Genomic DNA, 48,095 nt, shown 5'->3' with positions numbered 1-48,095 from the left:
CGGTGGCATCGTCCCGGTATGCTCCGTTTCATCCCTTCGAGCGGTCCCTTCGCTCACCAGTGGAGGCGTGAGACGTGATCGACTCCGCGGGTTGACGACGATGGTCTTGGCAAGGGCCTCCCGGAGGCTTACGTTCGTCCCTCTACCGCCTGCTCTACGGGCGTAGAGGCTTTGGCGGTCCCGTCGAAGGAGCAGTTCATGGCCAACGTCGTACGAGCCGCACTGGTCCAGGCCACCTGGACCGGCGACACCGAGTCCATGGTGGCGAAACACGAGGAGCACGCCCGTGCGGCGGCCCGGCAGGGTGCCAAGGTCATCGGGTTCCAGGAGGTCTTCAACTCGCCCTACTTCTGCCAGGTCCAGGAGCCGGAGCACTACCGCTGGGCCGAGCCGGTGCCGGACGGGCCGACCGTGCGGCGGATGCGGGACCTCGCCCGTGAGACCGGCATGGTCGTCGTCGTGCCCGTCTTCGAGGTCGAGCAGTCCGGCTTCTACTACAACACCGCCGCCGTGATCGACGCCGACGGGGCCTACCTCGGCAAGTACCGCAAGCACCACATCCCGCAGGTCAAGGGCTTCTGGGAGAAGTACTACTTCAAACCCGGCAACCTGGGCTGGCCGGTCTTCGACACCCGCGCCGGCCGCATCGGGGTCTACATCTGCTACGACCGGCACTTCCCCGAGGGCTGGCGGCAACTCGGCCTCAACGGAGCCCAGTTGGTCTACAACCCGTCGGCCACGCACCGTGGACTGTCTGCCCACCTGTGGCAGCTGGAGCAGCCCGCCGCGGCCGTCGCCAACGAGTACTTCATCGCCGCCATCAACCGGGTGGGCCAGGAGGAGTACGGCGACAACGACTTCTACGGGACCAGTTACTTCGTCGATCCGCGTGGGAAGTTCGTGGGCGAGGTCGCGAGCGACAAGTCCGAGGAACTCCTCGTCCGTGACCTCGATTTCGACCAGATCGAGGAAGTGCGGCAGCAGTGGGCCTTCTACCGCGACCGCCGCCCCGACGCCTACGAAGGGCTGGTGCAGCCGTGAACGACCTCTACTCCCGCCACCGCCAGGTCCTGCCCGACTGGCTCGCCCTCTACTACGACGAGCCGATCGAGATCACCCACGGCGAGGGCCGCCACGTCTGGGACTCCGCCGGCAACAAGTACCTGGACTTCTTCGGCGGCATCCTGACCACGATGACCGCGCACGCGCTGCCCGAGGTGACCAAGGCCGTCGGCGAGCAGGCCGGGCGGATCGTCCACTCGTCCACGCTGTACCTCAACCGGCCGATGGTCGAACTCGCCGAGCGCATCGCCCAGGTGAGCGGCATCCCGGACGCCCGGGTCTTCTTCACCACCTCCGGCACCGAGGCCAACGACACCGCCCTGCTGCTCGCCACCGCCCACCGGCGCAGCAACACCGTCCTGGCCATGCGCAACAGCTACCACGGCCGCTCCTTCAGCACGGTCGGCATCACCGGCAACCGCAGCTGGTCGCCGACCTCGCTGTCCCCGCTGCAGACCCTGTACGTCCACGGCGGCGTGCGCACCCGGGGCCCGTTCGCCGAGCTGGACGACCGCGCGTTCATCGACGCGTGCGTCGCCGATCTGAAAGACATCCTCGGGCACACCCGCCCGCCCGCCGCGCTGATCGCCGAACCCATCCAGGGCGTCGGCGGCTTCACCTCCCCGCCCGACGGGCTCTACGCCGCCTTCCGTGAGGTGCTGAAGGAGCACGGCATCCTGTGGATCGCCGACGAGGTGCAGACCGGCTGGGGCCGCACCGGCGACCACTTCTGGGGCTGGCAGGCGCATGCCCAGAGCGGCCCGCCGGACCTCGTCACCTTCGCCAAGGGCATCGGCAACGGCGCCTCGATCGGCGGGGTGATCGCCCGCGCCGAGATCATGAACTGCCTGGACGCCAACAGCATTTCGACGTTCGGCGGCACCCAGCTGACCATGGCCGCAGGCCTCGCCAACCTCACCTACCTCCTCGAACACGACCTCCAGGGCAACGCCCGCCGGGTCGGCGGCCTGCTCATCGAGCGGCTGCGGGCTGTCGCCGCCCAGCTGCCCGGCGTACGCGAGGTGCGCGGACGCGGGCTGATGATCGGCATCGAGCTGGTCAGGCCGGGCACGGACGAGGCCGATCCGCAGGCGGCCGCCACCGTCCTGGAGATGGCCCGCGAGGGCGGCCTGCTGATCGGCAAGGGCGGTGGCCACAACACCAGCGCCCTGCGCGTCGCCCCGCCGCTGTCGCTCACCGTCGCGGAGGCGGAAGAGGGCGCGGCGATCCTCGAACAGGCGCTGCGGAGCGCGTACTAGAGAAACAGGTGCACGGCCATGACCACCACCTCCGAGACCCGGCACGGCTGGGAACCCGCCCTCTCCGTCCGCCAGGTGCTCACCCTGGAGCGGGTGCTCGCCGGGGAACCCGAGGTGGTGGCCGGTGCCGGGCAGCTCGACCGGCCCGTGCGCTGGGTGCATGTCGCCGAGGCCGCCGATGTCGGGGTGATGCTCAGCGGCGGCGAGATGGTGCTCACCACCGGTGTGCTCCTCGCCGGGGACGAGGCCAAGCAGGCCGAGTACATCCAGTCGCTGCACCGGGCCGAGGCCGCCGCGGTCGTCCTCGGTCTCGGCCGTGCCTTTCCCACGCCGCCCGAGGTGATGCGGCGGGCCGCCGAACGCTGCGGCCTTCCCATGGTGGTCCTCCACCGCCCCTTCCCCTTCGCCGAGTTGACCGAGGAGGTCCAATCCCGCCTGGTCCGGCGGAAGTTCGCCGCCGTCAGCCTCTCGGAGTCGGTGCGCGGCGCGCTCACCGGCCTGATCACGGCCGGCGCCCCCCTGCCACGGCTCCTCGACGAGGTCGCCGTGCACAGCGGCTGCCCGGTCGTGCTCACCAACCTCGCCCACCGCGTCCTCGCCACGGCGGGGGAGCGGTCCGCGGTGGACGACGTGCTGCGTGACTGGGAGCGGATCGCCCGGCAGGCCTCCGCCGGGACGGCCGGCGGCTGGATCAGCGCCGAACTCGGCGGACGCGGGGAGCGCTGGGGCCGGCTGCTGCTGTGCGGCTACCGCGGCGAGGCGGCCACCGGGCGGCTGCTCGCCGACCGGGCCGCCGAGGCCCTGGTCCTGCACCGCATGCTCGGCGGCGGCCCCGGCCACTCCTGGGAGGAGGAGTCCGCGCAGAGCCTGCTGACCGACCTGGTCTCCGGTGTCGTACCGGCCCGGCAGCTGCTGCCCCGGGCGCGCGCCGCCGGGCTGCCGGTCAACCGGCGCACCTTCGTCCCGCTCGTCGTCCTCGACCGCACCGCGGATGAACTCGGCCGGGTGCTGCGCCTGCTGGGGATGTCCGGGCTCGTCGCCGAACTCGCCGACGGCGCCGCCGCCGTACTGCTCAGCCTCGCCCGCGACCAGGACGCCGAGGCCCTCACCGCGCACTTCGCGGCCCGGCTGCGTGCCGGGTCACCGGCCGTGGTCGCCGCCGCCGAACCCCGTACCGCCTGGGACGACGTGCCCGCCGGGCTGCGCGAGGCCCGGCATGTCGCGGACGCCGTCACCGACTCCTCGGCCGTCCTCGACCTGCCGGCCGTCGTGCGCCTCAAGGACGTCCACCTCCGCGGACTGATCCGGCTGCTGCGCGACGACCCGCACGTGCAGTCCTTCGCCGAGCGGGAGCTGGACGGGCTGCTGTGTGCCGCCGAACCGGAGCTGCTGAACGTCCTGCGGACCTATCTCGCGACCGGCCGCAACAAGTCCCGCACCGCCCAGCTCCACCATGTCTCCCGGCCCGCCCTCTACCGCCGCCTGGAGGCCATACAGGCCCGCCTCGGCGTCGACCTGGACGACTTCGAACAGGCGGCCTCCGTCCACATCGCGCTCCTCGCGCATGATGCGCAACAGGGGTGAAACATGCGTCGACCTGGGAAAACGGCGGTGAAACATGGGATCGCGAACGCGTGACACGGTGGCACGCCGCACGCCCGCAGACGTGACACGCTGCCCGTCGAACGACCCTCACGGGCTTTCTACGCTCACGGAACACCGAGCTACCGGAGGTCCCGATGAGCCGAGTGATCCGTGCTGCCCTGTTCCAGACCGCGTGGACCGGCGACAAGGAATCCATGATCCAGGTCCACGAGCAGGCCGCCCGCGACGCGGCCGCCCAGGGCGCCCAAGTCCTCTGCTTCCAGGAGCTGTTCTACGGCCCCTACTTCTGCCAGGTTCAGGACAAGGCCTTCTACGAGTACGCCGAGCGGATCCCCGAGGGCCCGACCGTGCGCCGCTTCCAGTCCCTCGCCCGCGAGCTGGGCATCGTCCTGGTGCTGCCCATGTACGAGGAGGAGCAGCCGGGCGTCCTGTACAACACGGCCGCCGTGATCGACGCGGACGGCTCCTACCTCGGCAAGTACCGCAAGACTCACATCCCCCAGGTCCAGGGATTCTGGGAGAAGTTCTACTTCCGCCCGGGGAACAGCGGCTGGCCGGTCTTCGAGACGGCCGCCGGCCGGATCGGCGTGTACATCTGCTACGACCGCCACTTCCCGGAGGGCTGGCGGGCGCTGGGTCTCGCCGGGGCCGAGATCGTCTTCAACCCTTCGGCCACCTCGCGCGGCCTGTCCCGCTACCTGTGGCAGCTGGAGCAGCCGGCGGCTGCCGTGGCCAACGAGTACTTCGTCGGCGCGATCAACCGGGTCGGCGTGGAGGACCTCGGCGACAACGACTTCTACGGCACGACCTACTTCGTGGACCCCGAGGCCCAGTTCGTCGGCGAGGTGGCGAGCGACAAGGAGACCGAACTCGTGGTCCGCGATCTCGACCTGGCGGGGCTCCGCGAGGTCCGCGACCGCTGGCAGTTCTACCGCGACCGGGCACCGGGGGCGTACACACCGCTGACCGCGCCCTGACCGCACTGTTGACCGAGGGAGCAGCATGAGCAGCCGTACCGTCATCCGTGGTGGGCTCGTCATCACCGCGTCGGACGAGATCCACGCCGACGTCCTGATCGAGGACGGCCGCGTCGCCGCCCTCGCCGCCTCCAGCACGCCCGCCGCCGGGGCGTTCACCGCCGAGCGAAGCGAGATGGGGGCACCCCCGCCCGAAGGGTGGGGGAGGGTGATCGACGCCACCGGGAAGTACGTCATCCCGGGCGGCGTCGACGCGCACACCCACATGGAGCTGCCGTTCGGCGGCACCTTCGCCTCCGACACCTTCGAGACCGGCACCCGGGCCGCGGCCTGGGGCGGTACGACGACGATCGTCGACTTCGCGGTGCAGAGCGTCGGCCACACCCTGCGCGAGGGACTGGACACCTGGCACGCCAAGGCCGAGGGCAACTGCGCGATCGACTACGCCTTCCACATGATCGTCTCCGACGTCAACGACGAGACGCTGAAGGAGATGGACCTGCTGGTGGAGGAGGGCGTCACCTCCTTCAAGCAGTTCATGGCGTATCCGGGCGTCTTCTACTCCGACGACGGTCAGATCCTGCGCGCCATGCAGCGCTCCGCCGACAACGGCGGGCTCATCATGATGCACGCCGAGAACGGCATCGCCATCGACGTCCTGGTCGAGCAGGCGCTCGCCCGGGGCGAGACCGACCCGCGCTACCACGGCGAGGTCCGCAAGGCCCTGCTGGAGGCCGAGGCCACCCACCGCGCCATCCGGCTCGCACAGGTCGCGGGCGCCCCGCTGTACGTCGTACACGTCTCGGCCATGGAGGCGGTGGCCGAGCTGGCCCGGGCCCGGGACGAGGGGCTTCCTGTCTTCGGCGAGACCTGCCCGCAGTATCTGTTCCTGTCCACCGACAACCTCGCCGAGCCGGACTTCGAGGGCGCGAAGTATGTGTGCAGCACCCCGCTGCGGCCGCGCGAACACCAGGCCAAGCTGTGGCAGGGGCTCAGGACGAACGACCTGCAGGTGGTCTCGACCGACCACTGCCCGTTCTGCTTCGCGGGCCAGAAGGAGCTGGGCCGCGGCGACTTCTCCAAGATCCCCAACGGCCTGCCGGGCGTGGAGAACCGTATGGACCTGCTCCACCAGGCCGTCGTCGACGGGCACCTCTCCCGCCGCCGCTGGATCGAGATCGCCTGCGCCACCCCGGCGCGCATGTTCGGCCTGTACCCCAAGAAGGGCACCATCGCTCCCGGCGCCGACGCCGACATCGTCCTCTACGACCCGCACGCCGAGCAGGTCATGTCCGCCGGGACCCACCACATGAACGTCGACTACTCGGCGTACGAGGGCAAGCGCACCACCGGCCGTGTCGAGACCGTCCTCTCGCGCGGTGAGGTGATCATCGACCAGCGGGAGTACACCGGACACGCCGGCCACGGCGTCTTCACCCCGCGCTCCACCTGTCAGTACCTCAACTAGGAAGGGTGCCATGGACGCCATGGATTTCGGACTCGTCCTGCAGACCGACCCGCCGGCCTCCCGTGTCGTCAGCCTGATGAAACGGGCCGAGCGCAACGGTTTCACGTACGGCTGGACCTTCGACTCCTCCGTGCTCTGGCAGGAGCCGTTCGTGATCTACAGCCAGATCCTGGCGAACACGTCCCATCTGAAGGTCGGCCCGATGGTCACCAACCCGGGCACCCGCACCTGGGAGGTCACCGCCTCCACGTTCGCCACCCTCAACGACATGTTCGGCAACCGCACCGTCTGCGGCATCGGCCGCGGCGACTCCGCGATGCGGGTCGCGGGCCGCAAACCCAACACCCTGGCCCGGATCAGCGAGGCGATGAAGGTCATCCGCGCGCTCGCCCGGGGCGAGGAGGCCGACCTCGGCGGCACCAAGATCCGGTTCCCGTGGATCAAGGAGGGCGCCCAACTCCCCGTCTGGATGGCCGCGTACGGCCCGAAGGCGCTGAAGATGACCGGCGAGGAGGCCGACGGTTTCATCCTCCAGCTGTCCGACCTGTATCTGACCGAGTACATGGTGAAGGCCGTCAAGGACGCGGCGGTCGCCGCCGGGCGCGATCCGTCGGACGTGACGATCTGCGTGGCGGCCCCCGCCTATGTCACCGAGGACGACTCGCCCGAGGCCCTCGCCCACGCCCGGGAGCAGTGCCGCTGGTTCGGCGGCATGGTCGGCAACCACGTCGCCGATCTGGTCGCCAAGTACGGCGAGCACTCCGCCCAGGTCCCCGAGGAACTCACCGACTACATCAAGGCACGGCAGGGCTACGACTACGCCCACCACGGGCGCAGCGGCAACCCGGACACCGAGTTCGTGCCCGACGAGATCGTGGACCGGTTCTGTGTGATCGGCCCCGCGGAGAAGCACATCGAGAAACTGAACGCCCTCCGCGCGCTGGGCGTCGACCAGTTCGCGGTGTACGACATGCACGACGCGCAGGAGGCCACCATCGACGCCTACGGCACGACGGTGATCCCGGCCGTCAACGCCTGACCCGACCTCTGTTGCCCGACCTCCCCCACACCCCTCTTGGTCACCCTCTCCCCGCGGTCCCGGGGAGGGGGCTGGTGCCCGCACGGCCAACTCCCGTCCCACCTCACCCGATTGGCCAGCCATGACCGACACCGCTCCCCCGGCCATACCCCTCTCCGGCCAGGTCACCCTCCCCGACGGGCGCGTGGAACTCGCTCCCGGCACCCCGCCGCCCAGCGGTCCCTACGCCAACGAGGACCTTCTCCCGGTCCCGGCCGGGAAGCGCACCTGGACCACGTACAACTTCTCCGCGCTCTGGGTCGGTATGGCCCACAACACGGCCTCCTGGACCCTGGCCTCCGGTCTGATCGCCGTCGGCATGGACTGGAAGCAGGCGGTGTTCACCATCGCCCTCGCCAACCTGATCGTGCTGGTGCCGATGCTGCTCACCGGGCACGCCGGCCCCAAGTACGGCATCCCGTTCCCGGTCTTCGCCCGCGCCTCGTTCGGCGTGCGCGGCGCCAACCTGCCCGCCGTCGTACGGGCGTTGGTGGCCTGCGGCTGGTTCGGCATCCAGACCTGGATCGGCGGCGAGGCGATCTACTTCCTCGCCGGGAAGCTGATCGGTGACAGCTGGTCGAACGCGGCGCACTTCGGCGGCTACGCCTGGACCATGTGGCTGTCGTTCGCGATCTTCTGGGTCATCCAGGTCGCGATCATCTACCGGGGCATGGAGACCATCCGCCGCTTCGAGAACTGGGCGGCGCCCTTTGTGCTCGTCGGCGCGTCCGTGATGCTGTGGTGGATGAGCAGCAAGGCGGGAGGCGTGGGCCCGCTGTTCGACCAGCCGTCGAAGCTCGGCTGGGGCGGGAGCTTCTGGAAGCTCTTCTGGCCCTCATTGATGGGCATGATCGGCTTTTGGTCCACTTTGAGCCTGAATATTCCTGACTTCACCCGCTATGGGCGCAGCCAGAAAGCCCAGACCTGGGGCCAGGCCCTCGGCCTGCCGACGACGATGACCCTGTTCGCGTTCCTGTCCGTCCTGGTCACCTCCGGCTCCGAGGCCGTGTACGGCAAGCCGGTCTGGGACCCGGTGCAGTTGGCGGCGAAGACGGACAACGTGGCCGGCCTGCTCTACGCGCTGGTGACGGTCCTGGTCGCGACCCTGTCCGTGAACATCGCCGCGAACCTGGTCTCGCCGGCCTTCGACTTCTCCAACGTGGCGCCCAGAAAGGTGAGTTTCCGCACCGGAGCGCTCATCACCGCCGTCCTCGCGGTCCTCATCTTCCCCTGGAAGCTGTACTCCGACCCGCAGGGCTACATCTTCACCTGGCTCGGTCTGGTCGGCGGCCTGCTCGGCACGGTCGCGGGCATCCTCGTGGCCGACTACTGGTTCCTGCGCCGCACCCGCCTGGACCTCGCCGACCTCTACCGCACGGGAAGCCGTTACTGGTACGCGGGCGGCTGGAACTGGCGCGCGGTCGTGTCCTTCCTGGCGGGCGGTGTCCTCGCGATCGGCGGCGCCAGCTTCAAGCCCCTGATCGACGGCCGTCCCATCCCCGCCCTGGCCTCCTTGGCGGACTACGGCTGGGCGGTGGGCCTGGGCACGTCCCTGGTGCTGTACCTGGCGCTCACGCTGCTGACGGGCCGGAGAGAGACCATCGCATAGCGGGACCGGGGCAGACAGGCAGCGGGCCGGGGGCAGGGAGCAGCCAGGCAAGGACATGGGGGTGGGCGGTCAGCCGGACTGGGACTGCCCGCCCCCGAGGGCGCCGACCGCGGCCCGCGCCGCCTGGATCGCCCCCTTGTTGATCTCGTCCGTACCCGGAGCCTTCTTCGTCTCGAAGTCGCTGCCGTTGTAGGTGACGATCACCAAGGCGTTGGACGCCTGGACCATCACCACGCCCTCCCGGGTCTGCTGCTTGTCCTCGGTGGTCAGATTCACCACGGAGTAGGCACTGTCCCCGAGCCCGGGCACGGCCCCGCCACCGGCCTTCTCCTTCACCCGCTGCTGGTACTCCTGCTGCGCCTCCTGCGCCGACCCGCTGACCTCGAACGACACATCGAGCCAGCGGTAGTCGTAGCCCTGCAGGGCGTTCCAGGAGCAGGTGCGGCGCAGCTTGGTGTCCGTCGACGGGATCTCCTTGCCCTGCGTCTTCGCGCCGGGCACCAGGGACTTGACGGTCGCCGCGGGCACGCTGGTGCACGGGGAGGGCGCGGTGGCGTACGCCTGGGAGGCCGCGCCGCCGGACGAGGGGCCGGAGGAGCCGGAGGAGGACTGGGTGGGCGTCGTCCGGGCCGCCTGATGCCCGGCCGCCACCGACGGTGCGGCCGGGCCGGACGTCAGCGCCCAGCCGGCACAGGCGAGGACCGCGACCGGCGAGATCCGCGCGGTGAGGGCCAGCGGCAGAGGAAGAGAACGCACGGCGCACTTCTCGTGGGGGAGGGGGTGCGGAGGGGGACCGCAGGGTGGACGGGGACGACAGTGTCACACGAGTCCCTGTGGGGCGGAAGTGGGGAACGCGCTGCGTGCCCGCACGTTCACGAGACCCTGTTCGCGACGTACCGATCTGCCCGTTTTGCTCTCGGAGATGGCGCGGCTAGGGCACCCTCGCCGTCCACTCCACGGAGGTGAACTTGGTCCGCGCCAGTTCCTCCGCGCGCGTCAGCTCCTCGCCCGTGATCTTGCCCGGTGCCAGGCCGTACCGTACGCGGAACGACTCGATCATCCGGTCGATGACCGACTCGCGCGGCAGCCCGGTCTGCCGCCGCAGCGGATCGACCCGCTTCTTCGCGCTTCTCGTCCCCTTGTCGGACAGCTTCTCCCGCCCGATGCGCAGCACCTCGACCATCTTGTCGGCGTCGATGTCGTACGCCATGGTCACGTGGTGCAGTACGCCGCCCGGGCCGCCGTCGGGCCCGACGATCCGCTTCTGCGCGGCGCCCGCGATCTTGCCCTGGTCCGTCGCGATGTCGTTCAGCGGCTGGTACCACGCCCGGATGCCCATGTCTCCGAGCGCACCCAGCACCCAGTCGTCCAGATAGGCGTAGCTGTCCTGGAAGGACAGGCCCTGCACGAGGGACTCCGGCACCGACAGGGAGTACGTGATCGTGTTGCCGGGCTCCACGAACATCGCGCCGCCGCCGGAGATCCGCCGCACCACCTCGATGCCGTGCCGCGCGGCACCTTCGGCGTCCACTTCGTTGCGCAGCGACTGGAAGCTGCCGATGATCACCGCCGGAGCGCCCCACTCCCACACCCTGAGGGTCGGCGGGCGCCGTCCCGCGGCGACCTCGGCGGTCAGCACCTCGTCCAGCGCCATGTGCAACGCGGGTGGCTGCGGGCCCTCGTGGATCAGCTGCCAGTCGTAGTCGGTCCAGTCCGTGGCGCGTGCCAGGGCCCGGCGCACCGCGATGGCGACACCCTCCGAGGTCAGGCCGTACATCACCGTCCCCGCGGGCAGCGCCGCGTCGATGCGCGCGGCCAGCCCTGCCGCGTCGGTGTCCGCCGGGACACCCTCCAACGCGCCGTTCACCGCGTCCAGCGCCTCGTCCGGCTCCAGGAAGAAGTCGCCCGCCACGCGCACGTGCCGCAACACGCCGTCCTCGGCGTCCACGTCCACGACGACGAGCTTGCCGCCGGGCACCTTGTACTCACCGTGCACTGCCTGGGCCTCCGTCCCTGCCGCCTCCCGCATGAGATCAACGGCGCAGGTCGTCGCCGTGTTCCCCGGACGGCGATCACGCTCGTACGATCACCTGGAAGACGTACCCGAGCCCTGGAGGCGCCCGTGTTCACCACCCGGCCCACCCTGCAAGGCACCTTCGGGATGGTGTCCTCCACCCACTGGCTGGCCTCCCAGTCGGCGATGGCGGTTCTGGAGGACGGGGGCAACGCCTTCGACGCCGCCGTGGCCGGTGCGTTCGTGCTGCATGTGGTGGAGCCACACCTGAACGGGCCGGCGGGCGAGGTGCCGATTCTGCTCGCCCCGGCGGGCGGCGAGGTACGGGTGCTGTGCGGGCAGGGAGTGGCGCCGGCCGGAGCCACCGTCGCGCACTACCTGGGGCTCGGGGCTGGATCTCGTACCCGGCACCGGGCCGCTCGCGGCCGCCGTGCCCGGTGCCTTCGACGCCTGGCTGCTGCTCCTGCGCGACCACGGCACGAAGTCCCTGGACGTCGTGCTGAAGTACGCCATCGGATACGCCGAGCACGGGCACCCGCCCGTGGAGAAGATCGGCGCGACCGTGGAGACCGTACGGGAGCTGTTCGAGACGGAGTGGACCTCTTCGGCGGAGGTCTATCTGCCCGGCGGGCGGGCGCCCCGGCCGGGTCAGCCGCTGCGCAATCCCGCGCTCGCCGCCACCTGGAAGCGGCTGCTCGCCGAGACCGCCCGGGCCGGGGACCGGGAGGCCCGGATCGACGCGGCACGCGAGGTGTGGCGCTCCGGCTTCATCGCCGAGGCGCTGGTACGGCAGTCCCGGCGGCCCACGAGGGACACCAGCGGCGAACGGCACACCGGCACGCTCACCGAGGCCGACCTCGCCGGCTGGTCGGCGGCCTACGAGACCCCGGTGACCTACGACTGGAACGGCTGGACCGTGTGCAAGGCCGGCCCCTGGAGCCAGGGCCCCGCCCTCCTCCAGCAGCTCGCCCTGCTCCCGCAGGAACTGCCCGCCTACGGCTCCGCCGACTACGTCCATCTGCTGATCGAGGGCTGCAAGCTCGCCATGGCCGACCGCGAGGCCTGGTACGGCGACGCCGCCGAGGTTCCGGTCGCCGAGCTGCTCTCGGACGACTACAACGCCGGACGGCGGGCCCTGGTCGGCGCCAAGGCCTCCTGGGAGCTGCGGCCCGGCAGCCCCGGCGGACGCACCCCGCGGCTGCCCGCGCAGGCGTACGCGCGCGTGGAGGCCTGCAGCGGTCGCGGCTTCGACCCGCTGGGTGCGGGCGAGCCGACTGTCGCGGAGCTGCCCGGTGAGCCGCACGTGGGCGGTGACGGCCGCACCCGCGGCGACACCTGCCACCTGGACGTCGTCGACCGCTGGGGCAACATGATCGCGGCCACGCCCAGCGGCGGCTGGCTGCAGTCCAACCCGGTCGTGCCCGAGCTGGGCTTCCCGCTCGGCACCCGGCTGCAGATGACCTGGCTGGCGGAGGGCCTGCCGAACTCCCTCACCCCGGGCCGCCGCCCGCGCACCACCCTCACACCGTCCCTCGCGCTGCGCGACGGCGTGCCGGTCCTGGCCTTCGGCACGCCCGGCGGCGACCAGCAGGACCAGTGGCAGCTGCACTTCTTCCTCGCCGCCGCCCTGCGCGCCCCGGTCCGCGGCGCCCTCGACCTGCAGGGCGCGATCGACGCCCCGAACTGGCACAACGACAGCTTTCCCAGCTCCTTCTACCCGCGTGGCCGCCGCCCCGGCAGCGTCACCGTGGAGTCCCGTATGGACGCGGACGTGATCGAGGAGCTGCGGCGGCGCGGCCACGACGTCACGGTCGCCCCGGCCTGGTCCGAAGGGCGCCTGTGCGCCGTGGCCCGGGACCCGGAGACCGGCGTGCTGTCGGCGGCGGCGAACCCGCGCGGGATGCAGGGCTACGCGGTGGGCCGCTGACGGCACGCCCAGGAGCGGTGCCGAAGCGGCCCCTGTGCGTCCGGCACACCCGGGAGCGGGGCGCGGTGCGACCCCTGTTCTTCATCGCGATTCCACCCGGTGTGCACCGGGGAGGCGGGGATTGTCAGCGGGGCATGCTCTCATGGAGGCATGATCCAAGAAACGGAAACCATCGACGAGTTTCTCGCGCGCTGCTCGGCCGACGTGGAGGAAGCGGTCCGCAAGGCGGCCGCGGCCGAGATCCTGCCCCGCTTCCGCCGCCTCGCCGCGCACGAGGTGGACCAGAAGAGCGGCCCCCACGACCTGGTGACGGACGCCGACCGGCTGGCCGAGCTGCGGCTCACCGACGCCCTGGGCGCACTGCTGCCCGGCTCGGTCGTGGTCGGCGAGGAGGCGGTGCACGCCGACCCGGCGACCTACGCGGCGCTCCAGGGCGACGCGCCGGTGTGGATCGTCGACCCGGTCGACGGCACCCGCCAGTTCGTGCACGGCGACGACGGGTTCTGCACCCTGGTCGCCCTCGCCCACCGGGGCGTCGTCCTCGCCTCCTGGACCTACGCCGCGGCACGCGACCAGCTCGCCACCGCGGTCCGCGGCCAGGGCGCCTTCCTCGACGGCGAGCGGCTGTTCGCGGGCCCGCCCGCGCCCGGCCGGGACCTCGTCGTCGCCACGTCCCACCCTGACTACACCACCGACGAGGAGAAGCGCGCCCTGCACGCCCTGTGGACCGACGGCTTCGCCCCCCGCGCCTGCGGTTCGGCGGGCCTGGAGTATCTCGCCGTCGCCCGGGGCGAGTTGGACGCCGTGGCGTTCTCCTGGGAGGCGGCCTGGGACCACGCGGCGGGTCTGCTGCTGGTCGAGGAGGCGGGCGGCGCGCATCTCACACGCACCGGCGAGCCGTTCAGAGTGGCCGGCGGCAACGCGCTGCCGTTCACCGCGGCCCGGGACACCGCGACGGCCCACCGGGTGGCGGAACAGCTGCGCACGGCGGCCTGAACCCCGGGCCGGCCACCGCCGGAGGATTCCCTTCCGCCCGCAACGGCCGGTCCGGCTGGTCACCCGCCCCGGGGGAGTGTCAGTCCTCCGGCATATCCTGAACGCAGAGTGGCCATCGGCTGGCACAACCCCGAGTGGCCATCGGCCGACGAAGGGGTCCGAAGGTGCCGTCGATGCTCGATGCGGTCGTGGTGGGTGCGGGACCGAACGGACTGACCGCCGCGGTGGAGCTGGCCCGCCGTGGCTTCTCCGTCGCGCTGTTCGAGGCGAAGTCCACCGTGGGCGGGGGCGCCCGCACCGAGGAGCTGACCCTGCCCGGCTTCCGGCACGACCCGTGCTCGGCCGCCCACCCCCTCGGCATCAACTCGCCCGCGTTCCGCGCCCTCCCCCTCGACCGCTACGGCCTCGAATGGCAGCACGCCGAGCTGCCGATGGCGCACCCCTTCCTCGACGGCACCGCGGCCGTGCTGTCCCGCTCGGTGGCCGAGACGGCCGCCTCCTTCGGACCGCGCGACGCGGGCGCGTACCGCAGGCTGGTCGAGCCGTTCCTCGCCCACTGGGACACCCTCGTACGGGACTTCATGTCCCTGCCGCTGACCGCGCTCCCACGCGACCCGGTCACCCTGGCCCGGTTCGGGCTGGCCGGGCTGCCACCGGCCACCTGGCTGCTGCGCCGCTTCAAGGACGAGCGGGCCAAGGCCCTCTTCGCCGGCCTCGTCGCGCATGTGATCGCGCCGCTGGACGGCCTGGCCACCGGCGCCGTCGGCCTGGTCTTCGCGCTGGCCGCGCACGCCCGCGGCTGGCCGGTGCCCCGCGGCGGCTCCCAGGCGATCTCGGACGCCCTCGCCTCCTATCTGCGGGACCTCGGCGGCGCCGTACACACCGACTACGAGATCAAGCGCCTGGACGACCTGCCGCCAGCGCGGGCGTACGTCTTCGACACCTCGCCCACCGCACTCGCCCGCATCGCCGGCTTCGGTGACCACTACGCCCACTACCGCTACGGCCCGAGCGTCTTCAAGATCGATTACGCGCTGGACGGCCCGGTGCCCTGGACAGCGCCCGAGGCCCGTGCCGCCGGCACCGTCCAGATCGGCGCGAGCCAGGCCGAGATCTCCACCGCCCTGCGCGCCGCCTCCCGCGAGGGCCGCGCCCCCGACCGGCCGTTCCTGATCACCGTCCAGCCCAGCGTGGCCGACCCGACCCGCGCCCCCGAGGGCAAGCACGTCTTCTGGGCGTACGGCCATGTCCCGAACGGCTGGACCGGCGACCTCACCGACGCCATGGAACGCCAACTGGAGCGCTTCGCCCCCGGGTTCCGCGACCGCGTGCTCGCCCGCGCCGTCGCCGGCCCCGCCGAGCTGGCCGCCCACAACGCCAACTACGTCGGCGGCGACATCGCCTGCGGCGCGGCGTCCGGGCTCCAACTGCTGCTGCGCCCCAGACTGTCCCTGTTCCCGTACCACACCCCGCATCCGGCCGTCTTCATCTGCTCCTCGGCCACCCCGCCGGGACCCGGCGTGCACGGCATGTCGGGCCACAACGCGGCCAAGGCCGTATGGCGAAGACTGAGGCAGACATGACCACCATCACCCTCGTCCAGGGGGACATCACCCGGCAGAGCGCTGACGCGATCGTCAACGCCGCCAACTCCTCCCTGCTCGGCGGCGGAGGCGTCGACGGCGCGATCCACCGGCGCGGCGGCCCCGCCATCCTCGAGGAGTGCCGCGCCCTGCGCGCCTCCCGGTACGGCAAGGGCCTGCCCACCGGCCAGGCGGTCGCCACGACGGCAGGCGAACTCGATGCCCGCTGGGTCATCCACACGGTGGGCCCCGTGTATCAGGCCTCAGGCGGTGATGCTTCGCTTCTCGCCTCCTGTTACCGGGAGTCGCTGCGCGTGGCCGACGAGTTGGGTGCCCGGACGGTGGCGTTCCCGGCGATCTCCACCGGCGTCTACCGGTGGCCGATGGACGATGCGGCCCGCATCGCGGTGGAGACCGTGCGGAACACGCCGACAGCGGTCGAAGAGGTACGGTTCGTCCTCTTCGACGACCGTGCGTACGAGGCGTTCGCCCGCCAACTCGACTGACGAGAGGACGGCAGCCCTCCCGATGCGTGGACGTCCTGCCGCCGTGGAACGCCCGTCCCCTGTTTTCCTCAAGTTCCCCTCCACGCCCTGGACACCTGGCTACCCGTCGGTAAGGGTTGGCCCGGCCGCCGCGAACAGGACCGGTACGCGGGGGCATGTGCCGTTGTTCTCAAGGGCGTCAGGGGGATACATGAGCGGGATCAGCAGGCGGCGGTTTGTGGCGGGGGCGTCCGCGGCGGGGGCGGGAGTCGCTCTCTGGCCGGGGCGGGCCATGGCTCGGGAGCGGGCCCTCGCGGTCAGTGCCGCGCGGGCCGTACGGGTCGACGGGACCACCCTTGAGCAGGCCGCCACGCCCGTCGGCGAGGGGGCCTACAAGCGGCTCGTGGCCGGACCCGGGTGGCCGGTCGTCGTACGGCAGGAGTTGTGCGAGGCCGGGAGCGGGCGGGACGGGCGGCGGACCGGGGCCGCCTCCTTCGTGCAGTTCACCGATCTGCATCTCACGGACACAGAGTCGCCGGTGCGGTTCGAGTATCTGGCGCGGTTCAACGACAGCGCGCACCGGCCGCAGGAGACGCTGACGGTGCGGGGCGCCTCGTCGCTCGTCGAACGCGTCAACGCGGTGCGGCAAGGGCCGTACACCGGGCTGCCGTTCAGTCTCGTCATGGCCACCGGTGACAACACCGACAACCACGAGCGGATCGAACTGGACTGGTATCTGAGCGTCATGAGTGGCGGGCGGATCACCCCGAACAGCGGTGATCTCACGCGGTACGAAGGCGTACAGAACTCCGGGAGCGGCCAGTACTGGAATCCCGGGTCCTCGCTCCAGGACGCCTACAAGGCCAAGGGGCTGCCGCAGATCCCGGGCCTGCTCAGCGGCGCCATCCGGCCCTTCGACGCGCCCGGGCTGAGCGTCCCCTGGTACACCACGGTCGGCAACCACGACGACAGCATCGAAGGCAGCCTGCCCGACCTCGGTCTCCTGGGCGACCTCTACACCGGGTCGCGGAAGGTGGAGGGGTGCGACGACGCCACCGCCGCCCGGCTGGCGGACGCCCTGCTGCACGACCCCGGTGAGGCCGCCGTCCTGCTCAGCCGGCTGCTGACCCATGGCGGTGCGATCCGCACGGTCACGCCCGACGAGCGGCGTCATCCGTTCACGCCCGCCGAGTTCGCCCAGGCCCACCTCGACCCCGCCTACACCGGTGCCGGTCCCGTCGGCCACGGCTTCACCAAGGACTCGGTGAGCAGCGGCCACCTCTACTACACCTTCGACCTCGCCGACGGCGTCCTGGGCATCAGCCTCGACACCACCAACCGCGCCGGATTCGCCGACGGTTCCCTCGGCACCGCCCAGCTGAACTGGCTGGAGTCGGTTCTCGAGGCGAACAGCGGGCACTGGTACGACAGCGACGGCCGTGTGGTGCGCGGCGGGTCCGGCGGGCGGCTCGTCGTCGTGTTCAGCCATCACACCAGTGGCACCATGGGCAATCTGCTGCCCGATCCGTACCGCCCCTTCGAGGGCCGGCACAGCGGTACGGAACTCGTCGCCCTGCTCCAGCGTTTCCCGAACGTCGTGGCCTGGGTCAACGGGCACACCCACACCAACCAGATCATCCCGCACGGCCACGCCGTCCCGGAGCGCGCCTTCTGGGAGATCAACACCGCCTCGCACGTGGACTACCCGCACCACGCCCGGATCATCGAGATCGCCGACAACCAGGACGGCACCCTCTCGCTGTTCACCACGCTCATCGAGTCGGCAGCGCCGTACCGGACCGACTTCGCGGACACCTCGGACCCCGGCCTCGCCGCCCTCTACCGCGAACTGGCCTACAACGACCCGTACGCCACCCCCGCCACCCGCATCGGCACCGCCGCCGACCACAACACCGAGCTGCTGCTCACCAAGCCCACCACCACCTGATTCTTACGTTCCGGCACTTCCGCATTTGCTGTTTTACGCAACTACGCAGCTATCATTTCCGGGACCACACACGCGGCGCGGGGAAGCCGGAGGCTGCTGACATGACCGGCGTGAAGAGCTTCTCCGTCTCGGGCTACGGCCCCGAACGTCCGAGGTGGACGCGGCTCTTCGCGCGCGACTCCGTGACGCGCCGGCTGGACTGGCCGATACTGCTGGCCGCCCTCGTCCTCTCGACGATCGGCTCGCTGCTGGTCTACTCCGCGACCCGCAACCGCACCACCATCAACCAGGGCGACCCGCACTACTTCCTCGTCCGGCATCTGATGAACCTCGGCATCGGGTTCGTCCTGATGATCGGCACGATCTGGCTGGGCCACCGCGCCCTGCGCAACGCCGTGCCGGTCCTCTACGGCCTCTCCCTCCTGGGCGTGCTGCTGGTGCTCACCCCGCTCGGTGCCACCATCAACGGCAACCGCAACTGGATCGTGCTGGGCGGCGGATTCTCGCTCCAGCCCTCGGAGTTCGTGAAGGTCTCGATCGTCCTGGGCATGGCGATGCTGCTCTCAGCCCAGGTCGACACGGGTGACCGTACGTATCCCGACAGCCGCACGGTGATCCAGGCGCTGGGTCTGGCCGCCGTACCGATCATGGTCGTCATGATGATGCCCGACCTGGGCTCGACGATGGTCATGTCGGTCACGATCCTGGGTGTGCTGCTGGCCTCGGGCGCGTCCAACCGCTGGGTCTTCGGGCTGCTCGCCGTCGGTGCCGCCGGGGCGGTCGCCGTGTGGCAGTTGCATCTGCTGGACCAGTACCAGATCAACCGCTTCGCGGCCTTCGCCGACCCGAACCTGGATCCTTCCGGGGTCGGCTACAACACCAACCAGGCCCGGATCGCCATCGGTTCCGGCGGTCTGACCGGGCAGGGGCTCTTCCACGGCGCCCAGACCACCGGGCAGTTCGTGCCGGAGCAGCAGACGGACTTCGTGTTCACCGTTGCCGGGGAGGAGCTGGGCTTCGTCGGCGGCGGCCTGATCATCGCCCTGATCGGGGTCATCCTGTGGCGGGCCTGCCGGATCGCGCGCGAGTCGACCGAGCTGTACAGCACCATCGTCGCCGCCGGGATCGTCGCCTGGTTCTCCTTCCAGTCCTTCGAGAACATCGGCATGGCGCTCGGCATCATGCCGGTCGCGGGCATCCCCCTGCCGTTCGTGTCGTACGGCGGCTCGTCGATGTTCGCCGTGTGGGTGGCCGTGGGACTGCTCCAGTCGATCAAGGTCCAGCGGCCTCTGCAGGCCTGACACCGGACGTCACCGTCACCGCGACCGTCGAGGTCTCCCCGGACTCGGACGCGGGCGCGGACGTGGGGCGGGTCCAGCCCTGGTCCGACTCGGCGCTCCTCCACCGGCGGCCTTCGAACGTGACGGACGTGGCGTGCAGCGCGGTGGCGTGGCAGACCAGCCACAGGGCCAGGGACCAGCCTGTCGCCGGCTTGTCGACCGGGTACGTGACACCGCCGGGGACGGAAACGGGGGCCGGTACCCGACCGAACTCCCGCCGGACCGCGGCCGTGACACCGGCGCCGCTCCCGGGTGCGGCGCCAGCGGTGCCGCCCGCCCCGCTCGACCCAGTCGCGGTCGCGTCCGCCCCGGCCGCGTCCACACCCGCCGCATCGGCTCCGGTCGGGGCCGCGGTCACCTCGGCTCCCGCCACCGTGCAGCTCAGCGCGGGCCCCTCCCGCCCGGTCAGTACCGCGGCGAGCGTCGCCGCCATGCCCTCGTGCTGGGCGTAGGCCTCCGGGTAACCGCTGCGCTGCACCTTCTGCGCCGCGACGGTGACCGGCAGGTCGAGGTAGTCCGGCACGGCGGCCAGCGCGTCGAAGAACCTCCCCGACGCGTAGACGGGATCGCGGATCTGCGCCGGGCTGCCCCAGCCCTGGGACGGGCGCTGCTGGAACAGGCCGAGGGAGTCCCGGTCGCCGTAGCTGAGGTTGCGGAGTTTGGACTCCTGGATCGCGGTCGCCAGGGCGATGGTGACGGCCCGCTCCGGCAGGCCGCGGGCGTGGGCGACGGCCGCGACGGTCGCGGCGTGGGAGGCCTGGTCGAGGTCGAGCGAGACGGTCGTACCGTCCGAGCCGTGTGCTGTGCATTCATCGGGGGTCACCGAGCGGATGAACCGGACGGCGAGGTAGCTCACGAGCGCCAGGACCACGCCCACCCCGATGACGACCAGCCACGCCTTGCGGCGCCCCCACCTGCGTGCCGCCACGCCGACCCTCCTCTTACCCGCCCTCAGATACAGTTGCGCTATTGCGCAACCTTATAACCATGTTGGCCTTGGCCCCGACCGGGATCCGAGGCGATGGACCCGATCGAGGGGGAAGGCATGACTGGTCGGCGTCGACCGGCTGGACCGGCAGTACGGCCGGCGAGACAGGCGGGGCGGCCGAGGCAGCTGAGCGACCGGACACGGGAGCTGGTCCTGCTGCTCGGCGCCCTCGTCATATGCGGGTACGGCTACGCAGAGACGGCCCTCGCGCTCACCGGGAAGCTGCCGTCCGACATGGTGGTGACGTGCCTGGCGGCGGCCGTACTGCCCCTGGTGTGTCATGTCGTCGTACGTCGGTTCGCCCCGCACGCCGATCCGCTGATCCTGCCCCTGGCCACCCTGCTCAGCGGCCTGGGGCTCGTGCTCATCCACCGGCTCGACATCGCCTACGGGACGCATTTCCACCACTCGGCGCCCGCGGCGTCGGGGCAGCTGATGTGGTGCGGCATCGCGGTGGTGGTGTTCGTCGCGGCGATGGTGCTGCTCAAGGACCACCGCAGGCTGCAGCGCTACCCGTATGTCACCATCACCGTGGGACTGGTCCTGCTGATGGCGCCGGCCTTCTATCCCGGCGACGTCTACGGCGCCAAGCGGTGGATCTTCATCGGCCCGCTGTCCTTCCAGCCGGGCGAGTTCGTGAAGATCGTCATCGTGGTCTTCTTCGCGGGCTATCTGACGCTCCGCAGGGACGCCCTCGCGCTCGCCGGACGGCGCTTCCTCGGCATGTACCTGCCGCGCGGGCGGCAGCTGGGCCCGGTTGCGGCCGTGTGGATCCTCAGCCTGCTGGTCCTGATCTTCGAACGGGACCTCGGCACCTCGCTGATCTTCTTCGGCCTGTTCGTGATCATGCTCTACGTCGCCACCGAGCGCACCAGCTGGGTGGTGTTCGGCGTCGTCATGTTCGCCATCGGAGCCTTCGTCGTCGGTTCCTTCGAACCGCACGTCCACGGCCGTGTCGTCGCCTGGCTGCACCCGATGGACATCTTCCTCCCGCCCGACAAGCGCCCGCCGGGGCTGATCTCCGACCAGGCCGCCCAGGCCCTGTTCAGCTTCGGCTCGGGCGGCATCCTCGGCAGCGGGCTCGGCGAGGGGCATCCGGAACTCATCGGCTTCGCCGGACGCAGCGACTTCATCCTCACCACGGTCGGCGAGGAACTCGGGCTGACCGGTGTGACGGTCGTCATCCTGCTCTACGCGCTGCTCGCCGAGCGCGGCCTGCGCACGGCCCTGACCGTCACCGACCCGTTCGGCAAGCTGCTCGCCGGCGGCTTGGCCTCGGCGCTCGTCCTCCAGGTCTTCGTCGTCGTGGGCGGTGTCACGGGGCTCATCCCGCTCACCGGCAAGGCTCTGCCCTTCCTCGCCCAGGGCGGCTCGTCCATGGTCGCCAACTGGCTGCTGGTCGCCGTCCTGATCAAGGTCAGCGACACCGCCCGCCGACCGCCGCCGGCCCCGGCCACGGACGTCAGCGCCGCCGAGACCCAGTTCGTCCGGCCGTGACCCCGGGGTCCCTTCTCTTCCCGCCGGCGAATGCGAGGAGCGGCGTCCAGAACGCCAAGGCCGACGTCCGCTCGGAACCGGGGCCGGGGCTCAGCGACGTGAACCTGGCAGACCTGCACCCGAGGACGTCGGCCTGCAAGCGGCTGCCCGCCGGGGACAGGGCCTTAGTGTCCTGCCCCGAGCCGGGGCGGTGAGCGGACGCGTCACTCGAACCCTCGGCCGGCCTCCGGCACGAGAGCCAACGGCACTGCCTCATCGAGCAGTTCGGGGACGGGCTCGGTGATCGGCAGAATGACCGGCTCCGGGAACGCGTCCGCCCGGTGCAGATCCTTGATCAGCGCGTCGATCTTCTCCTCGGTCGTCGACGCCATGACGAACACGTGCGCATAGTCACGCCGCCGGATCTTCTGCGGCTTCTTCTCCTGCGGATTCATGACCACTTGCTGCGAGGACAGCGACCACTTGGCGACCAGTTCGGGGTTGGGCTTGCGGAAGCGGACCGTGAGGGTCCCCGGAGTCCGTGCCACCCAGAGATCGACGCCGATGGTGTTGGACACGCGCTTGAGCTGCTGCTCCAGATAGCAGGCGAGCCGCTGCGCCCGCAGGATTCCCGAGATCTGCTGGTCGTAGGAGTGCTTGGCCAGGTAGTCCCACAGGATCACCGGCGAGAAGCCGTTGCGCGAGCCCGCGAACGTCGTGTCCGGCGCGCCGATGTACTGAGGCGAGGCGGGCGGCTTGAGCTGGTACTTGACCTTGGTCATATAGATGCCGCACGGCCACGGCGCCCCGGGCCACTTGTGCCCGCTCATCGCGATCGAACTGATCATGTCCACGGGCGGTTCCTCGGGAACGCCCACGCGCGGCAGCCGGAGCCCGAAGTCGAACTCGGTCATCTTCACTTCCGGCACATGCGCATAGCTCGGGTTGTCCTCCGCCATGCGCAGGAAGGGCGCATAAGCGGCGCCGAGCGCACCGTCGACATGGATCCAGAAACCGCGCCGAATATCCTTCTTGCCCTTCTCGTACTCGATCTCGCGCTCGACCAGGTGGTGTTGCTCGAAGATCGGGAGAAGTCTTTCGCACACCGCGCCGACGTTGTCGTGCGCACCCTTGAAGGTGCTGCCGAGGTTGAGGCTGACCATGATGGGGTGGCCGTTCTTGGCGAAGAACTCGACCAGGGTGGCCAGCTTGTCGATGTCGATCTCCCCGGGGCCGTCGGCAGAGGACTCGGTGCCGGACAGCGAGGGAACTTCCATCGGCCATGGCCCGCCGAGCGGATTGGCGTTCGTGTACCGGGGCTCGCTCATCGCCATCTCGTGGAAGGTCTGGAAGCCCAGCACACGGACGGCTTTGGTGAAGGAGTAGTGGGTGTCCTCCGAGTAGAAGACCACCGGCCGCAGAGCGTTACGCCGCTTGCGTTCCGCCTCTTCTTTCTCCTCCTCCGCCGCGAAGGTCTCGGCCGTGACCTGGCCCTGTACGTACAGCATGCCGTCGGCCGGACGGGTGGGGTTGACGATCAGTGCCCTGCCCGACAGGTAGTCGCGCGCGTTCCAGAGGGCGTACATGTTGCCCTCGGTGGACCCCATGGAGAGCATGTAGCCCCAGTAGGACTCCGGGTCGTGGGGATTGTGCGGCCACTTGGCGTTCCACAGCGCCGCGTAGTAGTCCAGCACGGCGCGCTCGACGACCTTGGTGTTCGGCTTGTAGCCACCCGAGCGGAAGGGGTCGCCGACGTTGTTGACGTGGTGCTCCATGAACCGGGACAGGTCCGCCTTGTAACCGTCCATGTCCTGGTTGACCTGGTAGCCGAGCATGTGCTCCCGCTTGCGGGTCAGATACTCGTCCAGGTCGTCCAGCGCCTTGCGCCGCTGTTCCTTGGTCAGTCCGGACGGCAGGAGCTGGTACTTCTGGTCGGGCAGTTCCTCCTCCGGCGGATAGACGGTGCACGGGTCGAACACCGGGTCGCTGATCGGAGCCGGGAATCCGTCCGCCAGCCCCTCTGACATCAGGATCTGCGACCAGGGCATGTGGTCCGGACCGTAGGGAACGCTGGAGCGGTGCATTCCAGCCGTGCGCCCTGTCTGCGTCATGCGCTCATCCTCCAGAGATGTCCGTGATGCGATGCCTGTACGTGCGATGTGCGTACGTGTGATGTGTGCACATCTGTGCGGAATCGATCCTTCAGTCGCACTGGAGTTCCCGCCACATGCATCGATCGATCGAGTGATGACCGGACCGCACGGCACCTGCACGAACTGACCCGAATATATGTTCGACCATCGCCATACGCGAGTTCGACCATATGAGCGGAATGCCGATGCTTTCGAAAGTGTCTGCGGCGTGGTCGGGGCGGCTGATGCCCACGCTGGCCGTCAGGTGCGGAGGGCCGCACCACGAGCCGATGGGAGCGAGCTGTATGACGGTCGATCAGTCCAGTCCCCAAACCACCGAGGACTTTCCGTTCGGGCCCGACCATGAGACCTGGGAGGAGATCCTGCAGAGCCAGGGGCTCCACAACGGTCAGGCGGGGCTGGTCAGCGGACCGCTCAAGAACCCCACCCACGAATACCCGGAGGAGCCGGGCATCGACGCCCGTGACTTCCAGATCGCGGGTCACGCGCTCACCGACGTCCAGCGCCGCAGGGCTCTGGACTCCATGGCGAGGTATCTGACCTACAAGCGTGACCACATGCTGGGCTATCAGTTCAGCCAGGACACCGACGGCAGCAGGCGGGATCTCTCCCGGTTCCTGGACTTCCACGTCAACAACATGGGGGACCCCTTCGACCGCGGCGGCTACAAGCCCAACACGCGGGTCGCCGAGCGGGCCGTGCTGGACTACTACGCGTCCCTGTGGCACGCGGAATGGCCGCACAACCCCAAGAACGGGGAGTCGTACTGGGGGTACATGACCTCGATGGGCTCCACCGAGGCCAACCTCTACGCGCTGTGGAACGCGCGCGACTACCTCGCGGGCAAGATGCTCCTCAAGACCAAGTCCGACGGCAAGCAGACGCTCACCTATGTGGAGCCCGAGACGTCGCCCAAGAACGAGAAGTTGGTCACTCCCGTCGTCTTCTACTCGCAGGACACCCACTACTCCTTCGGGAAGGGGATGCGGGTGCTGGGGATGTACAACGTCTACGGCGCGGCGCAGAAGTTCAAGTACATGAACGAGAAGTGTCCTATCGGCGACGGCTGGGAGGGCTGCCGGGACGGCGTCCCCTCCAACAAGGACGGCGAGGTCGACATCGACAAGCTCTACAAGCTCGTCAAGTTCTTCGTGGAGAAGGAGCACCCGATCCTGGTGAGCCTCAACTACGGCAGCACCTTCAAGGGCGCTCACGACCATGTCGAGGAGATCTGCCACAAGCTGCTGCCGCTCTTCGAGCCGCAGCACCTCGAACACGAACTGACCTTCGGCCCCAAGCAGAAGGTGACGCGCCGCCGGTTCTGGATCCATGTCGACGGGGCGCTGGGCGCGGGGTACGGCCCCTTCATGCGGATGGCCTCGGCGGAACCGCATGTCTTCCACTGGACCCCCGAGGTCACGCTGCCCGCGTTCGACTTCGGTGTGAGGGCGAGGACGAAGAAGGGCAAGAGCGTCGACATGGTCTCGTCCATCTCGATGAGCGGCCACAAGTGGCCCGGCGTCCCCTGGCCGTGCAGCCTGTACATGTCCAAGGTCAAGTACCAGATGGCGCCCCCCGCGGAGGTGCCGGTGATCGGCTCCAAGGACACCACCTTCGCCGGCTCGCGCAACGGGTTCTCCCCGCTGGTGATGTGGAACGCGCTGGCCCAGCTCTCCTACAGCGACCAGGTCGAGCGCTGCCGCATCGCGACGGAACTGGCGGAGTACATGGAGCGCCGGCTCAAGGAGATCGACATCACGCCGTCCCTGGAGGTGGCCCGGACGCCCGGTTCGTTCAGCGTCCGCTTCCGCCGTCCCAACGCGCGCCTGCTCGCCAAGTGGTCCATGTCCGAGGTCGGCGATCACGTCCACGCGTTCGTCATGCCGTCGACCACACGAGAGGAGATCGACGAACTGGTCTACGACCTCCAGACCAGTGACGCCTTCATCGAGCCCGCTCCGCACATCGAGCACGAGGAGTCCTTCGAGGCCCAGCTGGCCGCTCTCCCCTCCGTGGAACTCGCCGACGGGTTCATTTCCCTGGGCGGCGTCCCCATCAGCGGACGCGGCATGGAATAGGCGCAACTCGCGAGGGGGGCTCGTCCGGTTCGGACCGGACGAGCCCCCCTCGCGGGCCCATGCCGGGCCTCGCCACGCGGTCCGCTCGAACAGCGTCAGGTGATCGGCCGGGAGCAGGTCACGTCCTTGGCCGGAAGGTGCCCGGTCGCGAGATAGATGTTGACCGTGGCGTCCACGCAGGAGCTGCCGAAGACGCCGTACACCGCGTGCTGGTCCGCGCCGCGCAGGGTCACCAGGCGGGAGCTGGGCCAGTTGCGGTGGACCGTCCCGGCGCTCCGGTAGGTGGTGCGCGGGTCGCCGGTGGCGTTCACGAGCAGAGCCGGCAGGTCGCCGCGGATCGTCGTGGGGCGTTCGCGCGGCGGGTCCCAGAACGCGCATGCGTTGATGTCGTTCGAGACGGGAGCGAACAGCGTGTCCCGCGACCCGGCACGCCGCAGATCGCGCCAGTAGCTCTCCGGGTCGCGCGGGGCGGCCACGTCGCCACACAGGATCGACGTCTGAGCGCTGCCGTAGGCGGAGTCGTGCCCGGTCAGCAGGAAGTCCAGCGTGCCGGCCAGCCAGGGGGACGGGGAGACGGCCCGGCCCTCCGCGGCCCGGCGCAGGTCCCGCACGGCCAGGGCGAGATCGCCGTAGGCCGTGGGGTTGTCCTGGGAGAGGCCGTTGAAGACGACGACGGGCAGGATGTGCTCGTCCACGCGGTGGCCGCCGAGCCGCAGGGGGTTGCGCGAGGCGGCCGACTGAACGGCGTTCACGGTCGCCAGCACCGCGCTCCGGGTCCGCCCGAGACCGTAGGCCGCATCGTGTGCGGCGGCCCAGCCCGCCCAGTCCCGCAGGGCGTCCCGGTTGGCCTCCTCCGTGCCCCGCAGCAGCCTCGGACCATAGCGGGCGGGATCCACCACGCCGTCCAGGATCACCCGGCCGGTGCGGTCCGGGAACATCGTCGCGTACACCTGCCCGAGGTAACTGCCGTACGAGTAACCGAGATAGGAGATCCGGTGTTCGCCCAGGGCGGCGCGGATCACGTCCATGTCGCGGGCGGTGTTCCGGGTGGTGGCGTACGGCACCAGGTCGCCCGCGTGCGTACGGCACCGGCGGGCGAGGTCCGCGGAGAAGGCCACCATGCGGTCGAAGCCGGCGCGGCCGCCGCCCGCCCCGCGGAACATGCTGCCGGAGGGCCACCGGCAGTCCAGCGGGGTGCTCCGGCCGACGAAGCGCGGATCCACGCCGACCACGTCGTAGCGCGCGCCGACGTCCTTCATCGCCTTGCGTACCCAGGGCGGATCGCCGATCGTCTGCCCGCCGGGCCCGCCGCTGTTGAGCAGCAGCGCGCCGACGCGGTGGGCGGTGTCGGCGGCCCGGATCCGGGAGACCGCGACGGTGATGGTACGGCCGTCGGGGCGCGTGTAGTCCAACGGCACAGTGACGTCGGCGCATTGGGCTCCGGCCTGCTCCAGTTCCTTGCCCGTGGTGTCGTCGGGGCCGAGCCGGCAGCTCTTCCAGTGGAGGTGCTGGTACTGGTAGCGGGCGAGGGGATCGGCGGCGGGAGTGGCGGCGGGGGCGGCGCCCAGGGTGAGGGTGCCCGCGAGACACAGGGCGGCCGCTGTGGCTGTCCGCACGGCCGGGCGGTGTGCGCGGCCGGTGCGCGGGCGGCACCCGGTGTCGCGGGAGGGACAGGCGGTCACAGAGGTGTCCTTTCCGACGTGCCCCGCTCGCAGAGGGCCTTGTCGACGACGTCGAGGAAGTCCAGTTCGGCCCGGAGCGTGGCCGGTATCTCGTTCAGGGCCACGGCGACGCTCCGGCCGCCGGGGCCGACGGCGACCAGCGCCCGGTGGCCGCCGGGCACCGTGCCCGCGTGGCCCCACCAGGTGCCGCCGCAGGACAGGGGCGAGGAGATCAGCCCGAGCCCGTAACGGGCGCCGGGCCAGAGCCGGTCGGGGTCGGCCGCCACGGTCCGCCGCATCTGGGCGAGTTGAGCCGCGGGCAGCAGCCGGCCGCCGAACAGGGCGGTGGCGAACCGGTTCAGGTCGGCCGGAGTGGACACCAGGGCCCCGCCGGTCCCGCCGAAGGTCATGTTCCAGCTGGTGCCGTCGGTACGGCGGCCGTCGTCGGCGGTGAAGTAGCTGTGGGAATGCGGCCCTTGGAGGCGGGGGTCGTCTCCGGGCCAGTACGTGTCGTGCAGCCCGAGCGGCGCGATGATGCGCCGGGTGATCTCCGTCTCCGGGGAGTGGCCGGTGACCGCCTGCACGATCAGCCCGGCTATGACGTAGTTGGTGGTCGCGTAGTGCCAGCTCTGCTTCGGGTGCGGCAACCGGAGAGCCTGGGCGACGATTTCGCGTGGCTCGAAATGCCGGTACCGCAACCGCTCGGGGTGCTCCCATGCGGGTGCGTCCAGGTAGTCGGGGAGTCCGCTGGTGTGCCGCAGGATCTGCCGTACGGTGATCCGGCGGCCGTCGTACCCGGACCCGCGGATCAGGCCGGGCAGGTAACGCTCGACCGGCGTGTCCAGGGACAGGCGCCGCTCGGCGGCTAGTTGCAGGACGACTGTCGCGGTGAAGGTCTTGGTGACGCTGCCGATGCGCAGCCGGTCGGTGGTGTTCATCGGGCGGCCGGTGCGAAGGTCGGCCACTCCGTCCGTCACGGACCAGCGCGCACACCGCACGTCCCCGACGGCGTCGTCGACGAGGACCGCGGCACCGGCGATCCGGTCGTGCGTGACCAGGTGGTGCACGGACCGGCGTAAGGCGTCATGTGTGCCGCACCGGTGGGGTGCCAACGGCGGGGCCTGCGGTGCCACCAGGGGCCGCGTCTGTGCGGATGCCACGGGTGCGGCGGCCACGGGTGCGGCGGCCAGTACGACGGCCGTCGCGGCGGCCGCGAGGCCGGTACGCCTGCGGATTCCGGTACGCCCGCGGACCATGGGTTTCAGAAGGGGGATGGCCATGGGACAGCACGCTAGGCAGCGCGCGGGCCGCGATCACTCCGGCAGGCAGGCGGCTTGGTGAGGGGGACAGCACCAGTGCGCCAGGGGGAGAAACCCCCGCCCCCGCGGCGCGCCGGTGCCGGTCAGGTCAGTTCGCGCAGGGTGTCGCCGAGCAGGGCCACCCCCTCGGCGATGGCTCCCGGCGCGCTGGCCGCATAGCCGAGGACAAGGCCGGGCGCGCCGGGCAACTGCCGGTGCCAGGACAGCGGTTGGCACTTCACGCCCCGGGCCAGCGCGGCGGCCGCGAAGGCGGTGTCGGGCACGTCCGCGTCGTAGGTGACGGTCAGATGCAGACCCGCCGCGGCGCCGTGCACGGTCCCGCCGGGCAACTGCTCGGCGAGCGCGGCGATCATCGCGTCACGGCGGTCGCGGTGCCGGCGCCGCAACAGCCGTAGCTGACGCTCCAGCCCACCGGACTCCATCAGCCGGGCGAGCACCAGCTGCGGCAGCACCGCGTTGCCCAGGTCATTGAAACGCTTGGCGTCGACCAGGTCCGCGCGATAGCGGGGCGGGGCCACCAGCCAGCCGATGCGCAGGGCCGGGGCGAGCAGCTTCGACACGCTGCCCATGTAGCACACCCGGTCGGACAGCAGTGCCCGCAGCGCGGGGACCGGGGGCCGGTCGTAGCGGTGCTCCGCGTCGTAGTCGTCCTCCAGGATCAGCCCGCCGTCGCGCGCCCAGCCCAGCAGCTCACGCCGGCGCTCACCGCTCGTCACCACACCGGTCGGGAACTGGTGGGCCGGGGTGAGCAGCACCGCGCCGGCTCCGGTCGCCCGCAACGCGTCCACCCGCACCCCCTCCTCGTCGACCGGCACCGGCGGGGTGGCGAGGCCGCCGTTCCGCAGATGCTGGCGGCCCCCGAGCGAGCCCGGGTCCTCCACCGCCACGGCGTCGACGGCATCCGCCCGCAGCACCTGGTGCAGCAGCGTGAGCGCCTGGGCGGTGCCCGCGACGATCAGCACCTCGTCCGGTTCCACCCGCACCCCCCGCATCCGCGCCAGCCAGTCGGCCACGGCCCGCCGCAGCGCGGGAGCGCCACGGGGGTCGCCGTAGCCGAGGTGCTCGGCGGACAGCTCGGCGAGCACGGCACGCTCGGCCCGCAGCCAGGCGGTGCGCGGGAAGGTGGCGAGGTCCGGCCGTCCGGGAGTGAAGTCGACAGTGGCCGGGGCGTCGCGCAACGCGTCGAAGACATCGGCACCGGGGGTGCGGGAGAAGGGGGACGGGCGACCGCGTGAGGGCGGGGGCAGCGGGCTCGGAGGGTCGGAGAGCAGGGTGCCGGAGGTACGCGAGTACGACGCGTCCGGCGACACGGTTCTCCACAGAGTGGTGCGGGGCGCCCCAGACCCGCCCTGCGCGCGCCTGCCCTGCGCGGCACGCGCGGCTTCTCTCAGCGCCTCGCCGCTCGCCCGGCCCCCGCCCCGAGCCCCGGCTTGCGGGGAAGCGAACGGTGCCGCCACCACCACCGTGCCCCCGCGGCCGCGCCCCTCCAGATGGCCGTCCTCGGCGAGCCGGCGGTAGGCCTCGGTGATCACCCCACGGGAGACGCGCAGTTCGGCGGCCAGCACCCGGGTGGGCGGGAGTCTGCTGCCCACCGCCAGGCGGCCGTCCGCTATGGCCTGCCGCAGCCGGCCGGCCAGCCACCGCGCCTTCCCGCCCGCGGGCAGGTCGCCGACCGCCAGCTGCAGGAAGTCCGAGCCGCGGCCGGGGAGTTCGCTCGCGGCGGCCGGCATCTCTCGCTCCTCGCTCATCCTGCTGATGCTGTCATGTGTGCCGGGCTCAGTCGCCGAAGACGAAGTCCGGTGCGGACGCGGTGAGTACGGCCGTCTCCGTGCCGGCTCCCCAGTGCGCCGTGATCTCCTCCTCCACCGCCTTCAGCAGCTCGGGCACGATCGTCCCGCCGCCCTCGTGCATGGCCTCCGCCACCACCAGCACGCGGCGGGTGTGCTCCCCGACCGCCGAGTGGCCGCTCTGCCGATGGGTCCAGCGCCGGGCGTGTGCCCGGCCCGCGGAGTCGACGAAGGTCACCTCACCGGGCGCGGGATGCTCGACGCCCCCGCCGAACGCCGTGTACGTCTCGTCGCCGCCGGCCGGCCGCACCTCCAGCAGCGGCCAGGCGACCCGGTCGACGTCGAGGACGGCCACCGGGATCGCGTACGCCACCGACAGCGCGTTGCACAGGTCGACCAGGGGATGGATGCGCGGCAGCGTGCCCTCCTTCCGGAGCCGCCGCAGCAGTGACTCCGAGGCACACCGGTACTGCGTCGGTTTCACGCCCAGCCGGCTGAACGTCCGCCGCCAGGCCAGCACTTCGGGACATTCGCCCTCGGTGCTGCCGGCCAGCCGGTCCAGGGCGCGGGCGGTGTACTCGGCGGCGCGCGGCGCGGTGTCCACGCGGGCGTCGACGCCGGTGGCGTACAGCGCGGCTGAGGCCAGTCCGGGGAACGTGGCCCAGATGGTGTCCGCGTGCCGGAATCGCATGGTCGGTGGCCTCCTCGGGTTCGGGATCACCACCTTGCCCGGCGGGATGGTCCGGTCACCAGGGCCAAAGCCGATGCGTCTCACCGGTCCATAACCGCCGTCACCCGTCGATCACCGCGTCCCCCGTCGATCAACGCCTCACCTGTCCATGACCGCGCCATGGGCACCGGCGCCGCCCCGCGATCGGTAGACGACGTACGGGCGGACGACGTAACCGAGCGGGACGGTGAACGCGTGCACCAGGCGGCTGAACGGCCACAGGGCGAACAGGGCCAGGGCGAGCAGGGCGTGCAGCCGGTAGACGAGCGGCGCGTGGGCCATCGCGCCGACGTCCGGGTCGAGAGTGAACAGGCTGCGGAACCACACAGCCACCCCGAGCCGGTAGTCGTAGTACTTATGGGGGGTGGTCACCGAGGAGGCGGTGGCGGTCAGGCCGGCGAGCAGCACGAGCGCCAGCAGTGGCAGGGTCAGACGGTCGCTACGGCTGCTCGCCCGGCGTACGGGGGGCACCCGCAGCCGTCGGTACAGCAGGAGGCCGAGGCCCAGGGCCGCCGCCAGGCCCGCCGCCCCGCCCACGGTCAGGGCGACCGCGTGGTACTGGGCCTCGCTGATCCGCAGCCGCCGGGTCAGCGACTCCGGGACCAGCAGGCCCGTCACATGGCCGCCGATGACGAGGAACAGGGCGTAGTGGAAGAGCGGTGCGCCGATCCGCAGCAGCCGGGACTCGTGCAGCTGGCTGGAGCGAGTGGTGAAACCGAAGCGGTCGTAGCGGTAGCGCCAGGCGGTGCCGGCGACCAGCACGGCCAGAGCGAGGTAGGGCAGGACGCCCCACAGCGCGATCTGCAGATGCGTCTGCGTCATCAGCGGCGGACTCCTTCGTCGCCCGGGGCGTGCGGCAGCGGGTACGGCACGGGCGCCGGGCGGTCTGGTGCGGGGAGGGAGGCCGGTGGTGTGGCCGGCAGGGTGGCCCGGACGGCGCGGACCACGTCCAGGTAGGGGCTGTGGTGTGCGGCCAGGCCGCGGGCGAGCAGGTCGAGGGCGCCGCTGTGCTCCCGCAGCAGGGCCCGGCCCGGTGCGGGGCAGCGCGCCGCGAACTCCAGCAGCGCGGGCAGGTGGTCGGGCAGTTCGCCGTCGGCCGGCTCCCAGCCGTGCCGCCGGTAGCGGGCCTTGAGCGCGGCGAGGGTGGCGCCCCGGCGACGGGTGTCGCCGTCGGTGTAGTGCGTCAGGTGCAGGGTACGGCGGCGGCTGCGGTCGAAGGTGGTGACATAGCGTGCCCCGAGCTCCAGCAGCGAGACGTCGGCCGTGGCCCGGCAGAAGGCCAGCAGGGGCCGCGTCTCGGGAGCCGGCAGGGACGCCAGCGCCTCGGTCACCCGGGCCCGGCGCTCCGGCCAGTCCTCGTCGGGGTAGCCGAGGAGCAGAGCGGCGGCCTGGTGGACCACCCGGTGCACCTGGCTCACCGTGCCTCGCCCCCGCGTTCGGGAAACAGGCCCCGGGGGCGGCCACGGCCGTTCCACTGGAGCAGATTGACCCGACCGCGCGGCGATCCGGAGCCCGCACCGGCGGCCGCCGGCACGAGGGCACCGTGAAACGCCTCCGCCTCGTACATGCCCGGCCCCCCGACCCGCTCCAGGCTGCAGCCCGCGTCGGCCGCGCCGTTGCAGCCGGCGCCGACCGCGTACGCGGTGGGGACGACGTACCGCTCCTCGTACTTGGCGAGGCCCAGCAGCCGGTACATCGCTTCCAGGCCGGACTCGGTCATCCCCACGCCGTGGGCGATCGCCGGGTCGCGGTCCTCGCCGAGGTTCAGGCGCCGCATATGGGCGCGCATCGCGGCGAGCCGGCACAGGGCCGCCTCCACGGGAGCGGTGTCGCCCGCGGTGAACAGCCCGGCGAGATAGCTGAGCGGGATGCGCAGAGTGTCGATCGCCCCGAAGAGGGCCGCCGGGTCCTCGCCGTCGTGGCCGTCGCGGGTGAGCGCGTCGACGACGGGGGAGAGCGGCGGCACGTACCAGACCATAGGCAGGGTGCGGTACTCCGGGTGCAGCGGGAGCGCGATCCGGTAGGTGCTGATGAGGTCCCGGACCGGGGAGCGGCGGGCCGCCGTGATCCAGTCGTGCGGGATGCCGGTCGCCTCGGCGGCCCGTACCACCGCCGGATCTTCCGGGTCGAGGAAGCAGCCCAACTGGGCCTCGTACAAGTCGCGTTCGTCAGGCACGGCAGCGGCCTCGCCCACCTTGTCGGCGTCGTACAGCATCACTCCGAGGTAGCGCAGCCGGCCCACGCAGGTCTCCGAGCACACGGTGGGCTCGCCCGCCTCGATGCGCGGATAGCAGAAGGTGCACTTCTCGGCCTTGCCGGTGGCGTGGTTGAAGTACACCTTCTTGTACGGGCATCCGCTCACGCACATCCGCCAGCCCCGGCAGCGGTCCTGGTCGACCAGCACGATGCCGTCCTCGATCCGCTTGTACAGCGCGCCGGACGGACACACCGCCACGCATGTCGGATGGAGACAGTGCTCGCAGATGCGCGGCAGATGAAACATGAACGCCTGCTCGTACTCCAGACGGACCCGCTCGTTCAGCCGCTGCAGCACCGGGTCGCCGGCGAGGTGGTCCGGGCCGCCGCCCAGGTCGTCGTCCCAGTTTGGGCCGCCGGTGACGGCCGTCGGGCGGCCGTCGATCAGTGAGCGGGGGCGGGCCGTGGGCAGGTCGTCGCCGAGCGGGGCGGAGATCAGGGTGTCGTAGTCGTAGGTCCAGGGCTCGTAGTAGTCGTCCAGGGCGGGCAGTTCGGGGTTGGCGAACAGCCGGGCCAGGCGGCGGGCACGGCCTCCGGCGCGTGGGACCAGGCGGCCCCTGGCGTCCAGCCGCCAGCCGCCCTTCCACTTCTCCTGGTCCTCGTGCCGCCTGGGGTAGCCCTGCCCGGGACGGGTCTCGACGTTGTTGAACCACGCGTACTCGGTGCCCCTGCGGTTGGTCCAGGTCTGTTTGCAGGTGACCGAACAGGTATGGCAGCCGATGCACTTGTCGAGGTTCATGACCATCGCTACCTGTGCCATACAGCGCATGTCAGTACTGCACCTCCTGGGCGCGGCGGCGGATCACGGTACGGGCGTCGCGCTGGTTGCCGGTGGGGCCGTAGTAGTTGGGGGCGAACGACAACTGGCCGTATCCGCCGATGAGATGGGTGGGTTTCACGAGGACGCGGGTGAGCGCGTTGTGGACGCCGCCGCGCCGGCCGGTGGCCTCCGTGCGCGGCACGTTCACCAGGCGTTCCTGCACGTGGTACATGAACACCGTGCCGGGCGGCAGCCGGTGCGAGACCACCGCGCGGGCCACCACCACCCCGTTCGGGTTGACCGCCTCCACCCAGTCGTTGTCGGCCACGCCGATCGCCTCCGCGTCGGCGACGCTCATCCAGATCACCGGGCCGCCGCGGGCCAGGGTCTGCATGAGCAGGTTCTCCTGGTACTCGGAGTGGATCGACCACTTGGAGTGCGGGGTGAGATAGCGGACCTCCACCTCGCGCTCGCCGGCCGAAAGGGCCGGTGTGAGGTCCAACGGGGGCCGGTACACGGGAAGTTGCTCGCCCAGCTCGGCCATCCAGTCGTGGTCCAGATAGAAGTGCTGACGTCCTGTCAGGGTGTGCCAGGGCTTGCGGTGTTCGGTGTTGACCGTGAAGGGGGAGTAGCGCCGGTCGGGGGCCTCCTTGCCGGACCACTCGAAACTCGTGCCGACCTGGACGGGCCGGTCCTGAGTGTCGGAGAAGACCACCCGCCGCTCGTGGACGGCCTCGGCGAGCGCCTCGAACCCGCTGTCCGGGCCGCAGCGTTCGGCGAGCCGTTCGAACCCCTCCGCGGCCAGCCGCCCGTTGGTCGTCCCGGACAGGGCGAGGATCGCCTCGCACAGCTTGACATCGGTATCGAGCAGCGGACGCCCGTGCGCGGGACCGGAGCGGGCGGTGCCGCAGCGCGCGGCCAGCCAGCGGGCCTCCGCCGCCGGCCGTACCGTGATGCCCTTGACGGACATGCCGCGTTCCTCGGTGAGCGGCCCGAGGGCGGCGAGCTTGTTCGCCACGGCCGTGTAGTCGCGCTCGACCACCGTGAAGTGCGGGAGATTGCGGCCCGGTCGGACCGGATGCCCGTCGCGCCAGTCGGCTACGACCCCGCCCGGCTGGGCGGTCTCGCCCGGGGTGTCGTGCGCGTGCGGGGTCACCACCAGGTCGTACGCCACGTCCAGCCGGCCCGCGGCGAGTTCGCTGAACCTCGCGGCCAGTGTGTGGAAGATCTCGAAGTCGGTCCGCGCCTCCCACGGCGGGCTGATCGCGGGCGAGAACGCGTGCACGTACGGGTGCATGTCGGTGCTGGACAGGTCGTGCTTCTCGTACCAGGTGGCGGCCGGCAGCACCAGGTCGGCCATGAGGGTGGTCGACGTCATCCGGAAGTCCAGCGCGAGCAGCAGGTCGAGCTTGCCGCGCGGCGCGTCCTCGTGCCAGACGAGATCGCGTGGCCGGGACCCGGGCGGAGCCTCCTCGGCTCGCGCGTTGTCGCTCGCGCCGAGCAGATGCCGCAGGAAGAACTCGTTGCCCTTGGCGGAGGAGCCGATCAGGTTGGCCCGCCAGACCGTGAGCACGCGCGGCCAGTTGGCGGCATCGTCCGGGTCCTCGCAGGCGAACCGCAGCTTTCCGGCGGCGAGTTGGGCGGCCACCCACTCGTCCGGCTCGTGCCCGCTGTCCTGGACGGCCCGGCCGAGGTCCAGGGGGTTGGCCGAGAAGGCGGGTGCGGCGGGCATCCAGCCGAGCCGCATGGACTGCGCCACCAGGTCGGCCGTGTGCCGCCCGGCGAACAGGCCCTTCCCGGTGGGCGAGGCGAGCGCGTCGGCGCCGTGTGGGTCGTAGCGCCACTGGCCGGTGTGCAGGTACCAGTACGGCGTCCCCGCCATCTGACGCGACGGCCGTACCCAGTCCGCGGCCGACTGGAGTTGCTGCCAGCCGGCGTACGGGCGCACCTTCTCCTGGCCCACGTAGTGCGCCCAGCCGCCGCCGTTGACGCCCTGGCAGCCGGTGAGCAGCAGCAGGGTGAGAAAGGCGCGGTAGATGGTGTCGGAGTGGAACCAGTGGTTGGTGCCCGCGCCCATCACGATCATGCAGCGGCCGCGGCTCCTGACCGCCGTGTCCGCGAGCTCCCGTGCCAGGCGCTCCGCCGCCGCGGCCGGGACCGAGGTGATCGCCTCCTGCCAGGCGGGCGTGTACGGCTGCGTGGCGTCCGTGTAGTCCGTGGCCCACGCGCCGGGCAGCCCCGCGCGGCCGACGCCGTACTGGGCGAGGAGCAGGTCGAACACGGTGGTGACCCGGCGCCCGGCCAGCTCGCGCACCGGAACCCCGCGCACCGCGGGCGGCTCCCCGTCGAAGCGGGGCAGCAGCACGGAGACGGCCTTCGACTCCGGGCCGTACAAGGTGAGTTGGGGATCGAGGTCACCGAGGTCCAGGTTCCAGCGGCCCTCCCCGCGCTTGGACCAGCGGTCGCCCAGTGTGCCGTTCGGGACGACCGGGCGGCCGGAGACGGTGTCCAGCAGCACCGGCTTCCAGGCGGCCTCCTCCCCGTCCGCCCCGTCCTCCGTGCCGCCGAGCCCGAGCGTGGCCGCGGTGACGAACTTTCCCGGCACGAACAGCCCGTCCCGCTCGTCGAGTTCGACCAGGAACGGCAGGTCGGTGAAGCGGCGCACATAGTCGGTGAAGTACGGCACCTGCCGCCGGACGAAGAACTCCGTGAGGATCACATGGCCCATGGACATCGCCAGCGCGCCGTCGGTGCCCGGGTGCGGGTGCAGCCACTCGTCGCCGAACCTGGCGGCGTCCGAGTAGTCCGGCGACACCACGACGACCTTCTGCCCCCGATAGCGGGCCTCGGTCATCCAGTGCGCGTCGGGCGTCCGGGTCACCGGCACATTGGAGCCCCACAGCAGCAGATATGCGGCGTCCCACCAGTCCCCGGACTCGGGGACGTCCGTCTGGTCGCCGAAGACCTGCGGCGAGGCGATCGGCAGGTCGGCGTACCAGTCGTAGAAGGACAGCATCGGCGCGCCGATCAGGGACATGAAGCGCGCGCCGACCGTATGGGAGGCCATCGACATGGCCGGAATCGGGGAGAACCCGGCGATACGGTCGGGACCGTGGGCGGCGATGGTGTGGACGTGCGCCGCCGCCGCGATCTCCAGCGCCTCCTGCCAGCTCACCCGCACCAGGCCGCCCTTGCCACGCGCGGACTGGTAGCGCCGCCGCTTCACCGGGTCGGAGGTGACCTCGGCCCACGCGGCCACCGGGTCGCCGAGCCGGGCGCGGGCCTCGCGGTACAACTCCAGCAGTACGCCTCGCACATGGGGATAGCGGACGCGTGTGGGCGAGTAGGTGTACCAGGAGAACGAGGCGCCGCGCGGGCAGCCCCGCGGCTCGTACTCGGGGCGGTCGGGTCCGGTCGAGGGATAGTCCGTCTCCTGCGTCTCCCAGGTGATCAGACCGTCCTTGACGTACACCTTCCACGAGCATGAGCCGGTGCAGTTCACGCCGTGCGTGGAGCGCACGACCCGGTCGTGCGCCCAACGCTCCCGGTACGGCGCGTCGTTGACGTCCTGGTCGGTGCGGAAGACCGCTCTGAGATCCGCTGTGGTCGCGGTCCGCCGCAGTATCCCGCCGGTCCGCAGCAGCTGATCGGCGGTGTAGGCCGCCGCTCGTTCCGCTTCCCGCCGGGCACCGCGCAGTCCCACCGTGGCCACTCCTTCCGAAGCAGGATGATCTGCTTCCCCCACCTTGAGACAGCGTGGCGCTCCGGAGTCGAGCGACTACTTACTGTTGATGGTGCTTAGACGTGAGCTTTTCTTGTCCTTTGCAATAGTTGCCCACTCCATCTTCAGCCGGTGGCCGGTGCCGGAGCGCGCCGGGCCCGCAGGGTCAGGACGCGCTCCGCGTGATGCTCCTCATGCAGGTCGATGCGGCGCGCGGTCAGCAGATGCCGCAGGCTGACGATGCCCTCGACGCGCGGCCACGGCTCGCGGGTGACCACCAGCAGCCGCGTCACCTCGTGCTGCGCCATGCGGTTGGCGAGCGTCCGCAGGGTCTCGTCGGCATGGGCCGTGACCGCCGGCCGGGCCAGCTCGGCGAGCGGGGTGGTGTCGGCGGGATCGGCGTGGACCAGCGAGCCGCGCGTGACGACACCGGCCAGCCCGCCGTCGGCATCCAGCACCGGGTACAGACGCTGGGCGAGCAGCCCCTCGGGGTCGCCTGTCTCGTGCGCGGCGCGCAGCAGGGCGGTGACCTCGCCGGCGGCGCGGTCGGCGGCGAAGGTGACCCCGGCGGTCGTCTCCAGCTGCCGTACGAGATGCACCTCCAGCGGGTCGACGGAGTACTCGCGGGTGAGATGCAGGCCGCGCCGGGCGAGTTTCTCCGTGAGCACGGACCGCTTCAGCAAGACCACCGACAGCAGATACGCGGTCGACGCGGTGATCACCATGGGGATCAGGGCATTGACCTCGTGCGTGAGTTCCAGGCAGAAGACGATGCCCGTGAGCGGCGAACGCATGACACCGCCCAGCACCCCGGCCAGCGATACCAGGGCCCAGAAGCCGGGACTGACATGCGGGAAGGCCAAGGCCTCGGCCGCGCCCAGCGCACCGCCGACCATGAACATGGGCGCGAGGACACCGCCGGAGGTGCCCGAGCCGAGCGACAGACCCCAGATCAGGGTCTTCACGACCAGGATGCCGACGATCAGTCCGACCGTGGCATGGCCGGTCAGCAGCACGTCGATCACGTCGTAGCCGACGCCCAGGGCGCGCGGTTCGAGCAGGCCGCCCACGCCGATGATCGCGCCGCCGATCGCGGGCCACCACATCCAGTGGATGCGCAGCCGGGAGAACAGGTCCTCGGAGCAGTAGACGAGCGAGGTGGCGCCCAGGGCCAGCAGGCCGGCCGCGGCTCCCGCGACCACGCACAGGCCGTAGGACGGCAGGCCGATACGTTCGGGCACGTGTGCGCCGCCGAAGAGCGGGTCGGTGCCGAGCAGGGGGCCGCGCACCAGGGTGGCGGTCACGGCGGAGACGGCGACCGGCAGATAGGAGCGGGGCCGCCACTCGAAGAGCAGCAGCTCGACCGCGAGCAGGATGGAGGCGAGCGGCGCGTTGAAGGTCGCGGCCATACCGGCGGCGGAACCCGCCACCAGCAGCGCCTTGCGCTCGTCCGTGGTGACCTTGAGGAACTGGGCCAGCAGGGAGCCCACGGCCCCGCCGGTCATGATGATCGGGCCCTCCGCGCCGAACGGCCCGCCGGTGCCGATGGATATCGCGGCCGACGCGGGCTTCAGCACGGCGACGCGCGGCTGCACCCGGCTGCCGCCCACGAGGATCGACTCGATCGCCTCGGGCATGCCGTGGCCGCGTATCTTCTCCGAGCCGTAGCGGGCCATGACCCCGATGACCAGCCCGCCCGCCACCGGCATCAGGGCCAGCAGCCAGCGGTGCGGGGTGTCCGCGGGCACGGCGGGGCCGAAACCGAGGCGGCCGAGGAAGGCGAGGTTGGTGATCAGCGCGATCAGCTTCAGCAGACCGGCGGCCACCAGTGCGGCGACGGCGCCGACGGGGATGGCCAGCGCCGTGATCACGACGACGCGCGGGGGTGTGTGGAAGTCGCCCAGGTGGGGGACCTTGAGCGCGGGCGGACGGGGACGGGTGGGGGAGTGGGTGTGGGGCCTGGCGGATGCCGGGGTGTGGGGCCTGGCGGACGTCTGTTGTGGCTGCGGCGGCATGGTGGCTCCGTGAGAGGCAGGGACAGAGGCGGACAGGGCGTGGCGGGGCGGCTCGGTGCGCCGGTTCCGCTGTCGAGGCAGAGGGCAGAGGGCAGAGGGCAGAGGGCAGGGGGAACGGGCCGGGGCCGCGGCCTCTTCGGGCTGCGCCGCCCGTTCCGCGAGCGAGGGGAGTGCGAGAGAAGTGGAGGAGGTACGGGAGGTGGCGGACGTCGGGCATGGCGGACGGACGCGCCTCGTCGCGCGTCCGTCCGGGGTAAGGCCTGGGGCTGGTGTCCTCAGCCGGGCGTGGCGCGTGCGGAGTCGACGCGCCCGGGGCGCAGGATGCGCATCCTGTGCCCGCCGCACACCCGGCAGGTGTTCGCCGTGAGCGGGGACGGGACCCGAAGGCCCCCCGTGACGTGGTACTCGGCACGCAGACGCCCCCGGGCATCCCGGACGTGCCGGATGTCGTAGGCGCCCTCCCAGGCGTGCCCGCAGCGCAGGCACACGAAGGAATAGGCTTCGTGTATCGGCTCGGATCTCATGGTCATCACCCCCGGCACCGGAGCCGTCGCGCCCGCTCGGTCCGGTTGCCCGCAGCTTATCATTGCAGTCTGCAATGGTCGCTATGGGTGACAGGTGGTGTCCGGATCGTGGACAGCTGAAAGGGGAGCGAGGAGCGTATGGCTCAGCAGGACGGCGGACCGGAGCAGGCGCCGGGGCAGGCGGGGGCGCCCGAGGAGACGCCGACCGGTGTGGCAGGGGCCGAGGAGGCGCGGGGCGCTGGGGTGCGGGCCCAGGAGGCGCCCGGCGCCGCGGTGGGGGCCGAGCAGGAGCTGGACCGGGAGGCCGAGGCGATCACCCTCGCGGTGATGGCGGCCTCCCGGCTGATCGTCGCCCTCTCCGCCCGCGCCCTCGCCTCTGTCGACGTGCCCCTCACCCTGCCCCAGCTGCGCTCTCTTGTCGCCCTGCACACCTGCGGTCCGATCAAACTCGCCGCCATGGCCGCCACGCTGGGCGTCACGCCGTCCACCGCGCTGCGCATGGTCGAGCGCCTGGAGACCCTGGAACTCACCGACCGACGGGTCAACCCGGACAACCGCCGGGAGGTCGTCCTGCGGCTGACCACCACGGGGGAGGAACTGGTGGACCGAGTGCTGAGCCATCGCCGCGCGGCTATCCGGGCTCTGGTGGAACGTCTGCCCGCGCAGGAGCGCGCCGGTCTGGTCCCGGCGCTCACCGCTCTGACGGGCGTGGCCGGCGACCTGGACCCCGGTCTCGCCCCGTCCGAGGCCGGCCGCCTGGCGGGCGTGGTCGACGACCCCCTGAACCCGGCGCCGTAGCGGACCGGATCCCCGAGCGCTGTCGCCCACGCCGGACGCCGTCGCGCCCGGCACACGACCGGCCGCCCCCGGGCCCGAGGACCCCGAGTCCCGCGTGGCATCATCGGCCGGGGTCAGGAACGCCGTCGTACGAGGAGCTCGATGAACCCCGCTCTCACCGTCCCCCCGGCCGTCGGTGCCGCTCTGCTGGACGACTTCTCCCTGGAGATGACCGGCAAGGACGTGCCCCGGCTGGAGGAGGCGCAGCGCAGTATCCCGCGGGGCACCCGGATCAACATCACCTTCCTCGCCGGTGAGGATCTCGGCACGCGGCTGGCGGCCGCCCGCGCGGTCAAGCGGCTCGGCTTCGTCCCCGTGCCGCACATCTCCGCGCGCCGCCTGCCCTCCCGCGCCGCCCTGGAGGAGTTCCTGTCCGGGCTGGCCGCGGACGGCACCGCCGAGAACGTCTTCGTCGTCGGCGGCGATCCCGCCCGGCCCGAGGGCCCGTACGGCGACGCCCTCGCCGTGCTGCGCACCGGGCTGCTCCAGCACCACGGCGTCCGCCACATCGGTATCAGCGGATACCCGGAGGGCCACCCCGCGATAGCCGACGGCACCCTCTGGTCGGCGCTCACCGACAAGGCGGCGGCCATCGGCGCGCACCGCTTCGGCGGCGACGTCATCACCCAGTTCGGCTTCGACGTCGAACCGGTCCTGAGCTGGCTGGAGGCCGCTCGTGCGCGGGGCGTGCACCTGCCGGTACGCATCGGCGTGCCCGGACCGGCGGGCGTGCGCCGGCTGCTCGGCTACGCCACCCGGTTCGGCGTCGCGACCAGCGCCTCCGTCGCCCGCAAGTACGGCTTCTCGCTGACCAACCTCATGGGCACGACCGGCCCGGACCGCTTCCTGCACGCCCTCGCCCAGCGTTACGACCCCGAGCGGCACGGCGCGGTGAAGGTGCACTTCTACACATTCGGCGGGCTGCGCCACACCGCCGAGTGGATCACCGGGTTCCGGCAGACCGTACGGCAAGCCCCGTAGGAGCAGGTAGGCCGACGCTGGAGTCGGATTTCCGCCAGCGATCGCCACTCCGGTTGGCCGATGCTGGAGGCATGCAGACAGCGACGACGCACCTCGACCGGGAGCACTGTGTACGCGCCGTGCAGTCCAAGGACGCCCGGTTCGACGGGTGGTTCTTCACGGCCGTCCTGACCACCCGGATCTACTGCCGGCCCAGCTGTCCCGTCGTCCCGCCCAAGCCGGAGAACATGACGTTCTACCCGAGCGCGGCCGCCTGCCAGCAGGCCGGGTTCCGGGCCTGCAAGCGCTGCCGCCCGGACACCAGCCCCGGCTCCCCGGAGTGGAACCAGCGCGCCGACCTGGTGGCCCGCGCGATGCGGCTGATCGCCGACGGTGTAGTGGACCGCGAGGGCGTGCCCGGACTCGCCGCCCGGCTGGGCTACAGCACCCGTCAGGTGGAGCGGCAGCTGCTCGCCGAACTGGGCGCGGGACCGCTCGCGCTCGCCCGTGCCCAGCGCGCCCAGACCGCGCGGCTGCTCATCGAGACCAGTGCGCTGCCCATGACGGAGATCGCCTTCGCGGCCGGCTTCTCCTCCATCCGTACCTTCAACGACACCGTCCGCGAGGTTTTCGCTCTCACCCCGAGCGAGCTGCGCGCCCGCGCGCCCAAGTCCGGCACCGGCACACCCGGCGTGCTCAGCCTGCGGCTCCCGTTCCGCGCCCCCCTCAACCCCTCCAACCTCTTCGGCCACCTCGCGGCCACCGCCGTACCCGGCGTCGAGGAGTGGCGGGACGGTGCCTACCGGCGCACGCTCCGGCTGCCGTACGGCCATGGGATCGTCTCCCTCGCCCCGCGCCCCGACCACATCGCCTGCCGGCTCACGCTCAGCGATCTGCGCGATCTGACCGTGGCGATCAGCCGCTGCCGCCGCATGCTCGACCTGGACGCGGACCCGGTCGCCGTCGACGACCATCTGCGCACGGACCCGTTCCTCGCGCCCCTGGTCGACAAGGCCCCGGGCCGCCGGGTGCCGCGCACGGTCGACGAGGCCGAGTTCGCCGTCCGCGCCGTCCTCGGGCAGCAGGTGTCCACGGCTGCCGCGCGCACCCACGCGGCCCGGCTGGTCAGGGCGCACGGCAAGCCGCTGGACGACCCCGAGGGCGGCCTCACCCACCTCTTCCCGGCGCCCGAGGCACTGGCAGCCGTCGACCCCGAGACCCTGGCGATGCCCCGCACCCGGCGCACCACCTTCACCACCCTCGTCCGCGAACTCGCCGACGGCACCCTCCCCTTGGGCGTCGAGTCGGACTGGGCCGAGGCCCGCGCCCGGCTGCTCGCCCTGCCCGGCTTCGGGCCCTGGACGGTCGACGTCATCGCCATGCGCGCCCTCGGCGACCCCGACGCCTTCCTCGCCACCGACCTCGGCATCCGGCGCGCGGCCCAGGAGCTGGGACTGCCCTCCACTCCCGCCGCGCTCACCGCCCGCGCCGAGGCCTGGCGGCCCTGGCGGGCGTACGCCGTCCAGTACCTGTGGGCGACCGACAGCCACCCCATCAACTTCCTTCCGGTGTAAGAAGGTTCCCTCCGTGACATCCTCGACATCCTCGTTCCACACCGTGATCGACAGCCCGTACGGCCCGCTCACCCTGGTCGCCGACACCGACGGCGACGCCGACGGCGCCCTGTGCGGCCTGTACATGGCCGGCCAGCGGCACCGCCCGCCCGAGGAGACCTTCGGCCCGCGCGACGACGACCTGCCCTGCTTCGCCGCGGCACGGAAGCAGCTGTCGGCCTACTTCGCGGGCGAGTTGCAGGAATTCACCCTCGAACTCGCCCTGAAGGGAACGCCGTTCCAGCGCAGCGTCTGGCAACTGCTCACCCGCATCCCCTACGGCGAGACCCGCACCTACGGCCAACTCGCCGACGCCCTCGGTAAACCCCAGGCCTCCCGCGCGGTCGGCCTCGCCAACGGCCGCAACCCGATCGGCATCATCGTCCCCTGCCATCGCGTGATCGGCTCCGACGGCAGCCTCACCGGCTACGGCGGCGGCCTGGACCGCAAACGCCGCCTGCTCGACTTCGAACGGGGAGCGGCCCTCTTCTCAGCGTGAGCGGCGCGGCGCGGCGGGCCGCTTGCCGCACGCCGCACTGCCCGCGGCACGGGAATGACAGGGTCACCGGCCGGTCCGGCGCAGCCGTTCCAGCAGCGGGGGCAGCGCGGTGCCGATCGGCTCGCGTACGACCTCGTCGGCCAGTTCGTCGTACGGCGTCGGCTCGGCGTTGACGATGATCAGGTGCGCGCCGTTGTCGGCGGCGACGCCGACCAGCCCGGCGGCGGGCTGCACCTGCAGACTGCTGCCGACGGCGAGGAACACGGTGCACGCCTTGCTGATCGCCAGGGCCTCGCCGAGCACCACCGGATCCAGCCGCTCGCCGAACATGACCGTCGCCGACTTCAGGATGCCCCCGCACTCCTCGCACGCCGGGTCCTCCTCACCGGCCTCGACCCGGGCGAGGGCGTCCGCCATCGGCCCGCGCGCATGGCACCGGGTGCATACGACACTCCGTGCGCTGCCGTGCAGTTCGAGCACCTTCCGGGCGGGCATCCCGGCCAGCTGGTGCAGCCCGTCCACGTTCTGAGTGATGACCCGCACCGGGAGGCCGGACCGCTCCAGCTCGGCGACGGCCCGGTGCGCGGCATTCGGCTCGGCCTTCAGGGCGCGGTTCTTCCGCCGCAGCTGCCAGGAGCGCCGCCGGATCTCCGGGTCCGCCATGTAGTACTCGTACGTGACGAGCTTCTCGGCCTCGGGATCCCGCCGCCAGAGCCCGTTAGGACCCCGGTAGTCAGGGATTCCGGAATCGGTGGAGATACCTGCGCCACTGAGAATGGCTACGAGGGGCCTGTCCATGGGCCGAGCGTAGGACGACGGGCCGACCCGGGGCGACCGGGTATCCGGGCCATGCCCCTCCTGCGCGGCGCCCACGCCGCGCCCCGGTCGTCATCGGTGGCGGCGGGGGCGGTCATGCCACCCGGTGGCCGTTCTCCAGCTCCGCGGTGCCGGTGCCGTCCGCGAGGACGTCCAGGGCGGCCAGGACGCGGCGGCCGAGGGCGCCGGGCAGATGGGCGGTGATCTGCTCGCGCGGCACCAGCCGCCAGGACAGCAGCTCCTCCTCCTGGAGGCGGATGGCCTTCAGGTCGGTCTCCGTGAGGATCCCGCCGTCGTACAGGTACGCCACCAGCGGCGGCCGGGCCGTGCCGTGCACCCAGTCCACGGCCAGCAGCCGGCCCGGCTCCCGGTCCAGCCCGATCTCCTCCAGCGTCTCGCGGCGGGCGCCCTGGCGCGGGGTCTCCCCGTCGTCGGACTCGATCGTGCCGCCCGGAAGTGCCCAGCCCTCGCGGTAGTTGGGCTCGACCAGCAGCACGCGCCCCTCGGCGTCCCGGAAGAGCGCGGCGGCACCGGCGAGGACACGGGGCAGGCTCGCGATGTACATGGCGAAGTCAGGAGTCGTGGTCATTCAGGAAGGGTAACCAGCCGACGGACCGCTACGGCCGAGGCGGCGCCAGGCGCAGGGTGCGTTCTGCCAGCGCACTGATCCGTACGCCGTCGAAGCCGAACACCGCACTCCGGACCGTGTCCTCCAGCGGATCCGTCCACTGGGCGGGGATCGCCGCCGCGCCGTTGAGGACCCCGGCCACCGAGCCCGCCGTCGCCCCGTTGGAGTCGGTGTCCAGGCCGCCGCGCACGGTCAGCGCGATGGTCCGGGTGAAGTCGCCGTCGCCGTACAGCAGCCCGGCGGTGAGGACGGCGGCGTTCGGCACGGTGTGGATCCAGCCGAGCCCGGCGGTCTCCGCGGTCACGGTGGCCAGGGTCTCCTCCCAGGGCAGCCGCGTCTCGTGCAGCGTCATGACCCGCCGTACGGTACGGGCGAGCCGGCTGCTGGCCGGGATCACGCCGAGGGCCGCATCGAGCGCGTCCCGCACGGTGGGGGCGGTGAAGGCCGCGGCGATCAGCGCTGCGGCCCACATGGCGCCGTAGACGCCGTTCCCGGTGTGCGACAGCACCGCGTCCCGGCGGGCGAGGCCGGCGGCGCCCGCCGGGTCGCCGGGGCGGGTCCAGCCGTAGGCGTCGGCACGGATCAGCGCGCCGATCCACTCCTGGTACGGATTGTCGTACGTCGCTGTCAGCGGTGGTTTCAGTCCGTTCGCGAGGTTGCGGTACGCCGCCCGCTCCGCGGTGAAGGTCTGCAGATACGGCAGGCGCAGCAGCCACAGGTCGCCGACCTGCTCGGTGCTGAAACCGAAGCCGTGTGTCTCCAGCAGGTGCAGCCCGAGGATCGCGTAGTCCACGTCGTCGTCGCGCACACTGCCGTGGATCCGGCCGCGCACGCACTGGCGCCACTCCGGGCGCAGTACGGCGCCGTCGGCCGGGTCGGCGGGCTCGGGCAGATAGTCGGTGAGCGGCAGGGCCGCGGCCTTGCGCAGATACCGGTCGATGCGCTCGCGGGTCCACACCTCGCCCTGCTCGACCGGCTTGCCGAGCATGTTGCCCGCGATCCGGCCGAGCCAGCCGCCGTGGACACGGTCGGCGAGGTCGTCGGATCCGGGGCGTCGGCTGGTCATGGCTGGGGTTTACCCGTTTTCCCCAGGCTGCTCCCAGTTCCCCAGGCTGCTCCCAGCCGCTTCCCAGCCTTCGGTCGCAGCATGACGACGGGGGCCTGCTGAGGTTAAGGTCGCAGCGGCGCGACTGGCCCTGACGTGCGCGGGGCCCGGAAAGCAAGGGGTAAGCAAGGTGGCGGACGCTGCAGTGAACGAGAACCGTCGGGTGCTCATCGCCGCGGACAAGTTCAAGGGCTCGCTGACGGCCGTGCAGGTCGCCGAGCGGGTGACGGCCGGGCTGCGCCGGGTCGTGCCGGACCTGACGGTCGAGGCGCTGCCGGTGGCCGACGGCGGTGACGGGACCGTGGACGCGGCGGTCGCGGCCGGTTTCGAGCGGCGCGAGATGCGGGTCGCCGGGCCGCTGGGCCAGGAGGTGACGGCCGCGTTCGCGCTGCGCGGCGACACCGCGGTCGTGGAGATGGCAGAGGCGAGCGGCCTGCAGCGCCTTCCGGCCGGTGTCTTCGCGCCCCTGACGGCCTCGACATACGGCTCCGGCGAGCTGCTGCGGGCCGCGCTCGACGCGGGCGCGCGGACGATCGTGTTCGGCGTCGGCGGCAGCGCTACGACGGACGGCGGCGCCGGGATGCTCTCGGCGCTGGGTGCTCGCTTCCTCGACGAGGACGGCGAGCCGGTGCCCCCGGGCGGCGGGGGCCTCGCCGACCTGGCCCGCGCCGACCTGTCCGGCCTGGACCCCCGCCTGTCCGAGGTGGAACTGGTACTGGCGAGCGACGTCGACAACCCGCTGACCGGCCCGAAGGGTGCGCCGGCCGTGTACGGCCCGCAGAAGGGCGCCTCCCCGGACGACGTGGAGACCCTGGACG

General features: G+C 71.5%; 36 protein-coding genes and 1 pseudogene. 20 read left to right on the top strand and 17 right to left on the bottom strand.

Going from position 1 to position 48,095, the window contains the following annotated elements:
- Positions 1-198 precede the first annotated feature (198 nt).
- From M878_RS57775 to M878_RS57745, 7 genes are all read left to right on the top strand, one after another.
- Positions 199-1,041, top strand: a complete 843-nt coding sequence (locus M878_RS57775; RefSeq protein WP_023545638.1) for a nitrilase-related carbon-nitrogen hydrolase — start codon at positions 199-201, stop codon at positions 1,039-1,041.
- The gene (locus tag M878_RS57770; RefSeq protein ID WP_023545637.1) at positions 1,038-2,321 is read left to right on the top strand and encodes an aspartate aminotransferase family protein; all 1,284 of its coding nucleotides are present in this window, start codon (positions 1,038-1,040) and stop codon (positions 2,319-2,321) included. The genes M878_RS57775 and M878_RS57770 overlap by 4 nt, the downstream gene beginning before the upstream one ends.
- Positions 2,322-2,339: 18 nt before the next feature.
- Positions 2,340-3,905 (top strand): PucR family transcriptional regulator, encoded by a 1,566-nt coding sequence (locus M878_RS57765; protein WP_023545636.1) that lies wholly within the window; start codon positions 2,340-2,342, stop codon positions 3,903-3,905.
- A 155-nt stretch (positions 3,906-4,060) separates the two neighbouring features.
- Complete coding sequence (locus M878_RS57760) at positions 4,061-4,903, top strand: nitrilase-related carbon-nitrogen hydrolase (RefSeq protein ID WP_031224494.1); 843 nt, start codon at positions 4,061-4,063, stop codon at positions 4,901-4,903.
- 25 nt (positions 4,904-4,928) lie between these two features.
- The gene (gene hydA, locus M878_RS57755; RefSeq protein ID WP_023545634.1) at positions 4,929-6,371 is read left to right on the top strand and encodes a dihydropyrimidinase; all 1,443 of its coding nucleotides are present in this window, start codon (positions 4,929-4,931) and stop codon (positions 6,369-6,371) included.
- 19 nt (positions 6,372-6,390) lie between these two features.
- On the top strand, positions 6,391-7,410 hold the full coding sequence (locus M878_RS57750; RefSeq protein ID WP_031224492.1) for a TIGR03842 family LLM class F420-dependent oxidoreductase: 1,020 nt from the start codon (positions 6,391-6,393) through the stop codon (positions 7,408-7,410).
- A gap of 121 nt (positions 7,411-7,531) precedes the next feature.
- On the top strand, positions 7,532-9,058 hold the full coding sequence (locus tag M878_RS57745; protein WP_023545632.1) for an NCS1 family nucleobase:cation symporter-1: 1,527 nt from the start codon (positions 7,532-7,534) through the stop codon (positions 9,056-9,058).
- Positions 9,059-9,127: 69 nt separating this feature from the next.
- On the opposite strand, the gene M878_RS57740 is transcribed toward M878_RS57745, so the two are convergent.
- Together M878_RS57740 and lplAB are read right to left on the bottom strand one after the other, a co-directional pair.
- Positions 9,128-9,814: a hypothetical protein gene (locus tag M878_RS57740; protein WP_023545631.1), complete on the bottom strand. Its 687-nt coding sequence runs from the start codon at positions 9,812-9,814 to the stop codon at positions 9,128-9,130.
- A gap of 175 nt (positions 9,815-9,989) precedes the next feature.
- On the bottom strand, positions 9,990-11,054 hold the full coding sequence (lplAB, locus tag M878_RS57735; RefSeq protein WP_023545630.1) for a lipoate-protein ligase LplAB: 1,065 nt from the start codon (positions 11,052-11,054) through the stop codon (positions 9,990-9,992).
- 126 nt (positions 11,055-11,180) lie between these two features.
- Here lplAB and M878_RS57730 point away from each other — a divergent pair.
- The 6 genes and pseudogenes from M878_RS57730 to rodA all read left to right on the top strand — a co-directional run bounded on the left by M878_RS57730 (position 11,181) and on the right by rodA (position 19,312).
- Positions 11,181-12,999: pseudogene (locus tag M878_RS57730) on the top strand (gamma-glutamyltransferase family protein).
- A gap of 150 nt (positions 13,000-13,149) precedes the next feature.
- Entirely contained in the window at positions 13,150-13,995 is an 846-nt protein-coding gene (locus tag M878_RS57725) for an inositol monophosphatase family protein (protein WP_023545628.1), read from the top strand.
- 164 nt (positions 13,996-14,159) lie between these two features.
- Positions 14,160-15,578 (top strand): phytoene desaturase family protein, encoded by a 1,419-nt coding sequence (locus M878_RS57720; protein ID WP_209445505.1) that lies wholly within the window; start codon positions 14,160-14,162, stop codon positions 15,576-15,578.
- The gene (locus M878_RS57715; RefSeq protein WP_023545626.1) at positions 15,575-16,084 is read left to right on the top strand and encodes an O-acetyl-ADP-ribose deacetylase; all 510 of its coding nucleotides are present in this window, start codon (positions 15,575-15,577) and stop codon (positions 16,082-16,084) included. The genes M878_RS57720 and M878_RS57715 overlap by 4 nt, the downstream gene beginning before the upstream one ends.
- Before the next feature lie 190 nt (positions 16,085-16,274).
- Positions 16,275-18,011, top strand: coding sequence for a TIGR03767 family metallophosphoesterase (locus M878_RS57710; RefSeq protein WP_031224490.1), 1,737 nt, complete (start codon positions 16,275-16,277; stop codon positions 18,009-18,011).
- A 101-nt stretch (positions 18,012-18,112) separates the two neighbouring features.
- Positions 18,113-19,312, top strand: a complete 1,200-nt coding sequence (rodA, locus tag M878_RS57705) for a rod shape-determining protein RodA (protein WP_023545624.1) — start codon at positions 18,113-18,115, stop codon at positions 19,310-19,312.
- Here the strand turns inward: rodA and M878_RS57700 are convergent.
- Positions 19,284-20,279, bottom strand: coding sequence for a hypothetical protein (locus M878_RS57700; protein ID WP_023545623.1), 996 nt, complete (start codon positions 20,277-20,279; stop codon positions 19,284-19,286). The genes rodA and M878_RS57700 overlap by 29 nt on opposite strands.
- A gap of 117 nt (positions 20,280-20,396) precedes the next feature.
- Between M878_RS57700 and M878_RS57695 the strand changes: the two genes are divergently transcribed.
- The gene (locus tag M878_RS57695) at positions 20,397-21,836 is read left to right on the top strand and encodes an FtsW/RodA/SpoVE family cell cycle protein (protein ID WP_078630589.1); all 1,440 of its coding nucleotides are present in this window, start codon (positions 20,397-20,399) and stop codon (positions 21,834-21,836) included.
- A gap of 203 nt (positions 21,837-22,039) precedes the next feature.
- Here the strand turns inward: M878_RS57695 and M878_RS57690 are convergent, their stop codons facing one another.
- Positions 22,040-23,926 (bottom strand): PLP-dependent aminotransferase family protein, encoded by a 1,887-nt coding sequence (locus M878_RS57690; RefSeq protein WP_209445504.1) that lies wholly within the window; start codon positions 23,924-23,926, stop codon positions 22,040-22,042.
- Between the two features lie 326 nt (positions 23,927-24,252).
- Here M878_RS57690 and M878_RS57685 point away from each other — a divergent pair, with 326 nt between their 5' ends.
- Positions 24,253-26,046 (top strand): PLP-dependent aminotransferase family protein, encoded by a 1,794-nt coding sequence (locus M878_RS57685; protein ID WP_023545620.1) that lies wholly within the window; start codon positions 24,253-24,255, stop codon positions 26,044-26,046.
- A gap of 95 nt (positions 26,047-26,141) precedes the next feature.
- Here the strand turns inward: M878_RS57685 and M878_RS57680 are convergent, their stop codons facing one another.
- The 10 genes from M878_RS57680 to M878_RS57635 form a co-directional block, all read right to left on the bottom strand.
- On the bottom strand, positions 26,142-27,662 hold the full coding sequence (locus tag M878_RS57680) for an alpha/beta hydrolase (protein WP_031224481.1): 1,521 nt from the start codon (positions 27,660-27,662) through the stop codon (positions 26,142-26,144).
- A gap of 62 nt (positions 27,663-27,724) precedes the next feature.
- Positions 27,725-28,987, bottom strand: a complete 1,263-nt coding sequence (locus tag M878_RS57675) for a serine hydrolase domain-containing protein (protein WP_023545618.1) — start codon at positions 28,985-28,987, stop codon at positions 27,725-27,727.
- A 122-nt stretch (positions 28,988-29,109) separates the two neighbouring features.
- Positions 29,110-30,774, bottom strand: a complete 1,665-nt coding sequence (locus tag M878_RS57670; RefSeq protein ID WP_051430073.1) for an aminotransferase-like domain-containing protein — start codon at positions 30,772-30,774, stop codon at positions 29,110-29,112.
- Positions 30,775-30,802: 28 nt separating this feature from the next.
- Positions 30,803-31,504, bottom strand: a complete 702-nt coding sequence (locus tag M878_RS57665; protein WP_023545616.1) for a B3/B4 domain-containing protein — start codon at positions 31,502-31,504, stop codon at positions 30,803-30,805.
- Positions 31,505-31,642: 138 nt separating this feature from the next.
- Positions 31,643-32,365, bottom strand: a complete 723-nt coding sequence (narI, locus tag M878_RS57660; RefSeq protein ID WP_023545615.1) for a respiratory nitrate reductase subunit gamma — start codon at positions 32,363-32,365, stop codon at positions 31,643-31,645.
- Positions 32,365-32,961: a nitrate reductase molybdenum cofactor assembly chaperone gene (gene narJ, locus M878_RS57655; RefSeq protein ID WP_023545614.1), complete on the bottom strand. Its 597-nt coding sequence runs from the start codon at positions 32,959-32,961 to the stop codon at positions 32,365-32,367. Before narJ ends, narI begins: the two co-directional genes overlap by 1 nt.
- Positions 32,958-34,568 carry a nitrate reductase subunit beta gene (gene narH / locus M878_RS57650; RefSeq protein WP_031224478.1) on the bottom strand — a complete coding sequence of 537 codons (1,611 nt, stop codon included), beginning with the start codon at positions 34,566-34,568 and terminating at the stop codon, positions 32,958-32,960. Before narH ends, narJ begins: the two co-directional genes overlap by 4 nt.
- Position 34,569: 1 nt before the next feature.
- Positions 34,570-38,256 carry a nitrate reductase subunit alpha gene (locus M878_RS57645; protein WP_031224470.1) on the bottom strand — a complete coding sequence of 1,229 codons (3,687 nt, stop codon included), beginning with the start codon at positions 38,254-38,256 and terminating at the stop codon, positions 34,570-34,572.
- A 149-nt stretch (positions 38,257-38,405) separates the two neighbouring features.
- Positions 38,406-40,295, bottom strand: a complete 1,890-nt coding sequence (locus M878_RS57640) for a chloride channel protein (protein ID WP_023545611.1) — start codon at positions 40,293-40,295, stop codon at positions 38,406-38,408.
- Between the two features lie 275 nt (positions 40,296-40,570).
- Entirely contained in the window at positions 40,571-40,819 is a 249-nt protein-coding gene (locus M878_RS57635) for a hypothetical protein (RefSeq protein WP_031224466.1), read from the bottom strand.
- A 138-nt stretch (positions 40,820-40,957) separates the two neighbouring features.
- Here M878_RS57635 and M878_RS47280 point away from each other — a divergent pair, with 138 nt between their 5' ends.
- The 4 genes from M878_RS47280 to M878_RS57620 all read left to right on the top strand — a co-directional run bounded on the left by M878_RS47280 (position 40,958) and on the right by M878_RS57620 (position 44,728).
- Positions 40,958-41,617 carry a MarR family winged helix-turn-helix transcriptional regulator gene (locus M878_RS47280; protein WP_023545609.1) on the top strand — a complete coding sequence of 220 codons (660 nt, stop codon included), beginning with the start codon at positions 40,958-40,960 and terminating at the stop codon, positions 41,615-41,617.
- A 141-nt stretch (positions 41,618-41,758) separates the two neighbouring features.
- Entirely contained in the window at positions 41,759-42,637 is an 879-nt protein-coding gene (locus M878_RS57630; RefSeq protein WP_023545608.1) for a methylenetetrahydrofolate reductase, read from the top strand.
- Between the two features lie 71 nt (positions 42,638-42,708).
- A complete protein-coding gene (locus tag M878_RS57625) occupies positions 42,709-44,190 on the top strand; it encodes an AlkA N-terminal domain-containing protein (RefSeq protein WP_023545607.1) in 1,482 nt (493 codons plus the stop codon).
- Positions 44,191-44,203: 13 nt separating this feature from the next.
- On the top strand, positions 44,204-44,728 hold the full coding sequence (locus M878_RS57620) for a methylated-DNA--[protein]-cysteine S-methyltransferase (RefSeq protein ID WP_023545606.1): 525 nt from the start codon (positions 44,204-44,206) through the stop codon (positions 44,726-44,728).
- A 63-nt stretch (positions 44,729-44,791) separates the two neighbouring features.
- On the opposite strand, the gene M878_RS57615 is transcribed toward M878_RS57620, so the two are convergent.
- From M878_RS57615 to M878_RS57605, 3 genes are all read right to left on the bottom strand, one after another.
- The gene (locus M878_RS57615; RefSeq protein ID WP_023545605.1) at positions 44,792-45,526 is read right to left on the bottom strand and encodes an SIR2 family NAD-dependent protein deacylase; all 735 of its coding nucleotides are present in this window, start codon (positions 45,524-45,526) and stop codon (positions 44,792-44,794) included.
- A 112-nt stretch (positions 45,527-45,638) separates the two neighbouring features.
- Positions 45,639-46,133, bottom strand: coding sequence for an NUDIX domain-containing protein (locus M878_RS57610; RefSeq protein WP_031224462.1), 495 nt, complete (start codon positions 46,131-46,133; stop codon positions 45,639-45,641).
- 28 nt (positions 46,134-46,161) lie between these two features.
- Positions 46,162-47,238: an ADP-ribosylglycohydrolase family protein gene (locus M878_RS57605; RefSeq protein ID WP_023545603.1), complete on the bottom strand. Its 1,077-nt coding sequence runs from the start codon at positions 47,236-47,238 to the stop codon at positions 46,162-46,164.
- Positions 47,239-47,422: 184 nt separating this feature from the next.
- Between M878_RS57605 and M878_RS57600 the strand changes: the two genes are divergently transcribed.
- A partial coding sequence (locus M878_RS57600) for a glycerate kinase (RefSeq protein ID WP_023545602.1) occupies positions 47,423-48,095 on the top strand: 673 nt, incomplete at its 3' end.

The sequence above is a fragment of the Streptomyces roseochromogenus subsp. oscitans DS 12.976 genome (assembly GCF_000497445.1).
Taxonomy (GTDB): domain Bacteria; phylum Actinomycetota; class Actinomycetes; order Streptomycetales; family Streptomycetaceae; genus Streptomyces; species Streptomyces oscitans.
Note: the sequence above shows the minus strand (reverse complement) of the source record. Positions and strands in the feature narration are given on the sequence as shown.

What these genes read in the sequence shown, in the direction of transcription:
- M878_RS57745 (WP_023545632.1), top strand. Translation starts at nt 7,532, where the DNA reads ATGACCGACACCGCTCCCCCGGCCATACCCCTCTCCGGCCAGGTCACC.
- M878_RS57775 (WP_023545638.1), top strand. Translation starts at nt 199, where the DNA reads ATGGCCAACGTCGTACGAGCCGCACTGGTCCAGGCCACCTGGACCGGC.
- M878_RS57640 (WP_023545611.1), bottom strand. Translation starts at nt 40,295, where the DNA reads ATGCCGCCGCAGCCACAACAGACGTCCGCCAGGCCCCACACCCCGGCA.
- M878_RS57760 (WP_031224494.1), top strand. Translation starts at nt 4,061, where the DNA reads ATGAGCCGAGTGATCCGTGCTGCCCTGTTCCAGACCGCGTGGACCGGC.
- hydA (WP_023545634.1), top strand. Translation starts at nt 4,929, where the DNA reads ATGAGCAGCCGTACCGTCATCCGTGGTGGGCTCGTCATCACCGCGTCG.
- M878_RS57695 (WP_078630589.1), top strand. Translation starts at nt 20,397, where the DNA reads ATGACTGGTCGGCGTCGACCGGCTGGACCGGCAGTACGGCCGGCGAGA.
- M878_RS57715 (WP_023545626.1), top strand. Translation starts at nt 15,575, where the DNA reads ATGACCACCATCACCCTCGTCCAGGGGGACATCACCCGGCAGAGCGCT.
- M878_RS57685 (WP_023545620.1), top strand. Translation starts at nt 24,253, where the DNA reads ATGACGGTCGATCAGTCCAGTCCCCAAACCACCGAGGACTTTCCGTTC.
- narH (WP_031224478.1), bottom strand. Translation starts at nt 34,568, where the DNA reads ATGCGCTGTATGGCACAGGTAGCGATGGTCATGAACCTCGACAAGTGC.
- M878_RS47280 (WP_023545609.1), top strand. Translation starts at nt 40,958, where the DNA reads ATGGCTCAGCAGGACGGCGGACCGGAGCAGGCGCCGGGGCAGGCGGGG.
- M878_RS57630 (WP_023545608.1), top strand. Translation starts at nt 41,759, where the DNA reads ATGAACCCCGCTCTCACCGTCCCCCCGGCCGTCGGTGCCGCTCTGCTG.
- narI (WP_023545615.1), bottom strand. Translation starts at nt 32,365, where the DNA reads ATGACGCAGACGCATCTGCAGATCGCGCTGTGGGGCGTCCTGCCCTAC.
- M878_RS57675 (WP_023545618.1), bottom strand. Translation starts at nt 28,987, where the DNA reads ATGGCCATCCCCCTTCTGAAACCCATGGTCCGCGGGCGTACCGGAATC.
- rodA (WP_023545624.1), top strand. Translation starts at nt 18,113, where the DNA reads ATGACCGGCGTGAAGAGCTTCTCCGTCTCGGGCTACGGCCCCGAACGT.
- M878_RS57670 (WP_051430073.1), bottom strand. Translation starts at nt 30,774, where the DNA reads ATGAGCGAGGAGCGAGAGATGCCGGCCGCCGCGAGCGAACTCCCCGGC.
- M878_RS57605 (WP_023545603.1), bottom strand. Translation starts at nt 47,238, where the DNA reads ATGACCAGCCGACGCCCCGGATCCGACGACCTCGCCGACCGTGTCCAC.
- M878_RS57725 (WP_023545628.1), top strand. Translation starts at nt 13,150, where the DNA reads ATGATCCAAGAAACGGAAACCATCGACGAGTTTCTCGCGCGCTGCTCG.
- M878_RS57665 (WP_023545616.1), bottom strand. Translation starts at nt 31,504, where the DNA reads ATGCGATTCCGGCACGCGGACACCATCTGGGCCACGTTCCCCGGACTG.
- M878_RS57765 (WP_023545636.1), top strand. Translation starts at nt 2,340, where the DNA reads ATGACCACCACCTCCGAGACCCGGCACGGCTGGGAACCCGCCCTCTCC.
- M878_RS57610 (WP_031224462.1), bottom strand. Translation starts at nt 46,133, where the DNA reads ATGACCACGACTCCTGACTTCGCCATGTACATCGCGAGCCTGCCCCGT.
- M878_RS57710 (WP_031224490.1), top strand. Translation starts at nt 16,275, where the DNA reads ATGAGCGGGATCAGCAGGCGGCGGTTTGTGGCGGGGGCGTCCGCGGCG.
- M878_RS57625 (WP_023545607.1), top strand. Translation starts at nt 42,709, where the DNA reads ATGCAGACAGCGACGACGCACCTCGACCGGGAGCACTGTGTACGCGCC.
- M878_RS57615 (WP_023545605.1), bottom strand. Translation starts at nt 45,526, where the DNA reads ATGGACAGGCCCCTCGTAGCCATTCTCAGTGGCGCAGGTATCTCCACC.
- M878_RS57750 (WP_031224492.1), top strand. Translation starts at nt 6,391, where the DNA reads ATGGATTTCGGACTCGTCCTGCAGACCGACCCGCCGGCCTCCCGTGTC.
- M878_RS57635 (WP_031224466.1), bottom strand. Translation starts at nt 40,819, where the DNA reads ATGAGATCCGAGCCGATACACGAAGCCTATTCCTTCGTGTGCCTGCGC.
- M878_RS57690 (WP_209445504.1), bottom strand. Translation starts at nt 23,926, where the DNA reads ATGACGCAGACAGGGCGCACGGCTGGAATGCACCGCTCCAGCGTTCCC.